The sequence below is a fragment of the Anaerostipes hadrus ATCC 29173 = JCM 17467 genome, from assembly GCF_030296915.1.
Taxonomy (GTDB): domain Bacteria; phylum Bacillota; class Clostridia; order Lachnospirales; family Lachnospiraceae; genus Anaerostipes; species Anaerostipes hadrus.
In genome coordinates this window covers 764,730-822,400 of the sequence record NZ_AP028031.1, presented here as the reverse complement: position 1 = coordinate 822,400, position 57,671 = coordinate 764,730, and the positions used below count along the sequence as shown (strand labels likewise).

The 57,671-nt window shown below is 36.7% G+C and carries 61 protein-coding genes and 1 pseudogene (1 of these 62 only partly in view); 8 read left to right on the top strand and 54 right to left on the bottom strand.

The window, feature by feature from the left end; all coding sequences use genetic code 11:
* The 9 genes from QUE18_RS03925 to QUE18_RS03885 all read right to left on the bottom strand — a co-directional run.
* Nucleotides 1-511, bottom strand: partial view of an ABC transporter ATP-binding protein gene (locus tag QUE18_RS03925; protein WP_009204173.1) — the beginning only. Its footprint begins 1,043 nt before the window's first position; 511 of the gene's 1,554 nt are visible here — the first part of the coding sequence; its start codon is at nucleotides 509-511; its stop codon lies off the left edge, out of view.
* Nucleotides 498-1,334: an energy-coupling factor transporter transmembrane component T gene (locus QUE18_RS03920; RefSeq protein WP_009204174.1), complete on the bottom strand. Its 837-nt coding sequence runs from the start codon at nucleotides 1,332-1,334 to the stop codon at nucleotides 498-500. Before QUE18_RS03920 ends, QUE18_RS03925 begins: the two co-directional genes overlap by 14 nt.
* On the bottom strand, nucleotides 1,335-2,099 hold the full coding sequence (locus tag QUE18_RS03915; protein WP_242852498.1) for a DUF4430 domain-containing protein: 765 nt from the start codon (nucleotides 2,097-2,099) through the stop codon (nucleotides 1,335-1,337). It lies immediately after the preceding gene.
* 325 nt (nucleotides 2,100-2,424) lie between these two features.
* Nucleotides 2,425-3,198 (bottom strand): polysaccharide deacetylase family protein, encoded by a 774-nt coding sequence (locus tag QUE18_RS03910; protein ID WP_009204176.1) that lies wholly within the window; start codon nucleotides 3,196-3,198, stop codon nucleotides 2,425-2,427.
* A gap of 97 nt (nucleotides 3,199-3,295) precedes the next feature.
* The gene (gene nagA, locus QUE18_RS03905; protein WP_022091440.1) at nucleotides 3,296-4,408 is read right to left on the bottom strand and encodes an N-acetylglucosamine-6-phosphate deacetylase; all 1,113 of its coding nucleotides are present in this window, start codon (nucleotides 4,406-4,408) and stop codon (nucleotides 3,296-3,298) included.
* Nucleotides 4,409-4,689: 281 nt separating this feature from the next.
* Entirely contained in the window at nucleotides 4,690-6,156 is a 1,467-nt protein-coding gene (locus QUE18_RS03900; RefSeq protein ID WP_009204178.1) for a PTS transporter subunit EIIC, read from the bottom strand.
* 73 nt (nucleotides 6,157-6,229) lie between these two features.
* Nucleotides 6,230-6,727 (bottom strand): PTS sugar transporter subunit IIA, encoded by a 498-nt coding sequence (locus tag QUE18_RS03895; protein WP_009204179.1) that lies wholly within the window; start codon nucleotides 6,725-6,727, stop codon nucleotides 6,230-6,232.
* Nucleotides 6,720-7,577 (bottom strand): BglG family transcription antiterminator LicT, encoded by an 858-nt coding sequence (licT, locus tag QUE18_RS03890; protein WP_009204180.1) that lies wholly within the window; start codon nucleotides 7,575-7,577, stop codon nucleotides 6,720-6,722. Before licT ends, QUE18_RS03895 begins: the two co-directional genes overlap by 8 nt.
* Nucleotides 7,578-7,941: 364 nt before the next feature.
* Nucleotides 7,942-8,703 carry an N-acetylmuramoyl-L-alanine amidase gene (locus QUE18_RS03885; protein WP_009204182.1) on the bottom strand — a complete coding sequence of 254 codons (762 nt, stop codon included), beginning with the start codon at nucleotides 8,701-8,703 and terminating at the stop codon, nucleotides 7,942-7,944.
* A 326-nt stretch (nucleotides 8,704-9,029) separates the two neighbouring features.
* Here QUE18_RS03885 and QUE18_RS03880 point away from each other — a divergent pair, with 326 nt between their 5' ends.
* From QUE18_RS03880 to QUE18_RS03870, 3 genes are read left to right on the top strand one after another with little or no spacing between them, the layout of a single operon-like run.
* Complete coding sequence (locus tag QUE18_RS03880) at nucleotides 9,030-9,416, top strand: BlaI/MecI/CopY family transcriptional regulator (RefSeq protein ID WP_008392115.1); 387 nt, start codon at nucleotides 9,030-9,032, stop codon at nucleotides 9,414-9,416.
* Nucleotide 9,417: 1 nt separating this feature from the next.
* Entirely contained in the window at nucleotides 9,418-10,590 is a 1,173-nt protein-coding gene (locus QUE18_RS03875; RefSeq protein WP_040344436.1) for a M56 family metallopeptidase, read from the top strand.
* Nucleotides 10,574-10,822, top strand: coding sequence for a hypothetical protein (locus tag QUE18_RS03870; protein ID WP_009204184.1), 249 nt, complete (start codon nucleotides 10,574-10,576; stop codon nucleotides 10,820-10,822). The genes QUE18_RS03875 and QUE18_RS03870 overlap by 17 nt, the downstream gene beginning before the upstream one ends.
* 31 nt (nucleotides 10,823-10,853) lie before the next feature.
* Here QUE18_RS03870 and QUE18_RS03865 read toward each other — a convergent pair whose 3' ends face one another.
* From QUE18_RS03865 to QUE18_RS03840, 6 genes are read right to left on the bottom strand one after another with little or no spacing between them, the layout of a single operon-like run.
* Nucleotides 10,854-11,351 carry a VanZ family protein gene (locus tag QUE18_RS03865; RefSeq protein WP_009204185.1) on the bottom strand — a complete coding sequence of 166 codons (498 nt, stop codon included), beginning with the start codon at nucleotides 11,349-11,351 and terminating at the stop codon, nucleotides 10,854-10,856.
* A gap of 8 nt (nucleotides 11,352-11,359) precedes the next feature.
* The gene (gene rfbB / locus QUE18_RS03860; RefSeq protein ID WP_008392110.1) at nucleotides 11,360-12,382 is read right to left on the bottom strand and encodes a dTDP-glucose 4,6-dehydratase; all 1,023 of its coding nucleotides are present in this window, start codon (nucleotides 12,380-12,382) and stop codon (nucleotides 11,360-11,362) included.
* A 10-nt stretch (nucleotides 12,383-12,392) separates the two neighbouring features.
* Entirely contained in the window at nucleotides 12,393-13,274 is an 882-nt protein-coding gene (gene rfbA / locus QUE18_RS03855) for a glucose-1-phosphate thymidylyltransferase RfbA (RefSeq protein ID WP_008392109.1), read from the bottom strand.
* Nucleotides 13,275-13,304: 30 nt separating this feature from the next.
* Nucleotides 13,305-13,859, bottom strand: coding sequence for a dTDP-4-dehydrorhamnose 3,5-epimerase (gene rfbC, locus QUE18_RS03850; protein WP_009265363.1), 555 nt, complete (start codon nucleotides 13,857-13,859; stop codon nucleotides 13,305-13,307).
* A 19-nt stretch (nucleotides 13,860-13,878) separates the two neighbouring features.
* Complete coding sequence (gene rfbD / locus QUE18_RS03845) at nucleotides 13,879-14,724, bottom strand: dTDP-4-dehydrorhamnose reductase (protein WP_008392107.1); 846 nt, start codon at nucleotides 14,722-14,724, stop codon at nucleotides 13,879-13,881.
* A gap of 10 nt (nucleotides 14,725-14,734) precedes the next feature.
* Nucleotides 14,735-15,916 carry a MerR family transcriptional regulator gene (locus QUE18_RS03840; RefSeq protein WP_009204187.1) on the bottom strand — a complete coding sequence of 394 codons (1,182 nt, stop codon included), beginning with the start codon at nucleotides 15,914-15,916 and terminating at the stop codon, nucleotides 14,735-14,737.
* Between the two features lie 639 nt (nucleotides 15,917-16,555).
* Here QUE18_RS03840 and QUE18_RS03835 point away from each other — a divergent pair.
* Entirely contained in the window at nucleotides 16,556-17,161 is a 606-nt protein-coding gene (locus QUE18_RS03835) for a GNAT family N-acetyltransferase (protein WP_009204188.1), read from the top strand.
* 327 nt (nucleotides 17,162-17,488) lie between these two features.
* Here QUE18_RS03835 and QUE18_RS03830 read toward each other — a convergent pair whose 3' ends face one another.
* From QUE18_RS03830 to QUE18_RS03680, 31 genes are all read right to left on the bottom strand, one after another.
* Nucleotides 17,489-18,652, bottom strand: coding sequence for a cation diffusion facilitator family transporter (locus QUE18_RS03830; RefSeq protein ID WP_040344438.1), 1,164 nt, complete (start codon nucleotides 18,650-18,652; stop codon nucleotides 17,489-17,491).
* 94 nt (nucleotides 18,653-18,746) lie between these two features.
* A complete protein-coding gene (locus tag QUE18_RS03825; protein WP_009204190.1) occupies nucleotides 18,747-19,988 on the bottom strand; it encodes a 3-isopropylmalate dehydratase large subunit in 1,242 nt (413 codons plus the stop codon).
* A 4-nt stretch (nucleotides 19,989-19,992) separates the two neighbouring features.
* Complete coding sequence (locus QUE18_RS03820; protein ID WP_008392101.1) at nucleotides 19,993-20,484, bottom strand: LeuD/DmdB family oxidoreductase small subunit; 492 nt, start codon at nucleotides 20,482-20,484, stop codon at nucleotides 19,993-19,995.
* Between the two features lie 20 nt (nucleotides 20,485-20,504).
* Nucleotides 20,505-21,755, bottom strand: a complete 1,251-nt coding sequence (locus QUE18_RS03815) for a 3-isopropylmalate dehydratase large subunit (protein WP_040344440.1) — start codon at nucleotides 21,753-21,755, stop codon at nucleotides 20,505-20,507.
* Between the two features lie 4 nt (nucleotides 21,756-21,759).
* A complete protein-coding gene (locus QUE18_RS03810; protein ID WP_009204192.1) occupies nucleotides 21,760-22,236 on the bottom strand; it encodes a LeuD/DmdB family oxidoreductase small subunit in 477 nt (158 codons plus the stop codon).
* Between the two features lie 110 nt (nucleotides 22,237-22,346).
* On the bottom strand, nucleotides 22,347-22,787 hold the full coding sequence (locus QUE18_RS03805; protein ID WP_008392095.1) for a S24/S26 family peptidase: 441 nt from the start codon (nucleotides 22,785-22,787) through the stop codon (nucleotides 22,347-22,349).
* A complete protein-coding gene (locus QUE18_RS03800; RefSeq protein WP_009204193.1) occupies nucleotides 22,784-23,053 on the bottom strand; it encodes a PqqD family protein in 270 nt (89 codons plus the stop codon). The genes QUE18_RS03805 and QUE18_RS03800 overlap by 4 nt, the downstream gene beginning before the upstream one ends.
* A complete protein-coding gene (locus tag QUE18_RS03795; RefSeq protein ID WP_008392093.1) occupies nucleotides 23,050-24,534 on the bottom strand; it encodes a TrkH family potassium uptake protein in 1,485 nt (494 codons plus the stop codon). Before QUE18_RS03795 ends, QUE18_RS03800 begins: the two co-directional genes overlap by 4 nt.
* 15 nt (nucleotides 24,535-24,549) lie before the next feature.
* Nucleotides 24,550-25,911 (bottom strand): Trk system potassium transporter TrkA, encoded by a 1,362-nt coding sequence (trkA, locus tag QUE18_RS03790; RefSeq protein WP_009204194.1) that lies wholly within the window; start codon nucleotides 25,909-25,911, stop codon nucleotides 24,550-24,552.
* Nucleotides 25,912-26,122: 211 nt separating this feature from the next.
* Nucleotides 26,123-26,677, bottom strand: a complete 555-nt coding sequence (gene hxlB, locus QUE18_RS03785) for a 6-phospho-3-hexuloisomerase (RefSeq protein ID WP_008392091.1) — start codon at nucleotides 26,675-26,677, stop codon at nucleotides 26,123-26,125.
* Nucleotides 26,674-27,330: a ribulose-phosphate 3-epimerase gene (gene rpe / locus QUE18_RS03780; RefSeq protein ID WP_008392090.1), complete on the bottom strand. Its 657-nt coding sequence runs from the start codon at nucleotides 27,328-27,330 to the stop codon at nucleotides 26,674-26,676. The genes hxlB and rpe overlap by 4 nt, the downstream gene beginning before the upstream one ends.
* A 2-nt stretch (nucleotides 27,331-27,332) precedes the next feature.
* The gene (locus QUE18_RS03775; RefSeq protein WP_008392089.1) at nucleotides 27,333-27,848 is read right to left on the bottom strand and encodes a YjbQ family protein; all 516 of its coding nucleotides are present in this window, start codon (nucleotides 27,846-27,848) and stop codon (nucleotides 27,333-27,335) included.
* Between the two features lie 9 nt (nucleotides 27,849-27,857).
* The gene (locus QUE18_RS03770) at nucleotides 27,858-28,142 is read right to left on the bottom strand and encodes a PTS sugar transporter subunit IIB (protein WP_008392088.1); all 285 of its coding nucleotides are present in this window, start codon (nucleotides 28,140-28,142) and stop codon (nucleotides 27,858-27,860) included.
* Between the two features lie 39 nt (nucleotides 28,143-28,181).
* A complete protein-coding gene (locus QUE18_RS03765; RefSeq protein ID WP_008392087.1) occupies nucleotides 28,182-29,510 on the bottom strand; it encodes a PTS galactitol transporter subunit IIC in 1,329 nt (442 codons plus the stop codon).
* Nucleotides 29,511-29,535: 25 nt separating this feature from the next.
* Nucleotides 29,536-29,991 carry a PTS sugar transporter subunit IIA gene (locus QUE18_RS03760; protein WP_008392085.1) on the bottom strand — a complete coding sequence of 152 codons (456 nt, stop codon included), beginning with the start codon at nucleotides 29,989-29,991 and terminating at the stop codon, nucleotides 29,536-29,538.
* 18 nt (nucleotides 29,992-30,009) lie between these two features.
* Nucleotides 30,010-31,962: a BglG family transcription antiterminator gene (locus tag QUE18_RS03755; protein WP_009204195.1), complete on the bottom strand. Its 1,953-nt coding sequence runs from the start codon at nucleotides 31,960-31,962 to the stop codon at nucleotides 30,010-30,012.
* A 173-nt stretch (nucleotides 31,963-32,135) separates the two neighbouring features.
* A complete protein-coding gene (locus QUE18_RS03750) occupies nucleotides 32,136-32,918 on the bottom strand; it encodes a GTP pyrophosphokinase (RefSeq protein WP_009204196.1) in 783 nt (260 codons plus the stop codon).
* A gap of 28 nt (nucleotides 32,919-32,946) precedes the next feature.
* A complete protein-coding gene (locus tag QUE18_RS03745; RefSeq protein ID WP_040344442.1) occupies nucleotides 32,947-33,723 on the bottom strand; it encodes a sulfite exporter TauE/SafE family protein in 777 nt (258 codons plus the stop codon).
* Nucleotide 33,724: 1 nt separating this feature from the next.
* The gene (locus tag QUE18_RS03740) at nucleotides 33,725-34,159 is read right to left on the bottom strand and encodes a MarR family winged helix-turn-helix transcriptional regulator (protein WP_009204198.1); all 435 of its coding nucleotides are present in this window, start codon (nucleotides 34,157-34,159) and stop codon (nucleotides 33,725-33,727) included.
* A 154-nt stretch (nucleotides 34,160-34,313) separates the two neighbouring features.
* On the bottom strand, nucleotides 34,314-34,928 hold the full coding sequence (locus tag QUE18_RS03735; protein ID WP_009204199.1) for a manganese catalase family protein: 615 nt from the start codon (nucleotides 34,926-34,928) through the stop codon (nucleotides 34,314-34,316).
* Nucleotide 34,929: 1 nt separating this feature from the next.
* Nucleotides 34,930-35,193 carry a spore coat protein CotJB gene (locus tag QUE18_RS03730; protein ID WP_008392075.1) on the bottom strand — a complete coding sequence of 88 codons (264 nt, stop codon included), beginning with the start codon at nucleotides 35,191-35,193 and terminating at the stop codon, nucleotides 34,930-34,932.
* A complete protein-coding gene (locus tag QUE18_RS03725; RefSeq protein ID WP_009265376.1) occupies nucleotides 35,193-35,396 on the bottom strand; it encodes a spore coat associated protein CotJA in 204 nt (67 codons plus the stop codon). Before QUE18_RS03725 ends, QUE18_RS03730 begins: the two co-directional genes overlap by 1 nt.
* Nucleotides 35,397-36,023: 627 nt before the next feature.
* The gene (putP, locus tag QUE18_RS03720; protein WP_009202990.1) at nucleotides 36,024-37,544 is read right to left on the bottom strand and encodes a sodium/proline symporter PutP; all 1,521 of its coding nucleotides are present in this window, start codon (nucleotides 37,542-37,544) and stop codon (nucleotides 36,024-36,026) included.
* 118 nt (nucleotides 37,545-37,662) lie between these two features.
* Nucleotides 37,663-37,848 (bottom strand): PspC domain-containing protein, encoded by a 186-nt coding sequence (locus tag QUE18_RS03715; protein WP_022091893.1) that lies wholly within the window; start codon nucleotides 37,846-37,848, stop codon nucleotides 37,663-37,665.
* Nucleotides 37,849-37,880: 32 nt separating this feature from the next.
* A complete protein-coding gene (locus QUE18_RS03710; RefSeq protein WP_242852694.1) occupies nucleotides 37,881-38,615 on the bottom strand; it encodes a DUF4097 family beta strand repeat-containing protein in 735 nt (244 codons plus the stop codon).
* Between the two features lie 2 nt (nucleotides 38,616-38,617).
* Entirely contained in the window at nucleotides 38,618-39,277 is a 660-nt protein-coding gene (locus QUE18_RS03705) for a DUF1700 domain-containing protein (protein ID WP_009202987.1), read from the bottom strand.
* Nucleotides 39,274-39,597 (bottom strand): PadR family transcriptional regulator, encoded by a 324-nt coding sequence (locus QUE18_RS03700; protein WP_009265381.1) that lies wholly within the window; start codon nucleotides 39,595-39,597, stop codon nucleotides 39,274-39,276. Before QUE18_RS03700 ends, QUE18_RS03705 begins: the two co-directional genes overlap by 4 nt.
* 172 nt (nucleotides 39,598-39,769) lie before the next feature.
* The gene (locus QUE18_RS03695) at nucleotides 39,770-41,122 is read right to left on the bottom strand and encodes a glycoside hydrolase family 10-like protein (RefSeq protein WP_286259147.1); all 1,353 of its coding nucleotides are present in this window, start codon (nucleotides 41,120-41,122) and stop codon (nucleotides 39,770-39,772) included.
* Between the two features lie 40 nt (nucleotides 41,123-41,162).
* The gene (locus QUE18_RS03690) at nucleotides 41,163-41,936 is read right to left on the bottom strand and encodes an HAD family hydrolase (protein WP_009202984.1); all 774 of its coding nucleotides are present in this window, start codon (nucleotides 41,934-41,936) and stop codon (nucleotides 41,163-41,165) included.
* A 40-nt stretch (nucleotides 41,937-41,976) separates the two neighbouring features.
* Nucleotides 41,977-43,251 (bottom strand): 3-phosphoshikimate 1-carboxyvinyltransferase, encoded by a 1,275-nt coding sequence (gene aroA, locus QUE18_RS03685; RefSeq protein ID WP_009202983.1) that lies wholly within the window; start codon nucleotides 43,249-43,251, stop codon nucleotides 41,977-41,979.
* 4 nt (nucleotides 43,252-43,255) lie between these two features.
* The gene (locus QUE18_RS03680; RefSeq protein WP_040343871.1) at nucleotides 43,256-44,362 is read right to left on the bottom strand and encodes a prephenate dehydrogenase/arogenate dehydrogenase family protein; all 1,107 of its coding nucleotides are present in this window, start codon (nucleotides 44,360-44,362) and stop codon (nucleotides 43,256-43,258) included.
* A gap of 234 nt (nucleotides 44,363-44,596) precedes the next feature.
* On the opposite strand from QUE18_RS03680, the gene QUE18_RS03675 reads away from it, so the two are divergent.
* The gene (locus QUE18_RS03675) at nucleotides 44,597-45,139 is read left to right on the top strand and encodes an HD domain-containing protein (protein WP_009202981.1); all 543 of its coding nucleotides are present in this window, start codon (nucleotides 44,597-44,599) and stop codon (nucleotides 45,137-45,139) included.
* 62 nt (nucleotides 45,140-45,201) lie between these two features.
* Here QUE18_RS03675 and QUE18_RS03670 read toward each other — a convergent pair whose 3' ends face one another.
* The 3 genes from QUE18_RS03670 to QUE18_RS03660 form a co-directional block, all read right to left on the bottom strand.
* The gene (locus tag QUE18_RS03670) at nucleotides 45,202-45,870 is read right to left on the bottom strand and encodes a YoaK family protein (RefSeq protein ID WP_009202980.1); all 669 of its coding nucleotides are present in this window, start codon (nucleotides 45,868-45,870) and stop codon (nucleotides 45,202-45,204) included.
* Nucleotides 45,870-47,159, bottom strand: coding sequence for a M18 family aminopeptidase (locus tag QUE18_RS03665; RefSeq protein WP_009202979.1), 1,290 nt, complete (start codon nucleotides 47,157-47,159; stop codon nucleotides 45,870-45,872). The genes QUE18_RS03670 and QUE18_RS03665 overlap by 1 nt, the downstream gene beginning before the upstream one ends.
* 103 nt (nucleotides 47,160-47,262) lie before the next feature.
* Entirely contained in the window at nucleotides 47,263-47,745 is a 483-nt protein-coding gene (locus QUE18_RS03660; RefSeq protein ID WP_040343899.1) for a DUF2798 domain-containing protein, read from the bottom strand.
* Between the two features lie 329 nt (nucleotides 47,746-48,074).
* Here QUE18_RS03660 and QUE18_RS03655 point away from each other — a divergent pair, with 329 nt between their 5' ends.
* Nucleotides 48,075-48,953: a hypothetical protein gene (locus tag QUE18_RS03655; RefSeq protein WP_242852692.1), complete on the top strand. Its 879-nt coding sequence runs from the start codon at nucleotides 48,075-48,077 to the stop codon at nucleotides 48,951-48,953.
* A gap of 100 nt (nucleotides 48,954-49,053) precedes the next feature.
* On the opposite strand, the gene QUE18_RS03650 is transcribed toward QUE18_RS03655, so the two are convergent.
* The 5 genes from QUE18_RS03650 to QUE18_RS03630 form a co-directional block, all read right to left on the bottom strand.
* Complete coding sequence (locus tag QUE18_RS03650) at nucleotides 49,054-50,064, bottom strand: electron transfer flavoprotein subunit alpha/FixB family protein (RefSeq protein ID WP_009202976.1); 1,011 nt, start codon at nucleotides 50,062-50,064, stop codon at nucleotides 49,054-49,056.
* A gap of 13 nt (nucleotides 50,065-50,077) precedes the next feature.
* Nucleotides 50,078-50,836 (bottom strand): electron transfer flavoprotein subunit beta/FixA family protein, encoded by a 759-nt coding sequence (locus tag QUE18_RS03645; protein ID WP_040343868.1) that lies wholly within the window; start codon nucleotides 50,834-50,836, stop codon nucleotides 50,078-50,080.
* Nucleotides 50,837-51,003: 167 nt separating this feature from the next.
* The gene (locus QUE18_RS03640) at nucleotides 51,004-51,978 is read right to left on the bottom strand and encodes a carbohydrate kinase family protein (protein WP_008394375.1); all 975 of its coding nucleotides are present in this window, start codon (nucleotides 51,976-51,978) and stop codon (nucleotides 51,004-51,006) included.
* Nucleotides 51,968-53,434, bottom strand: coding sequence for a glycoside hydrolase family 32 protein (locus tag QUE18_RS03635; protein WP_009202974.1), 1,467 nt, complete (start codon nucleotides 53,432-53,434; stop codon nucleotides 51,968-51,970). The genes QUE18_RS03640 and QUE18_RS03635 overlap by 11 nt, the downstream gene beginning before the upstream one ends.
* 34 nt (nucleotides 53,435-53,468) lie before the next feature.
* Nucleotides 53,469-55,394 carry a sucrose-specific PTS transporter subunit IIBC gene (locus tag QUE18_RS03630; RefSeq protein ID WP_009202973.1) on the bottom strand — a complete coding sequence of 642 codons (1,926 nt, stop codon included), beginning with the start codon at nucleotides 55,392-55,394 and terminating at the stop codon, nucleotides 53,469-53,471.
* Nucleotides 55,395-55,702: 308 nt separating this feature from the next.
* On the opposite strand from QUE18_RS03630, the pseudogene QUE18_RS03625 reads away from it, so the two are divergent.
* Both QUE18_RS03625 and QUE18_RS03620 read left to right on the top strand, forming a co-directional pair.
* A pseudogene (locus QUE18_RS03625) lies at nucleotides 55,703-56,377 on the top strand (IS607 family transposase).
* Entirely contained in the window at nucleotides 56,289-57,449 is a 1,161-nt protein-coding gene (locus QUE18_RS03620; RefSeq protein WP_040343861.1) for an RNA-guided endonuclease InsQ/TnpB family protein, read from the top strand. Before QUE18_RS03625 ends, QUE18_RS03620 begins: the two are co-directional and overlap by 89 nt.
* Nucleotides 57,450-57,671: the final 222 nt, after the last annotated feature.

The following is a 57,671-nucleotide window of genomic DNA, read 5'->3' as shown; positions in this document are numbered from 1 at the left end:
CCAACTGTGCGGTTGGCTCATCTAAAATCAATACTTTCGGATGCATTGCCATAACTGCTGCCAGATTCACCAATTGTTTTTGTCCGCCAGATAGCTTGTCTGTATCTTCATGGTATATTTTCTGCAGATCAAAATAATTAACGATCTCGGCTACTGTTCGCTTCATCTGTTCATAAGGCATTCTGAGATTCTCAAGTCCAAATGCGATCTCATGCCATACGGTATCCATTACCATCTGGGCTGATGGATTCTGAAATAAATACCCAACTTCTTTTACAGACTGCAAGTCTTTCAATTGTTCTATTTCCTGCCCATCATATAAAACTTTTCCAGATCTTTTACCTTTGGGCAGCAGTTCTTTTTTTAAATGTCTTAACAACGTCGTCTTTCCACTGCCGCTTGGCCCTGCGATCAGAGTGATCTTTCCTTTTTTAATTTTTAATGATACTTGCTCTAGAGAATTTCTATCCGATAACATATATCGAAATGTTAAATTATTAATTTCGTACATCAAAATTCTCCTTCCACATGCATGGTAATAAAAACTGAAATGCCATCATAAACATCCACAACAGATCTCTCATCTGAAATGCTGGCATAATGATCATCGGATAAAAGAAAAATCTGGAATAATAGTGGATGTATGCCCAGAGGTTTAATATCATCAAAATCACAATCTCCACGATATGAATCCAGTCATTTCTCTCCCACCTAAATAAATGAAAATGCGTTCGTTTCCCAATTCCATAACCTCTTGCACTCATCGAATCCAACTGATCCATCGAAGACTCAAATGCCCATGTCGTTTCCATTGACACTGTATTCATGACACGCTGTACAGCCTGTTCTGATTTTAAGGATTTTCGTGTGTTTAAAATCTTCTTTGCATGGTTTTGATATCTTGGGATCAATCCAAATGCCATGGATGTTACGACACCAAGTTTAGGGAAGAATCTGCCTGATAAATAGATCCATTGCTCTTTCTTTATATATTGGTTAAAGATTGAAAAGACCAGTAAAAGATTTACTAATACACATCCGTAATGAATTCCATAAAGCAATGCTTCTTTCGTGATCCTTATGTGTGTGTCTGCATACAGGATTGTTCCTCCTCTTTGTACAAATAATGGATTCGTTACAGCCACGATCAAGATCAAAGCAATCAACGGAAAAAACTTTTTCAAACTCCGATTATGATAAAAGTACAATAGGCATAAACAGATCATCTGCACTCCTGTCATCCATGGATGTCTGCTAAATGGTGCCAGCAAAAACATTCCTGTAAAATAAGTAAATACAACGAACGGATGGGCTCTTTTTAATGCCTTGATCATCTACAGATCTCCTCTGACACAGGTATACAGCCATTCCACTTTATCCCCATCATGAAGCTTACATTTCCCTGCCATATAGTTTGGAAACTTACCATTGACACGGTACATCCATCCACTGTTTTTTCCACAATCAAATTCGTATAAACCGTCAATTCCTGCTACATATCCTTTAGAAACATCAATATCTACTCCTGTTCTTTTGAGAACATCCATCACGGTATCGCCTTCTTCAAACTCCATCTTCTTCTCATAAATTTTCCCGCCAGCTGGAACTTGGTAATTGGATTGCAATGCACTTTTATTAGAGAGAACTGTTTTACAGCTGATCAGAAATTCACAAGATTGTTCTTGTTTTGCTTCTGTTGTCTGATTCTCTGCCGTCTGTACTGTTGATTCATTTTTACTGGCTGTTGTTGTTTTTGTTGTTTCTTTTGTATTCTTTGTCTTTGTTGTCTTTTCTTTTGTTTTTTTCTTCTTTACTTTTTTCTTTTTAGCTGTTGTTGTGCTTGTCTCTTTCTTTTTTGCTGTACTGTTTTTTGTCTTTTTGCTGTTTTTCTTACTCTTCTGTGATTTCTTTTTATCTTTTTTCTTTTCGTTCTTCTCTTTTTTACTTATTGTCTTTGCTGCTTCTGTCTGCGTTGCATTCTCTTTTGCTGCCGTTGTTATCTGTGCCTGATCTTTTGTATCTTTTTTCTGTGCATTTGAACAGGCTGTCATCGATACTGCCATCAATGCAGAAATCAGCCATACCATATATTTTTTCATAAAAAATAGATCCTCCCACGTATACAGCATAAAAGGATCTACTCTGGCTTATTTACATAACAAAAAGACATGCATTCTTATTCATTTCTAAAAAGACTACATTTTATCATCTTATCTTTTGTCATTCTGGCACCATGAGGACGACTTCGTCGCTCGCAAAGTATATCCTTAGATCATGGCAAGTATTCCGGCTTAAGATCTGCATATACAGATTACCATGAAATTATGCGTTTCTTTTTATTATGTATTATTTGTTATTTGATTGTCAAGATTTTCGAGTGTTTTAATAGGATTTCGATGCTTGTTTCGATACCTCTTTGATATTTCATAGTTTCATCTGTTTCCCTGTTGGATCAATACGGTAATCTCTTCGATAGATTAATCTTGACACTGGTACAAACTCATATCCTTTTGCTTTGATATTTTTAATGATCTGTTTTAATGCCTGTTTGGTACATTTCGTTCCTGTATGCATCAGAATGATACTTCCAGGTGATAAATTTTTGTGTTCGCAAACTTTCTTAATTAACTGTTCTTTCGTTGGCTCTTGCCAGTCTAGGCTGTCTACGTTCCATTGGATCATATAATAGTTCATTTTTCTTGCATTCCTTACGACAGATTCGTTATAATCTCCATATGGTGCCCGGAAAAGATCTATTTTGATACCTAACAATCCTTGAATCTTCTGTGTCACTCCTTGAATTTCTTCCTGCTGCTGTTTGTCTGTTAATTTTGTCATGTATTTATGATGATCTCCATGACTTGCAATATCATGTCCTTCCTCATAGATTGTTTTGATATCAGCTGGATATTTGCTGATCCAGTCTCCACAGAAGAAAAAAGTTGCTTTTACATTTTCCTGTTTTAATATTTTGAGAATCTGTGGTATATCTTCATTCCCCCATGCAGTATCAAATGTCAGTGCTATTTGTTTTTTCTGCGTATCTACACAATAGATTGGAAGTTTTTCCTCTTGCATTTCACTCCAGACATAAATGTTGTTTTGTATAAATTCTCTGGCGGGCTGGATACTGTCACTATTTGTAAACCAGACTACTGTTAAGATCAGAAAGATCATGATCGTGATTTTTCGAAGCATTTTTCTGCTCCCTTTGTTTTTATCATTTTATGAATTCCTGTATAAAAAAAGAATCCTGCCTACACAGAATTCTTTTTCTTATCTCAATTGATATTCCTTATTTTACCTGCCCCTTCTGAATGATAGATACAATATTTAAATCTTTATCTAAAACTACTGCATTCGCATATTTTCCTTCTTCAAGGCTTCCATATTTATCATCAATTCCAATGGATTTTGCTGGATTCAAAGTTGCACATCGGACTGCACTTTCGAATGGAATATGCATTTCTTTGACTACCGTTCTCATACAATCCATTAGGTTTGTTGCAGAACCTGCGATGGCTCCTCCTTCGGTCAGTGTTGCAACGTTTCCTACTACAGTCACTGGCTGTCCGCCTAATTCATACTGTCCATCTTCCATTCCCGTTGCCATCATACTGTCACTAATCAGTACGATCCTCTTGTCTGTAAACATTTCAAAGGTTGCTCTGACACAGGATGGGTGAATATGAACTCCATCGCAGATCAGTTCTACATAACAATCACTGTCTCTTGCTGCTCCAATAACCCCCGGTTCTCTATGATTTAACGGCGGCATAGCATTATACAAATGTGTGATATGATCGGCACCTCTTCTGATTGCTTCACTTGCTGTATCATAATCAGCCATCGTATGTGCAATTGATACATGTACTTCATCTTTCACTTGATTGATAAAATCCATAGCTCCTTCAGTCTCTGGAGCAAGATCCACTAATTTGATCAATCCACCGGCTGCTTCCTGCAGTTTATGGAATAATTCAACATCTGCCAGCTTGATGTCCTCTTCTTTCTGTGCACCTTTTTTCTCTTTGTTTATAAAAGGCCCTTCCATATTGATTCCGACAAGATCTGCACCTTTTCCATTCTTATGTCCTTTTGCTGCCTTCATTGCCTGAAATAGTTCTTCTTCTGGAATCGTCATTGTCGCAGGACAGATTGCCAATACTCCATTGGCTGCTTCATAATCAGCCAGTGCCTGAATGGATTCTTCGGTTCCATCACACATATCATGTCTGACACATCCATGAAAATGAATATCGACAAGTCCCGGTATCACATAACATCCTTCAGCTTCTACTTCTTTGTTGTCCGTTGTTTCTTTCGCTACGTATTCTCCTTCTACATAGAGATCTTTTTTCTCAAATTTTCCTTCTGGTGTGAATACCAGTCCATTTTTTATAATCATTATATTACCTCGATTTCCGTTACCCATTTGTATTGTTCTTTCTGATTCTATTTTAGCAGTCTGATACTATACAATCAAATAAAACAGGGCTTTTTTGCCCTGTTTTACTGAAACTGATTCTTCCTTCACGGTGCATTTTTGTTTGATCATATTTTTGAATGTACTTTCAAGTTAATAATCATCTCCTGCAAGACCATTCTGTCACTGTCAATTATCAACACAAAACGAGCCGGCATATCACCGGCCCGTTTTCGGAGAAAACTATGAATAACAATAAAGGCTTATTTACATAATTTTTCCATCTCATCTGCAACAAACTGAACTTTTGGTCCAATGATAACCTGAATGTTACCTTTTCCTGGACGAATGATTCCTGCTGCTCCTGAGGATTTGATCTTCGCTTCATCTATTTTGTTATCATCATTGATTTCCAGACGAAGTCTTGTGATGCAATTATCAATACTCTTAACATTGGCACTTCCGCCTAATCCTTCAAGGATGACTGCTGCCATTGCTGTAAAATCATCATTGGCTAATGTAATATTTTCTTCATCAAGATCATCATCTTCACGACCTGGTGTTTTCAGATCAAATTTCGTGATCGCGATACGGAATACTACATAGAATACGATAAATGCTGCGATTCCTAAAGGAATGATCATCCATGTCTTCTGTGCTGCTGGTAAGGAAGATGAGAATACAAGGTCAGTTGCTCCTGCTGAGAAACTAAATCCTGCTCTGAATCCTACCAGTGTTGTGATCGTTGTAAAGATTCCGTAAAGGATTGCGTAGATAACATATAAACCTGGTGCTAAGAACATAAATCCGAATTCAAATGGTTCTGTTACACCACAGACAAATGCACAAAGAGCTGCGGATCCTACTAAACCGATGGCAATCTTTTTCTTGTTACTCTTTGCTGTCTGGATCATTGCTAATGCTGCTCCTGGAATACCGAACATCATACATGGGAAGAATCCTGACATGTACATTCCAAGGCTCCATGATACATTCTTAGATGTTTCTCCTGCCCAGAAATGAGTTAAATCTCCGAGTCCAATCGTGTCAAACCAGAATACATTGTTCAATGCATGATGTAATCCTGTTGGGATCAACAGACGGTTTAAGAATGCATAAATACCAGCTCCAACAGCTCCCATCTTGGCAATAGACTGACCAACTGTGATCAATGCTGTAAATACAACTGGCCATACAAACAGTAATACAACTGATACAATGATAGATACAACACCAGCGATAATTGCTACGCAACGTTTACCACTAAAGAATGATAACCAATCTGGTAATTTAGTATCTTTGAATTTGTTATAACACATAGATCCGATCACACCGGCTAAGATACCAATAAATGGATTGGAAATCTTATCAAATGCAAGTGTTGCATCTGCATTCTTTGCAATAGATGGCATGATTGTTGTTACTACTGCTGTAGATAACAAATTTGTGATCATCAGCCATGATGCTAAAGCTGCCAGGCCACCCGTTCCATCATGTTTTTCTGCCATACCAACACCGACACCGATAACAAACAGTAATGCCATGTTGTCGATCAATGCTCCCCCTGCCTTTACAAGGAAGAATCCGATCTGGTTTCCAATACCTGTGATATCACCACCCTGCATGGTTGCAGGACACAGTGCATATCCGATTCCCATTAAAATACCACAGATTGGCAAGCATGCTACTGGAAGCATTAACGCTTTTCCTAATTTTTGTAAAAATTTCATATAGATTGTCCCCTTTCATTTTTACTTTAAGTTTTTCATGTTCTTTTCCTTCTCTTTTAGTTACTCATCTTTGTTATTGTTTTGTTAACTGTATCACCTCTTCCCCTGCTTTTACTTGTTGTCCTGTCAAACACTTCGTGATCTTATAATCACCTAAGTTCGTTATTACGATCGGCGTTGTGACGTCATATCCCGCCTTTGTAATCTCTTCAAGATCAAATTCCAACAAAACGTCTCCTGCCTTTACCTGATCTCCAATTTCTTTATATGTCTGATAGTACTTTCCATTTAATTCCACGGTATCAAGTCCTGCATGAACGATCAGCTCTAATCCGTCTTCTCCCTGAATACAGACTGCATGTTTTGTATCCATTACCGTGGCGATCGTTCCATTGATCGGAGAAACGACTGTTCCATTGGATGGAACAATTGCGATTCCTGGTCCTAATAATTCCTGAGCGAATGTCTGATCATTGACTTCGTCCATTGGGATTGTTCTCCCATCTTCTACTGCTTTTAATGAAATTGTCTTTGCGTTCTTCTCAAACATCTTCTTTAATGAATCAAACATCTTCTTCTCCTTTTTCTATACTGCTTTTTCTGATCCTCTCGATATGCATCGTTAAATATGCAACTTCTGCTGATGTCATATCTTTTTTGTATCTTTCTTTAATAAAAGTCTTAATATATCCTGCACACTGATATTCTTCCGGACAGATCTTCTGGATCATCTCCTGTACATCATTGTTCATATCATCCATTCGTTCTGACGCAAATAACTTTCTGGATAAAAACTTCAAATGTGTGATAAACCGTTCATAACTCAATGACTGGGTATCGATCTCCAAATGGAAGTAGTTCTTTATCTGTTCCATAACATCTTCTAAAAATTCAGTGATCTTTAAAGTATCTTTGACTCTTGTATCAAATTCTGCACTCACGATGTGTAAAGCAATGGATGCCGCATCATCTAATGGGAGTGATATATTCAATCGCTGTTTGATCATTCCTAATGCGTATTCTCCAAGTGCAAATTCTTTCTCATAAAATAATCTTACTTCCCTAAGCATCGGGTTTGGAAAATTCATATGATCTTCATATCGCTGAATCGCAAAATGAATATGATCTGTTAATGTCACATAAATATTCTCGTTTAATTCTGTTCCTAAACTTTGCTTTGCATGTTCTATGATCGCTGTTGAAATCTCAAATTGTTCCATCGGAAGATCTTGTAAGATCTCTTTTAATTTCCGGATCATCTTCGGATCTTCTAATCGAAAGATCTTCTGAATCTTCTTCTCATCAACTACTTTTCCTTCCTTCCCCTGAAATCCAATTCCTGTTCCAACAACAATGATTTCCTGTCCATCTTCATCGATGCTGCTTACTACGTTGTTGTTCATTACCTTATCTATTTTCATAATCTTCTCTCCATGATCATTGGAAGCTTTTCTTCTAGTATATATATTATATGTTTTATTTTAAAATAAAAAGAAAACCACATTTTATAAATATGAAAGTCAACACTTTCACACTTATAAAATCCGGTTTTGCCTGCATTACCAGTGACAATCCTCAATATTCATATCATTTAAGTCACTTTATTTTCTTAAGTTGCTTTTATCTTATCAGCATTTTATACAAAAGTCAAGCCTTTTTTAGCTTTTTCTTTTTATATTTTTTACAATGGATATTGTGATACTTTTTTACTGCCGGTGCGTGCCATCTTTTACAATCTCTATTGGCTGCGCACCTTGCAGTATGTGTGTTTTTCTTAAATTAAGATCATTCCTTGATAACAAGTGTATCATAGCCTTTTTTCTTCAATTCATTTTCCAATCTTACTGCTTCATCAAGCGTATTATATTCCCCAATCTGAACTGCATAATAAGGATCCTTATAAACGATATTCCCCTCGTATCCATCTGCAACCGCACGATTCAGAACATACTGTGCATTAGAAAAATTACGGTATAAACCAATCTGGACACGATAGATTCCCTTCAGAGCTTCATTTTCATCTCCGATCGTTTCCATAATTCCATCTGCGATCGCTTGTGCGATCTCTTGAAATTTCTCATCAAATCTTTCGTTGTCCTGATCTGAATTTAAAAAACCTGCCTCGATCAAGATCGCAGGAATCTTTGTTCTTCTTAATACAGTAAGATTCGGGCGCTCTTTAACTCCAATATTACGAAATCCTACTTGTTCTAAGTTCGCATTTACATTTCTTGCCATCTCTGCTTTGATCCCCTGATCATCAAATACCAGTGTTTCAACGCCTTGATATTCATTCGCATTTGGACTTGCATTTCTATGAAATGAGATAAAATAATCAGCTCCACTTTCATTCCCAAGCCTTGCTTTTTCAGATGGTGACTGGTAGATATCACTTTGTCTTGTGTAGGATACTGGAACGCCATTTTGCTCTAAAATCTGACCGACTGCGAGTGTCAGTCTTAGATTGTCGTCTTTTTCCTTTCTTCCATCATACTGGGCTCCATTATCATAACCGCCGTGACCAGCATCTAAAATTACTCCTGCCATATTATTTTCCCTGTATTTCTTTCTTCTATCAGACTATTCATTTCTCCATGTTTTGTGTTATATTGGTAGTAGATAACCTGATGATAGAGAGTTTTATTGAAAATATGACCTATTACTTGACAAAAAATTTAGGGGTATTATTACAAATTTAATAATACCCCACCTACCATGTATCAATATTTATTATCTTCGTTTTCTATTCTACTATATTATGATTCTTTTTTCAACAACTATTTTAATTTAAAACATTTATTTTTTTCAATTCAAAATAGTTGTTGAAAATATAAATATATTCATATAAAATAAACTCAAGGAGTTGATAATTTATGAAATACAAAAAACTAACACCATCACAATTAAATATCATGAAAACATTATGGGACAAAAAAGAGCCTATGATTGCTTCTGATTTTGTTCAGCTTGATCCTTCACTGAATCTGAATTCCGTTCAATCTGCATTGCGTTCTCTACTTAAGAAAAACTATATTGAAGTTTCCGACATTGTATATAGTGGTAAGGTTTTAACCAGACGTTATATTCCTGTTGTTTCCTCTGAAGATTATGCTTCTGAGAATATCAACGGAGTGCTGGAAGATCTTTTATCTTCTAATATACTTCTTCAATATGTGGAGTCTGAAAATGATATTAAAGTGATTGAACGTTTACAGGAGAAATTAGAGGAACGTAAGAAAATTCTAGAAAGGAAGTCTTGATATGACACCTGCGAATTATGGTTCCGTATTTAGTTGCTGTCTTTTTGGCAGTCTGATGATGCTTTATCTTTATGTATTTTGCAGAAGCAAACGATTTATCTTAAGAAACGGAACCTTTGTGATTTATCTTGCTGTCGGAGTTGTCACGATCCGTATGCTTTTGCCTTGGAATTTTCATTTTGCAGCAAATGTTGAATCCCATAAAATTCTTCCTTTTCTTTTTAATCTTTTAAGGGTGAAGATTTTATCTGTGGAATTTCTAACAATCCTTGTGATCATTTTTTGCTTTGGAAGTTGTTTAAGACTTGCTTTATATTTCTATAAACTTGTTCGCTATCGTCATTTACTTCATCAGTTAGACCCTCTCGATGACATAAGAATATTAAGAATCTTTTCTGATATTTTGGAAGAATATCATTGTACGAAGCAGATTTTAATCTATCAGGTGCCTGGCCTTTCTAGTCCTGCAATTTCTGGTCTGATCCATCCAGTGATCCTTCTTCCTGACAGAGAATACAGTGATCAGGATCTGCGTTTTATTTTTATGCATGAACTCAATCATTATCTACACAATGACTTATGGAAGATTTTTTTCTGGGAACTCGTTGTATGTATCTACTGGTGGAATCCTCTTTCTTATATGATTCGCCGTCTGATCAAAGATACTGCGGAATATGCAAATGATATCCGACTTACCAAAGACAGAGATGAACTTACAAGAACAAATTATATGTTAAGTCTTCTCAATACTTCCAAACAGACTCATACGTTCCACACCCTTCCAACACTGCATTTTCAGGAAGGTACGATTTTAAACATTGAAAAAAGATGCGATCTTATCAATGATAGTCCAAAGATTCGCAGAAATTTATTTTCACAATTTATACATATTGGATCTATTTCTTTATTGTTCACCCTTTCGCTGTGCTTTATCTTTCAGCCAAGTTCGCCAGCTCCAAACTATGACAATGATGGCACTGTTATTTTTGATAAACCTGACAGCAGTAATTCTTTTTATATAAAGCGAAAAGATGGAAAGGGCTATGATTTATATGTCAAACATGAAGATGCTTTTATAAATACAGGAATCATTGAAAACCCTGAAGATTATAAAAGTCCTAAAATATATTCTAGCAAAAAGGAGGCTACGAAATTTTATGAAAACATTAAATAAATTTATTTTTCTATTTTTACTTAGTTTTATCTCTATTGGTGTATTTTCTGGTTCAATCGTCTCAGCCCAAAATACCTCAAGCGAACCTTCCATTGCTGTTTCAGAAGAAGATTCCTCTGTATACAGCGGCGATGTCATCGTTTGGAAATATAAGACTATGAACGGGAAATTATACAAAAGAAAATATAACAAAACAACAAAAAAATGGATCGGGAATTGGATTCCAGCTTAGTGAGCATGAAAAAGAAAGGAAATCAGACATCTTAAATCTGATTTCCTTTCTTTTTCTCTATCAATTTCTGCGTGATCAAAGATACCATAATTCCACAAAACGCCCCACAGCTATCGATCATCACATCAAATACTTTTCCTTCTCGTCCTGGAACAAACATCTGATGAATCTCATCTGTTGATGCATATCCTGTAGAAATCAACTGTGCGGTCAATACTGCTTTCTTTCGATCTAGCACATCACATGACACCGCCTTATAAGTAAAGAATCCAAGTACTGCATATTCCGTAAAATGTGCTGTTTTTCTAACAAACGTATGCACCGCTTCTGCATGCATCATAAGATCAGCATTAGAATGAATCTGGAAAAATCCAAGAAAGCTTAGGATCCTTGCAAGTTCTTTCGCATATCCGATACTCATCCCTGCTGAGGATGTGCCGTTCTTTGCAGAAAATGAAAAAATCAAAATCATCAAAACGAGTGTTATCCCCCAGTATAACACTCGTTTTGTCTGTTTCTGTACTCTCATACAGACTCCTATAAGCGGTTTCCGTACATCTTATCGAAATAGTTTGCATACTCTCCAGATAAAATGTTCTGCCACCATTCTTTGTTATTTAAGTACCATTCGATTGTCTGTGCAATTCCTGTGTCAAAGTTATATTTTGGTTCCCATCCAAGTTCTGTCTCTAGTTTTGTTGGATCGATCGCATAACGCATGTCATGTCCTGGACGGTCTGTTACGAATTTGATCAGGCTTTCTGGTTTGTCTAACGCTTTTAAGATTGTCTTTACAACTTCTAAGTTAGTACGTTCGTTATGTCCACCTACGTTGTAAACTTCCCCGACTTTTCCTTTGTGGATGATCAGGTCAATAGCTTCGCAGTGGTCAGATACGTGTAACCAGTCACGGACATTTTCACCTTTTCCATAGACTGGAAGTTCTTCGTCTGCTAAGGCACGGCTGATCATTAGTGGAATCAGCTTCTCTGGGAAATGATATGGTCCGTAGTTGTTTGAGCATCTTGAGATCGTCACTGGAAGTCCAAATGTTCTGTGGTAAGCTAATACAAATAAGTCTGCACTTGCTTTGGAACTGCTGTATGGGCTTGATGTGTGCAGTGGTGTTGTCTCTGTGAAGAATAAATCTGGGCGATCTAATGGAAGATCTCCGTATACTTCATCTGTAGATACCTGATGGTAACGTTTTACACCGTATTTCTTTGCTGCATCTAACAGTACGACTGTCCCTTCTACATTTGTTTTTACAAAAATAGATGGATCTTCAATAGAACGGTCTACATGGCTTTCTGCTGCGAAGTTTACAACGATATCGAATTTTTCTTTTTCAAATAAATCCATGATAAATTCACGGTCTGCGATATCACCTTTGACAAATTTGTAATTTGGTTTGTCTTCCACTGGTTTTAATGTTTCAAGGTTTCCTGCATATGTTAATAAATCCAAGTTTACGATCTCGTAATCAGGATATTTGTTTACCATATGATGAACAAAGTTTCCACCGATAAATCCGGCTCCACCGGTTACTAATATTTTCATGCTATTCTCCTTATTTATCTAAAAATTTTCCTGCCATAACGTCCATTAAATACTGTCCATACTGGTTTTTCTTTAATGGTTCGATATCTGTTAATAACTGGTCCTTTGTGATCCAGTGATTTAAATATGCGATCTCTTCTAAGCAGGCGATCTTTCTGTGCTGATGTGTTTCGACTGTTTTTACAAAGTTTGTTGCTTCCACTAAGGATTCATGTGTTCCTGTATCTAACCATGTAAATCCCTGTCCAAGTAATTCAACATCTAACTCACCTTTTTCCAGATAGATCTTATTTAAATCTGTAATCTCTAATTCTCCTCTGGCAGATGGTTTTAATTCTTTTGCATATTTTACGACATTGTTATCGTAGAAGTATAATCCTGTGACACAGTAGTTTGATTTTGGCTTTTCTGGTTTTTCCTCAATGGAAATGGCTTTTCCATCAGAATCAAATTCAACGATTCCGAAGCGTTCTGGATCATCTACATAGTATCCGAAAACAGTTGCTCCTTCTTTTTTATTTGCGGCACGTAACAGGCGTTTCTTCAATCCATGTCCGTGGAAAATGTTATCTCCAAGGACCATAGCTACACTGTCATCTCCGATAAAATCTTCTCCAATGATAAATGCCTGTGCAAGTCCGTCTGGTGATGGCTGCACTGCATAAGATAAGTTCACTCCAAACTGATGTCCGTCTCCTAACAAAGACTCAAATCTTGGCGTATCACTTGGTGTGGAAATGATAAGAATATCACGGATTCCTGCATTCATTAATACAGATAATGGATAATAGATCATTGGTTTATCATAAATTGGCAGTAACTGTTTGGATGTTACCATGGTTAATGGGTACAGTCTGGTACCGGAACCTCCGGCAAGAATAATTCCCTTCATTTGTGTTCCCTTTCTCCCTCTGGGTAATAATTAAAACTTAAATGTGTCTTTTAAACCTTTCCATTTTTGGTCTTTTTCAGAAATGATCAAGTCAACGCCTTCTTCTAATGGCCATTCAACTCCGATTTCTGGATCATTCCATGCAAGACCGCCTTCGTCTCCTGGATGATAGAAATCTGTACATTTGTAGCAGAATTCTGCTTCATCAGATAATACTAAGAAACCATGTGCAAATCCTTCCGGAATATAGAACTGTTTCATATTTTCTGCTGATAATTCTACACCGAACCATTTTCCATAAGTTTTGGAATCAGATCTTAAGTCTACAGCTACGTCAAATACTTTTCCTCGCACAACTCGTACTAATTTTCCCTGTGGAAACTGTTTCTGGAAATGTAATCCACGAAGTACGCCTCTTGTAGACATAGACTGGTTATCCTGTACGAATACCATATCAAGTCCTGCTTCTTTCATGTCGTTCTGGTTATATGTTTCTACGAAATATCCTCTTTCATCTTTAAATACTGTTGGTTCAATAACATAAAGTCCTTCAATATCGCAAGGTGTTACTGTAATTTTTCCCATGATTGTTCTCCTTTTTATTTTAATATTCAATCTCTTTTAAATATCTGCTTAATGCATCCTGCCATGTTGGTAATGGTGTAAATCCATTGGCTGTCAGCTTGCTCTTATCCATTCTGCTGTTAGATGGACGTTTTGCCTTCGCAGGATATTCGTCACTGCTGACTGGTGCAACGGATACGTTCATCCCTGCCTGTTTGAAGATTTCACAGGCAAATTCATACCATGTGCAAATTCCTTCATTTGTTGCATGATATCTTCCATATTTGTCTGTCTGGATCATATCCACTAACAATCTTGCAAGATCATATGTGTATGTTGGTGACCCTGTCTGGTCATTGACAACGGTTAAATGATCGTGTGTCTTTCCTAAGTTTAACATTGTTTTGATAAAGTTCTTTCCATTCACTCCAAATACCCAGGCGATACGGACTGTAAAAAATTTCTTTACATGTTCTTCGATAGCAAGTTCCCCTTCATATTTTGTCTGTCCATAGACATTAAGAGGTTCTCTCTTATCATCTGGTTCCCAAGGTCGCTCACCCTGCCCGTTAAATACATAGTCTGTGCTGATATACATCATTTTGATATCTAATTCTTCACAGACTTTTGCGATATTTTCTGTTCCCTGTGCATTAACTTTTCTGCAGATTTCTTCGTTATCTTCTGCAGCATCAACGGCTGTGTATGCTGCACAGTGGATCACTGCATCTGGTGCTGCTTCTTTGATCACTTTATTTACCTGATCGGCATCTGTGATATCCATTTCATCAATATCCACACCAATTCCTTCAAGCCCCTGTTTTTCTAGTTCGTTCATTACGTCATAACCAAGCTGTCCTTTGACTCCTGTGACAAAAACTCTCATAACTCCTCCTTTATGGTTTACATATAAAAATCCCGGCAGATTTTGTGATCTTGATCACTCCTTTGGCTGCCATCTTCTTTCTTACAAAGTCTTTAAATTCTAAATAACGATGATTTAAATATTCATGCTGATTTCCGTGACAGGATAAAATATAGGAGATCAGTGGTTCTGGCTGATCGACTAACAATTCATCCTCATAGTCAATTTCTTTTACTTGTGAAAATACTTTTTTTAATTGTTCTTCTCCATTTTCCAGACCAAAGACATCATATAATTTGTGATCAGAAAGCGTGATCCTTTCATCAAAATCTTTGATCAGCTGGGTAATTTCCTGCATATGACTGCTTCCATAGGTACTGCAGATAAATGTTCCATTTTGTTTTAGAACTCTTTTGATTTCGTTAAATACTTGTTGTCGGTCATCCAGATAAAATAATACATGGTTTGCGATCACTTTATCGAAACTGTGATCTTCTTTTGGAATCTGTCTACAGTCGATCATCTGATAAGAAATCTGTCCTTTTCCCTCTCCGACATAGTTCCTGGCATCTTTTACCATACCTTGTGACTGGTCGGATAAAGTAACATGGACATTTTTTGGAAGATTTTTATTCTTCCATAGTTCCCCTGTTCCACATCCTAGTTCTAATACTTTGTCTTTTTCTTTTAAGTTTAACTGCTCATAGATCCATTCAAACCATGGTTGTGGATTTTGTGAATATTTTTGATGAAGTCCGATACGGATATCAAGATTTGATGCATTCTTATATTGTTCTACCAATCCTTTTTCCAGATTGGTTACGTGAAGAAGATTCATCATCTGTGTCCAGTCGATTTCTTCTTCATTATCCATCTTTTGTTCCATCTCTTCTAAGGATTGCTCTACCAGTTTTAAGTGTTCCATCTTTTTTTGTACAAGGTATAACTGTAAGCCGATAGACTCTTTAATGAAATCCTGATCTTCATCGTTGATCGTCATCGTCATGATCTCTTCCAAAGAAAATCCGAGGTATTTTAATGACAAGATTTTTTGTAATTTGGCAAAATCGGCATCTGTATAAAGACGATATCCATTGTCTGCAACTTTACTTGGCTTTAAGATGCCTTGACGGTCATAGTAGCGGATCGTTCTTAGTGTTACATTGGCTTTTTTTGCAAATTCACCGGATGTATAGTATCCATCTTTTGTCATTTAGATTCCTCCTTGGTTTTCTCTCTATACGTTATCATAAAGGGTGACGTAAGGGAAGTGTCAAGAGGAATTTTAATTTGCTGGTGTAATAGCTGTAGTCTTTCTGTATCTTAGGAAAACGAAATAAAAGAATAGAAGATCCAGACCAGAAATTTTGCTCGCCATTTTGACCGGTCGCTGATTCGCAAATTTTCCTTGCATAACTCACTCGCTACGCGAGTTCAAACAATGCACCAAATTTGCTGCGAACCGATCAAAATAACGGCAAAATTTCAATGGTTCTGGATCTTCTATTCTTTTATTTCGTTTTCCTAAGATACCTAAAGTTTACAGGTATTAAATCCAATAAATCAAATTTCACAGTATGTATGTTTTACTATATTGCTTTACATTTTCAGGATAATCGAAAACTGAAATTCTCTCATTTTAATCTTGTAAGAATTAAGATAAAAGATTTTCCAAATATCTCGCTAAATCGGTGTCTAATAATTTTTTTAGACTTCCCTCCATCACTATCAAAATTAGATTCGTAGAAAGTACTTTCTGTTTAATTTATACTCCGTGACTTTTCATTCAATAGCTTGTATACTCTAATTAATCAATTTATTGTTATTTTTAATTTTATGGGGGTTTTTGTTTATGCTTGATAAGTCTCTTGTTTATAAAGATATTGTGATGTGTCTGCCTTTTGAGGATTTAGAGGATCTTAAGATTCCTGTTTTGCCTGATGGATATTCTTATAAGATGTTTGAATCTGGGGATGAGATTGCTTGGGCGAAGCTTGAAGTGTTGGTTGGAGAGTTTGATTGTTTTGAGGATGCTTCTGCTTATTTTGCTAAAACTTTTTTAACTCATGAAGAACTTTTAGCTGACCGGGTTTGTTTTATTGTGAATCCTGAGGGAGAGATTGTTGCTACGACGAGTGCTTGGTTTAAGACAAATGGCGATATTCGGTTTCCTTTGATTCATTGGGTGTCTACTTCTCCTAAAGAACAGAGGAAGGGGCTTGGGAAGGCAATTGTTTTGTTTGCTTTGTCTCGTTTTCTTGTTGTAGAACCGGATGCTGATTTTATTTTTCTTCATACACATACTTGGGCTTATAAGGCTGTTTGTATGTATCAGAAGATGGGCTTTCGTATTACGAAAAAAGCCCTGCCAAATAGCAGGACTGATTTTTCTTGTCTGGATGTTTTGAAAGATGTGCTTCCTAATTCGATTATTGCTCAGCTTTTAGAGAAAGATTAAGATGCTGTCCAGTCACATTGATCTTATATATACTAACACACACTTATATTTTTAATCATCTTAATTGACATAAAAATATATAAATGTTACTATAATAATAGAAAAGGTGCTACCGATGACGGTTTGCCTGATATAAACGATTGAATAACCGCTCACATAACTTGTCAGGTCAATGGGCGGTTATTTCTCTATCTTGGCATCATGCTTTCCACGCACATAACCAAGACTATAAAAAGCCACACACAGTGAAATCACTGCAATTTGACAAATCGGTGCTTGTTTAAGCCCTTTCATCTTCTGTCACATACGCGTAAGCCTACCTACAAATCAGAATCTGTCTACACGAATCACTGCATAATGTTTCCCCTGCATCTCGTCTTTAATCTTCTTCTTAAGATCCTTCACGATCTTCTCTGGCTCATAATCTTTCCCATAAGGAATCACAAGATCAAAGATCACATTCGTATGTGTCGGACCTTTGACCATTCGAAAGTCATGAACTGACAGTGTCTTGTCATATTTCTTAACAATATTAAAAACTTCTTTTCTTGTCTCATTCACTTCCTCATCATCCGTCACTACAGGATCCATATGGATTGTTGCTTCGCAGTGATATTCTTCCATCAAACGCATTTCAATATGATCCATCAGATCATGTACTTCCATCATGTCTTTATTGTATGGAACTTCTGCATGCAAAGAGACAATTCTTCTTCCTGGACCATAGTCGTGAACAACGATATCATGAACTCCGATGACCATCTTATGATTTAATACAGTCTCTGTGATCTTAGCGATCAATTCTGGATCTGGGGATTCTCCTAATAGTGGGTTCATAGTATCTTTGATTGATTCATAACCACCCCAGAGTACAAAACATGCAACAAAGATTCCAACAATTCCATCAACATTTAAATGGAAATAATGGAATACAAGCATTCCTCCAACAACTGCTGCTGTTGAAATACAATCATTTAAACTATCCGCTGCTGTCGCTTTCATCGTTTCAGAATGAATTCTCCATCCGATTCCTTTGTTAAACATATACATCCAAAATTTTAATGCGATCGAGATCACTAATATTACATAAGAAATCCATTGTTCTGTGATCACCTCTGGATGAATCACTTTTTCTACTGATGTTTTAAATAATTCCACTCCCATCATCAAGATCAGGATAGATACAACAAGTCCTGATACATATTCCATCCTTCCATGTCCGAATGGATGATCTTCATCTGCTGGTTTTCCAGCCATTCCAAATCCGACAAGTGTGATAATAGAAGATGCTGCGTCAGATAAATTGTTAAACGCATCTGCTGTGATAGAGATTGCTCCTGTGATGATTCCTGCGAAAAATTTGGTTGCAAATAAGAAGATGTTACAACAGATTCCTACAATCCCTGCCATCTTTCCATAAGCATTTCTTACTTTTGCATCCTTTACATTTTCTTTGTGTTTAATAAATAATGATATTAATAAGTTTGTCATAAAAAACTCCATCTACATAGTAAATGGGAGTCCTAATGACCCCCAATGTACTTTTTCTTTATATTTATGAGGATCTTTACCTCATATGTTCACTTTATGCTTCTACGATCTTACCTGCGATTGCTGATGCAGCTGCTGTCTTAGGTGATCCTAAGTAGATTTCTACTTTTGACGTTCCCATTCTTCCTAAGAAGTTACGGTTGTTTGTTGCAAGAACACGTTCTCCATCTGTCATGATCCCGCCTGCACGTCCACAACATAATCCACATCCTGGATGCGTGATGATTGCTCCGGCTTCTGCCAAAATCTTCATGTATCCAGCATCCACTGCCTGTTTATAAATCTTTCTACTAGCTGGTGTTACGATCAATTTTACATAATCAGCAACTTTCTTTCCTTTTAAGATCTCTGCTGCCACTTTCAGATCTTCTAATCTTCCATTTGTACAAGATCCGATAAATACCTGATCAAGCTCTGTTCCTTCGACTTCTTTGACAGCTCTGATCTTATCTACCTGTGATGGACATGCCACTACTGGTACTAAATCTTCTGCTTTATATGTGATTGTCTGGCAATACTCAGCATCTTCATCTCCATATAACCAATCAACATCAGCTAAATCTACCTTAGAATATTCAGCTGTCTTTTCATCCGGTGCGAAAAGTGCTGCTTTCGCTCCTGCTTCGATTGCCATATTTGACATTGTCATTCTGGCTGCAACACTCATCTCATCAACTGTGCTTCCAGAGAATTCTAATGCTTTATAAGTAGCTCCAGCTGCTGTTAAATCTCCGATCAATCGTAAGATAATATCTTTAGAACTTACATTTTCAGGAAGTTTTCCATCAATGACTACTTTGATCGTCTCTGGAACTCTTACCCACATCTCTCCTGTTCCAAGGATCGCTGCCATCTCTGTATAACCGATTCCTGAAGAGAAACATCCAACACAACCATAAGTTGTTGTATGAGAATCTGTTCCGAATACGATATTCCCAGGTTTCGCATATCCACATTCTGTCATTAACTGATGGCAGATCCCATCACTTCTGTGAACATTTTTCATGCCATATTTCTTGGCAAATGCATCACCGATCTTGAAATGTCTGATATCGTCTGTTGTACTTGCTGGTACCATATGGTCATAGATCAATACAACTTTGTCTGGGTCCCATAACTTTGTAAATCCCATTTCTTCGAATTTCTCCGCTACGAATGGAATAAAGATATCATGGATCATAACACGGTCTACATTTACTGTCTGGATCTGTCCTGGTTTTACACTGTCAACACCAACGTTTCTGCTGATGATCTTTTCAATCATTGTCTGTCCCATATCTTTATTTCACCCCATTTCTTTTCTTCATAGCTTCTACTAATCCACCAGCGTTGATGATCTCCATCAAGTTATCTGGAAGGGAATGGATCTCATAATCTGTACCATTATATGTGATCTTCTCTCCTAAAGTAACTTCAATCTCATCGCCTTCTTTAACTGCATCCTGAATCTTGTCATTCTCAATTAACAGTAATCCATTATTGATGGAATTACGAAAGAAAATACGTGCAAATGATTTAGCAATGACGCATTTAACTTTTAATGCTTTGATAATCTCTGGTGCCTGTTCTCTTGAAGAACCGCATCCAAAGTTGCTTCCTGCTACGATAATATCTCCTTCACCGATCTGTCCTGCTAATTCTGGACGAAGTGGAGAAAATCCATACTGTTTCATATCTTCTACGGTTGGGAGTGCCAGATATTCTGTTGGGATGATGATGTCTGTATCAATGTCATCTCCAAGCACCCAAACCTTTCCTTTAAACTGTTCCATATCTATTCTATCCTTCTTCCTTAAATCTGGTCTGCTGTTGTGATCTTACCTTCGATCGCTGATGCTGTAACTGTCGCTGCGGATCCTAAATACACATAAGAATCTGGATGTCCGGCACGTCCTTTGAAATTTCTTGTTCCTGTAGAAATCAAAACTTCATCTTTCCCGATGACACCCTGACAGCTTCCCCAGCAAACGCTGCAGTTACAGTTCATAACCATTGCTCCGGATTCCATGAAAATATCGATCAGACCTTCATCTAATGCCTGCATATAAACTTCATTGGAAGCTGGTGCGATCAAAAATCTTACGCTGTCACTTACTTTCTTACCTTTTAAGATTTCAGCAGCGACTCTTAATTCTTCGATACGTCCATTGTTACATGATCCTAAGAATGCTTCATCGATCTTCACATCCTTGACTTCTTTGGCATCCACAACATCATCGATCTGATGAGGTCTTGCAACAACTGGTTTGATCTCGTCTAAGTTGATATCATAAACTTTCTCAAATACCGCATCATCATCGCTCTTGAATAAGTTCTCAGCTTTTCTTCCACGACTTTCTACGTATTCTACAACTTTCTCATCTGGCTCAACGATTCCAGTCTTAGCTCCTGCTTCAACAGCAAGGTTGCAAAGAACTAAACGTTCATCAATATCAAGGTTATGAGCACCTTCTCCAGCAAATTCCATGATCTTGTAGTTACATCCATTTGCTCCAACCATTCCGATGATAGAAAGCATTAAATCTCTGGCGTATACACCTTCTCTTAATTTACCATGCAGGTTAAAACGGATCGTGTCTGGAACTAATACCCAAGACTGTCCTGTTACCATAGCGTATAAGAAATCAGTACATCCGATCCCTGTACCAAATGCTCCTAAAGCTCCATATGTACACGTATGGGAGTCTGCACCCATGATAAATTCTCCTGGACATACATGATTCTCTACCATGATCTGATGGCAGACACCTTTTCCTTCATATAATTTGATCTCATGCTCTTTTGCAAAATTACGCATCTTTCTATGTGCTGCTGCTGTTTTTGGATTCTCCGCAGGCACATTGTGGTCCATGATAAATACCAGTTTGTCTTTGTCCGCGATCTTTGGATGTTTTAACTGGTTATGATACATATCAATTGTTAAATGTGTCGTTCCATCATTACTCATTAAACGGTCAACTTCAATCGTATGGATCTCTCCTGCTTTTACCTGATCTACTTTCGCAGCTCTTGCAATAATCTTTTCTCCGATGGTCATTCCCATGTTCCTATTCCTCCCCTTCATTCAAGAAATTGATCAATCCGCCATGATCTAAGATATTCTGCATATATGGTGGCAGCTTGGTACATGGAAGGGTTTCATCCTCTGTTTTGATCCATCCTTCAGACAGGTTGATATCAATGTCAGCTCCGTCTTCCACTTTGTCATATAAGTCTTTGCTGATGATCACTGGTAATCCGATATTGATAGAGTTTCTATAGAAGATTCTCGCAAATGATTTAGCAACCACTGCTTTGACACCTAACGCTTTCAGTACACTTGGCGCCTGTTCTCTGGATGACCCACATCCAAAGTTCTCTCCTGCTACAACAATATCTCCTTCTTTTACCTTCTTGGCAAAATCTTTATCAATTGATTCAAAAGTATATACCTTCATCTCTTCAATATTTGGCAATAACAAATATTGTGACGCGATGATCTGATCTGTATCTACGTCGTTATGGAATTTAAATACACGTCCCATTGATCTTCCTCCTGTTTTGTATCTTTTATTTTTAAGGATACTATAAATTGGAAAAAAAATCTATGTCTGATAACAAAAAAGAATGGTAATACGTAAAATATTACCACCCTTTATCTTCGAATTCCGTATAATTTCATCAAAAATCTCCGAAATGGAATCAAATGCAGCCAGATATGTTCAAAAAACTCCCACCAAAAATCTCCAGGTGCGATCCATTTTCCTTTACGCTTTACTTTTGTAATGATCGCAAAAACCTGTTCTTTGTCAATCGGTCCTTCCATATCTACCTGTGCATCTCCGATAATAAACAGCTTTCCCTCCTTGTTGATGTGATGAATCCGATGCATCACATACGCCTCATCTCTTCTCTGAAAAAACACCATATCCCCAGCTTTCAATTCTTCTTCTGGCTTCTTCATCAAAATATAGTCTCTTTGATGGATCAAAAACGGATTCATACTGCTCCCACTGATCATCATGCTGACTTCTTTTCCCTCTTCTACCAGATCTTTCAATACCGGGATATAAACGTTATTTGCAATCTGTCTCATTCATCCAATACCAGTCCATGTTCATAAAGTGCTCCGACAAATCCTTCTACATCTGTCCTTGCTGTTTCTTCATCTACTTCAAATTCATCCATGATCTTATCAACCAATTCTTCTTTTGACTTCGATTCATCTAAATTCTTCCAAATAAATGCTGCCACTTCATTTAATGTGATCATTCCATTAAACTGCTGAGTTGCAGTCCCTGTTGGTACAAGAATTACTTCACCTGCGATATCACGAAGCATAAAATCTGTATTACGTTTCATATGCTATGGCCCTCTTTCTTATTTTTTTTATTTTTTCTTATTTTTATTTCTTTCCATGTATATGGATTGATCAACAATAACATTGGAAATAATTCCAGTCTTCCCGCTAACATATCAAAGATCATAACGATCTTGGAAAGATTCGAATACATTGAAAAGTTTCCAGTTGGTCCTACGATATTAAGCCCAGGACCAATATTATTCAATGTTGCAACAACTGCCGTAAAATTGCTTGTAAAATCGAAGTTATCAATAGAAATGATCAGTACAGAAAACATCAGTACAAATGCATATGCGATCATATAAACATTGATCCCTCGAATAACTTCATGTTCTACAATTCTTCCGTTGAATTTGACCTTACGTACCGTTCTTGGATGTAAGTATGAGAGCAGCTCTTTCTTGACGGTCTTTAACATAATGACCAATCTTGATACTTTCATACCACCACCGGTACTTCCGGCACATGCTCCTGAAAACATCAGCATTACCAGAATAAACTTTGAAAATTCCGGCCATTTATTAAAATCTGTTGATGCATATCCGGTTGTCGTGATCACTGTTCCTACTTGAAAAAGTGCATGGCGGAATGCCTGCTCGATCGTTGGAAATAAACTGTGTATATTATATGTGATCATTGCTACAGATGCACCAATAAATAATAAGTAATATTTTAATTCTTCATAATGGATCGCATCTTTGAACTTCTTGATCAAAATAAAATAATATACATTAAAATTTACTCCAAATAAGATCATAAAGATCGCGATCAAATATTGTATGTATGGTGAGTAAGATGCACACCCTGAATTCAATATCGAGAATCCGCCAGTTCCAGCAGTACCGAATGCAAGTAACAGCGAATCAAATAATGGAAGCTTTCCTAAAAGTAACAATACTACCATCACAATAGTCATAAAAATATAAATCTTATACAAGATCATAGATGTTTTTCGAATCTTAGGAACCAGTTTTCCAACAGATGGTCCTGGACTTTCTGCTCTCATCAGATGAATATTCTGACCACCAACCAATGGCATGACAGCTAATACAAACACGAATACACCCATACCACCTACCCAGTGAGTAAAACTCCTCCAGAATAAACTACATCTTGCTAATGCTTCTACATCCGTTAAGATACTTGATCCTGTTGTAGTAAATCCTGAAACCGTTTCAAACATCGCATCTACAACTGATGGAATATCTCCATTGATCACAAATGGCAGTGCTCCAAAAAAACTCATCACGATCCAACTGATCGCAACTGTTAAAAAACCTTCTTTTGCGTAATAAACTGTCTTCTTTGGTTTCTTCATAACAAAAAGAATTCCAATGATCAGACATACAAATAGCATGATCCAGAAAGAAAAGCCTTTCTTCTCATGATAGATTAATGCGATCAGACAAGGAAGTGATAAAAATGCACTCTCAAAGAGCATTACCAAACCTATTACGTATCGAATCATTGAAAAATTCATTATACCCTGCCCCCATTATCCTCTCTTTAAGATGTCTTTGACATCGTGTAATCCTTTTTTAGTTGTGACAACTACCACCAGATCATCTTCTTCCATATGATCTTGACCATTTGGAATCATTGGTTTTCCTTTACGATAAATGCTGCAGATCAGCAGATTATCAATCAATAACAGATCTTTAATTGGTCTTCCAATGACTGGAGAACCTTTCTGAATATGAAATTCCAGTGCTTCCGCTCTTCCATCCATTAATTTGTAGAGATTCTCAATATTACTTCCGATGGAATTTTGTCTTGCTCTTACATACTGAATAATATATTGTGCTGTCAGATATTCCGGATAGATCATACTTCCAAGATCTAATCGTTCGATCATGGCATCGTAATTCAATTTCTGTACCTTTGTGACCAATTTTGCATCACTCTGGCTCTGTGCATACAGAGACAGAAACATATTCTCCTCATCGTGATTCGTAAGGGCAATAAATGCATCTACATCCGTCAGACCTTCTTCTAACAGCATATCATGGTCATTTCCATTTCCATGGATGATCATCGCATCTGGAATACTCTCATTTAATCTCTCACATTGATCTCTGTCTTTATCGATCAGTTTTACACCAATTCCACTAGAAACAAGTAATTTTGATAAATAAAATCCAATCTTACTTCCACCTATGATCATTGCTTCATGAACCTGATTCTTTCTTTCCCCAATCTTCCTGAAAAATTCCATTGCACAGTTTGGCCTTCCAACAAATGAAATTATATCTTTCTCTCTTAACTGAAAAGAACCATTTGGAATGATCAATTCTTTCTTACGCTCTACCGCAGAGATCAATATCTCACAATTTAACTGATTACTGACATCGATCAATGTCATTCCATCTAATTTAGAATTATGTGGGATACGGTATTTTAACATCTCGATCCTGCCTTTAGAAAACTTATTCACTTCCATTGCAGAAGGGAATCTTAGTAATCTTGCAATCTCATATGCCGCACTTAATTCTGGATTCAGCACAACAGAAATTCCCATCTCTTCCTTTATGAAACTGATCTCATCATAATAAACAGGATTTCTCACTCTGGCAACCGTCTCACATCTTCCTGCCTTCTTCGCGATCAGACAACACAAAAGATTCAATTCGTCAGAGTTCGTAACTGCAATAATGATATCTGCTGTCTCAACTCCTGCGTCTGACAGAATACTATAACTTGCTCCATTCCCGATCACACCTAATACATCATGTGTTTCAGCAAGTTTCTGTACAACATGTGCTTTCTCATCAATAATGGAAATGTCATGGTTCTCGCCACTTAATTCCTCAACAAGCGTAGAACCGATTCTACCACACCCAACAATGATAATATTCATTTTTTACCCTCAATTCATTAACACTTTCTTAACAAATTTTTATACTTTTTTTAATACTTGTCCTATTCTATCACAGTCTGTCAGAAATTACAATTTAAGAAATATCCTTTTAATTATGACATCTAAAAATATCCTGTAAGACCAAACATAATTTATCTGATCTTACAGGATATTTTCTTCCCACACATCATCTTTCAACGCATGGATATCATTATTCTAAATCTGCATGCCGCATAAACATCTGCTCCGATGTCTGATTCCAGTTTTCCATAAGTTTTAATACGATCGCATCGAAGATTAAAAATGACATCTGTTCAAACTGACTTCCCATTGGCTGTATCGAATGTTTCTCTTCATTATTTCCTTTGGAGTCACCTGGAAGTATGATCATCCCATCTGCCATTTTCCCCAGTGTGGATTGCGGATTCATTGTAACAAGTCCAAGATATAATCCAGATTCTTTGGCTTTTTTTGCAATACTGACCAAGGCATCTGTTTCTCCTGACCCAGATGTTATGATCAATAGATCTCCAGCTTTCGTATGTGGTGTTGAAATTTCTCCAATGACATACGCCTGAAATCCAAGATGCATCAATCTGTTTGCAAAACCCTTCGCCGCCAACCCTGATCTTCCTTTTCCAGTTAAAAATATCTTTTTGTCTGGTGCTATCAGTTTTAAAACATTTTCAATCTGTTCTTCTTCTATTTTAAAAGTTGCGTCTTGAAGTTCCTTTAAAATATGTTCTAAATTTTCTTTTACTTTCACATCTCTTCTCCTGCATCCATAATCTTGTGAATTCGTTCTTCGATATTTCCTCCAAATATATAGCTTCCTGAAACAAAAATATCTGCGCCTGCCTTTTTACACACAATGGCTGTTTGATCATTAATGCTTCCATCTACCTGAATCTGATAAGAATATCCTTTTTGTTCTCTCAATTCACAAAGATTCTTTACTTTGTCTGCAACTGATGGAATAAAACTTTCTCCAAACACACCGGGATTAGTGGTCATGCAAAGGACAAGATCAGCCATTGGCAAAATCTCCTTGATCATAGATACCGGAGTTCCGGGATTGATCGCAATTCCGGCTTTTTTTCCACACTTTTTGATTGTCTGAATAGATCGGTAGATATGCTTCGTTGCCTCTGTATGCACGGTGATGATATCTGCCCCCGCATCTGCAATCACTGGTATCAGATTTTCTGGATTTTCAACCATCAGATGACAATCCAGTACAAAATCAGTATGTTTTCTCAGATCTTTTACTGTATTTGCGCCAAATGAGATCATTGGTACAAAATGTCCATCTGTAATATCAATATGAATGTAGTTTATTCCACATTTTTCTAATGCTTCAAACTGTTCCTTAATCTGATATGTATCTGAATTTAATAATGAAGGACTGATAATTTTCATTTTTATTCTCCCATCACCATAATCTGTACTTTTCTTGTTCGTTCTCTTAACTGATCCCAGTCTACAAAATAGACTTTTCCCAAAGCTCCAAGTTGGATTTCTCCGTCTTTTACAATAAATGTTAATGACGGGCTGCCAAAAATGGAAGATTTCAGATGTGCATCTGTATTAAGCATTGTCCATTTTTCTGCTGGATAATCCTTAGATCCAAGACTTAATCCAAATTCAATATGTTTTGGTCCTGGACTATGATACTGATTTTCCATTTTCATGGATGGCGCGATTTTTTCCATCACATCATTAATATCTGCCTGCAGATATTCATCTCCCCAGTAATTTGTGTCATGCATACATTCGTCAAAATACAGAGAACATGTGGTATGCGCACTTGATATGACAACACATCCATTTTTTAACTCAGATTTTTTGATATTTTCTCTGATTTCATCAGAAATGTCATGATAAGATGCTCTTCCTTTAACTGTTTCTAATGTCACTTCTCCAAAAAAAACTCCCATGATCTGCTCCTATAATCCAAGTCTTGTTTTTAACTGATCGTATACCTGATCTACTCCCATTCCGTTTAATAATGGTAATCCCTGAATGACTTTATCTTTGATAGAATCTGGCACGATCGTTGTTGATATCACCGCATCATAATCATCAATTTTATTTAATTCGTCGGCAATCTTAGACTGATAAATCTTTACTTTATCGCTGTATCCTTCTTTTTCTAACCATGCACTGACTTTTGCTACCGCAATTGTGGATGTTGCATGTCCTGCTCCACATACAATTAATAATTTTTTCATGATACTACCTCCTATGAAATATCTTATTTTATAAAGATTCTAATTTTCTTTCTGTGCTCTGATTTTATTTACATATACTAGTAATGCGATCACGACAACTCCAATCACTGCTAATCCAATATTCCCTAATGATTTTGTTGCAACTGCGAATAATCCCGCTGGCCAGATACCGCAAAGTACGGATGTTACCTGTCCACTTGTTCCAACATTATAATGTGCGATCTTAAATACATTTGTAATGATTGGTGCAAGCCATGTAGAAAGATACAGCATAGATACCATATAAATACTACATCCTACAATAGATCTCACAACATTTCCTCTAAAAATTGGGATCATTAGACAGATTCCAAATGCATAGAATGCAAGATCTCCGAATGGTAAGGTCTGGTTTCCTGGTAAGATGATCGCTAATGCTAAAGAAATTGGTACCATTAATAAGTTTGTACTCATAACTGTAGAATGTCCAACAGTTAGAGCAGCATCCATACCAATATTTACACTTCTTCCACCTAATCTTTTATTGGCGAATTCTTTGGCAGCTTCTGCAATTGGCATTAACCCTTCCATAAACATTGCTACCATCTTTGGCATGATTTTCATAACCGCACCTGTTGCCATTCCTAACTGTGCAGCTTTTGCGAAATCATATTTTGCCAAGAATCCTACGATCATTCCAATGATGATTCCGATAACAACTGTATCTCCAAAAAATCCAAAACGTTTTGCGATCGTTTCTGAGTCGGCTTCAATTTTATTAAATCCCGGAATTCTGTCAAAAATCCAGTTTAATGGTACTGCGATCAATGCTCCTGATAACGCCATCATATGAGAAATTGCAATTCCTGGATATCCAAAAAATTCACTAACTTTCTTCTGGAAAATGTCTGCTAATAACCACTGAAGCATAACTGCAACTAGTGCTCCTAAAATTCCTGTAACAAAATTTCCTGTAACTGCCTGTGCAACTAATCCAAGGAAACATGGAAACCAGAAGTTCCAGATATCTACATTTAAAGTTTTTGTCCACCCAAGCATGACAAATAATAAATTAACGATCAATGACATTGGGATCAATATAATTCCAAATGTTGTTGAGAATGCCAGCGGTCCACCGACACCACAACCAATATCCATAATATTTAGTGAAAATCCGTAATGTTCTCCCATTACCTGTATTGCCGTTCCAAGGTTATCTGATAATAATCCAATGACCAGATTCAGACCAATACTACCAATTCCAACTGTAAAACCTGAAATCGCTGCTTTTGCTGGTTTTACTCCAAAAATAATACCTAATATGAAAATAATGATCGGTAAAAATACCGTTGACCCTAATCCGATAAACCATTGTAATACACTTAACATTTCTTCTTCTCTCTTTCTCTATCGCTTATTCAATTCCTGATGCATTTAAAATCTGCATAAGTTCTTTCTCTGTGTTACATTCTTTCAACTTTGCTACTTTTTCATCATCCTGAAACAGTGCGATCAAATTCTGTAATGTATTTACCTGCTCATGTGGCTGTGCCATTGCTAACATAAATACCAATTCCACTGAAATCTTATGACTTTTATCCACCATATCTTCAAATTCAATTGGCTCATCTAATGATAAAAAGCAAATCTGCGATTTATTCACTCGCTCAGAGTCTGTATGCGGAATCGCAAAGCCTGTCTGATTTACTAATAATCCTGTAGGATATTCTTTTTCTCTGTTACTTATTCCTTCATAGTAATTTTCTTTTACACATCCTGCTTCTAACATTTTATCTGTCATCATCTGAAACAACTGATCCTGACTTTCCACTTTTTGATGAAAGAAACACAATCTCTGGTCAAAATACATTCAAGTTCTCCTTTCATATCATGATTCATGAAATACTTTTAAAACTTCTTGTATTGTTTCGAATCTTATAAACGCATTTACATCTTCTTTTTCTCCAATAAGCTGATAGAGTTCAGTGATCACATCCCGAATCTGGTTCATTTCTTCTTCTGGAAATGCAGTTACAACGATCAGTGATACTAAATTTCCACCCCAGTCAACGGGATGTTTTAAAGTTAATAGGATTATTCTGGATTTTTTAATCGTCTGCGGATCTGCATGTGGCAGTGCCACACCTGTATCCAAACATGTCACACCAAGTTTTTCTCTTTTGTAAATAGCTTCCCTAAATTCATCATACACTGCATTATCTTTTTCTAATACATCAATAATAAAATCTAGACACTTTTCTTTACTATCAAGATCTTGTTTAAGGAAAATAAATTTCCCTTCCAAATATTTTTTCAATGTCGGTGCTTTAATTCCATTTTTCTGGTTATCACACACATTATTTTTGATCAGTAATACCTGTTTTGTATATGCATCTAGGATATTGGCATAATCATCTTTTGTAAGCAGCGGATTTACCTTCACATAAGAAATCTCTGGATCCTCAATATCAACAGATGATATGATCAGATCTACTTTACTAAGATCGATCTCTTTTAATTTCTTTGTGTTTGTCACCGTAATATTATCTTTTGCCGGAAGTATTTGTTTTACCCTGCTTAAAATGAGCTGAGAAGAACTAACTCCATAGGTACATACAACAACAATATTTCCAACTTGTTCAAATTGGTCTAATGCCACTTGAAAATGTAATAAGATTAGTGAAACTTCATCTTCTGTTAATGTTACCTGATACCTTAACTCTATTTGTGTAAGTGCATACCACATCGTTGTAAAAAGTTCCGGATACTCCTGTTTGATATTATCAAGCATCGGATTTACGATCTGAATATTATTTTGCAATCTTAAGATCATCGGTGGCAGATGATATAACAATGACTCATATAATTTCTTGTCCCTTGTCAGATCAAGCTTTTGAATCTCACTCATTCTCTTGATGACATCTCTTACCGTTTCTTCATAGTCTGTCCGCATATGTTTTACATGATGTGTCACTCTGTGGGCATATAACTGTCTGCATAAATATTCCATATCATTATTACTGTATGTAATATGAAGCTGGTATTTCAGCTGTTCCGCAATACTATTTGCCACGATGTATGTCTCCATATGCCGGATATTGTTGTAAGAAATTTCTGTTTCCTCATTCATATGTTTCTTTTTGAGCAATCTTGAACTTTGCATGATCAATGTTACCAATAAAGATTTCAGATAATATTCTGAAAGCACTTCGGTCAGTTCTTCAAAATCATTTAAAATAAGATCTGAAACTGCTTTTATCACATCAAGTTCAAAAAAGTTTCCAAGTTTGTGCGTAAAATCAGAAAACATTTCTTCCTTTGATTCTGATAACAAATAATTGTTCACTGCATTTTGTATCTCGCTTTCTTCTCCTAAAATACAGATTCCACATTCTCCAACTTCCAGTTTTACATCTGACTGACTTTCGATTGATTTATTGATCACTGCAATGTCCTGATACAGTGATGTTTTACTTACTAAAAATTCCTTTGATACTGATTCCAATGTGATTGTTTCACAATCGATCAATACCTTCTTTAAAATCCACAATCTGCGATACTCCGGTGTATATTTTTCATCTTCAGACAGATTATCCTTTTGAAGGTCTCTTAACATATGCTGAATGTTTTCCTTTTCACCTTCCAGACGAATTCCTATTCTTGGAGCTCTGACCAGATCAACTTTATACTTTTCAACTTCACTTTGAAGATAAGTAATATCTGTGTAAATCGTTTTTGTCGAAACATCTAATGATTTACTAAAGAAAGATGCGGGTTTATATTCCCTTTGTTTTGACAAAAGTTTTAATAATTCGATTTGTCGACGAATCAAATCAATCACCCCTAATCTGTTAATTAACGTTTTCTTTCTGTAACTAGAATACCATTGATATCTTATTTCTTGCAATTACATTAGCTTCCATATTAATGTGGAAACGAATAAAAAAAGGAGATATCTATGATCATTTCCTGATATATGATATCTCCTATATGTACGTTTGTCACACTTATGTTTTATAACCAGTCTTTGCTGTTCTTATCTTCTAACAATATCGTTTCCTGTTCTTGTTTCTTTGTAATACGATCCCTGATTCCCTGCATTCTCTCATCAAGTGCTGCACTTTGTCTTGCACAATCATAAAGTTCTTCCTGAAGGATTTCCACTTCTTCATCAGACAACTCTTTCTTATAACGCATCTTATGGTCAAGACTTGCCCAGAAATCCATAGCGATCGTTCGAAATTGCACTTCAACATTCACCCTCTTCTTTTCATTTTGTAAAAAGATCGGTACTTGTACGATCAGATGAAGACTTCGATATCCACTTGGCTTTGGATTCTTAATATAATCTTTTCGCTCGATCAGTGTGATATCATCTTGCTTTAAGAAACTTTCTGCTAATTTATAAATGTCATCTGGAAATGAACAGATAACTCTGACCCCGGCAATATCTTTTAAATTATCTTCAATCGCCCTTAGATTTAATGGAATATTTTTTCTTCGGATCTTCTTCAAAATGCTATCGTATGATTTGACTCTTGTCTTAATACTCTCAATCGGATTATTATCATATTCCAAAGATAATTCATGATTTAATACTCTGAATTTTGTTTCCACTTCCATGATCGCGCATTCATAATATGACATTAAAAGATCAAACGGCTTCTTATTTTGTTGCATAAAATTCAAAAATTCATCTGACAAAAGACTTTGTCTGACAAAGTTATCTCTTCTCGCATCTAATAATGCTTTTCCCTGTTTTTTTAATTCCTCGATCACAACCAGATTTTTCTTCATTAAAAATTCCTTCCTTCGTAAATATTCTTTATGAAAGCATAGAAAATCCTAATACTACAATCCCTAAGATCACAAGGATCACACCTGTCGCACGATTTAATGTCTCTGGTGTTGCTTTATTGGCAAATCGTGCTGCGATCCTTGCCCAGATCAGCGTAAATACAACACATAAGATAAATACTGTCCAATCCGGTGCTCCAACAATCATAAAATGAGAAACAGCTCCTGTAAATGCAGTAAATGCCATAATAAATACACTCGTTCCAACAGCTGTTTTTAATTCATATCCTAATACACTCGTTAAAATGAGCAACATCATCATTCCACCACCTGCACCAACAAATCCACAGATCAATCCGATCATGATCCCACAGACCACTGACTGAATTGCACGTTTCTTTGCTGAAACTCCTTGCATGGCTTCTTTGGTTGTCATAACTGGTCTCACGATAAATTTAATTCCTAATAAAAATGTCATAAATACAGAAAAGCTTCCCATCGTTGCAGCTGGAAGTAAGCTTGCAATATAGCTTCCTACTACTGTAAATGTTAACACACTTATCATCATGATGATACCATTTTTTATATCAAGATTCTTATTTTTTCCATAAATATAAGCTGATACTGCACTTGCTAATACATCAGAGGACAATGCAATTCCTATTGCCATATACGGGTCCATCTTAAGGAATGTGATCAACATCGGACTAATTACAGCTGCTGCACTCATCCCTGCAAATCCTGTTCCAAGCCCGGCTCCCATTCCTGCAAAAAATGTTACTGCGATTGTTAATAATATATTCATCTTAGTTTCCACCTTTCAAAATATCATCTAAATTCTTATCCATATTTTTCATTACATGGAAAAAAATTTTTTTATCTTCTTGTGTTGTATTATCAAACAACTGATCTACAAATCCTTGTTGTAACTGCTGTCCTTCTTTGATCACTGGATGTGCTTTTTCTGTAATAATCAGTTTTGTTTTTCTTCGATCACCTTTGATCTCTTCTCTTCTTAAATAACCTTCTTTCACAAGTTTCTCTACGTTGATCGATATAAGATTTGCTTTGATATTTCTGATCTTTACGATATCTCTGGCTGTCTGGTATTGTGGATTGTTTCCTAAAAACATTAAAATATCAAAAGCTGTCTGTGGTAATTTTAATTTCTTGCATAACGGCTTACATGCATCGTTATATACCTCTAACAACTTTCTCGGAAATTCTATATTGATCTTCATGAATTTATCCCTCCTTGTTAATTATTTCATATTTGAACTATTCATTTTTGATTTATTATAACAGATTGTCATATATTTTCAACTTTTTGTTACTTCAAAAAATAAAAAACAGCTGACATAATTTTTACTTTTTATGCCAACTGTTTTTATATATTTATTTATTACAATTACCACTATGATCAAATGCTGGATTGATCGCATAAAAATTCTTAGAATCCAAATGATCCTGTACAGTCCTCAGTGCTTCACCAAATCTCTGGAAATGCACGATTTCTCTTTCTCGTAAGAATTTCAGTGGCTCTCTAACATCTGGATCATCAATAAGCCTTAACAAATTATCATACGTTGTTCTTGCTTTTTGTTCTGCAGCAAGGTCTTCACTTAAATCTGTAATCGGATCTCCCACAGACTGAAACGTCGCTGCGCTAAACGGTACACCACTTGCTGCTTGTGGCCATACACCTGCTGTATGATCTACATAGTAAGCTCCAAACCCTGATTTTTTCACCTGTTCTGGAGTTAGATCTCTAGTTAACTGATGCACGATCGTACAGATCATTTCCAAGTGAGCTAATTCTTCTGTACCTATATCGGTTAGCACCCCACAAACATTTTTATATGGCATCGCAAATCGCTGCGACAAATACCGCATCGAAGCTCCTAATTCCCCATCTGGACCACCATACTGCGTAATGATCAATTGTGCCATCTTGGGATCTGTTCGTTTGATATTTACCGGAAACTCCAATCGTTTTTCATAATTCCACATATCAACAACCTCCCCTCTTCATCCATGGCCAAGAATCCGTTGCCCATGTAAAATGATCATCTATATCTGCACTATCAATCGTCAATGGTTCAAAATTTCTCGCATATTCTTTTAATGCCTGCTTTCTTGCCTTCTGATATTGATTAAAATGGTCCATTGCTTTTTTGTCATTTGGGTGTGTATCAAGATACAGATTCGTATCAATCAATGCAAAGCTGACTGCATCAATATAATTTAACAACTTTTTCTTATCATACTGATTCATTACCGGCACGCCCCTTTCCCATAAAATGGTTTATTCAACTCTGGAAAGATCGTTCCACATTGTAATCCTTCTTCCGGACTATAAATCCTGCTCCAATGCTGCCATGGAACATACTGCATAGCAACCGGCATAGAATCCACTCCACCATGCCGATGACCATGCTCACACATTCCTGATGATCGATCACAATAACATTGATTCATCTCTATTTTCCTTTTCTTCTTTTATACTATCATGGTATGTATACAAAAAAGAAAAGTGCTTTGAAATTTTAAGTTGTATAACGGAAATGTATCGAGTATTCATAAAAACACAAAGAAAGATAGAGGTACGAAAAACGAATTCCATTGACGGATTTTTTGCAAAACGCTGATCCGCCAACACTCCTGCACAACTCACTGCGTTCAAACAGTGCCCGTGTTGGCTGCGATTTTGCAAAAAATCCTATGGAATTCTACTATTTCGTACCTCTATCTTTCTTTGTGTTTTTATGAATACCTGAAGACATTCTCGTATAAAATTAAGTATTGTATGTTGAACGTTATCGGTTTTCAAATTTTTTAGTAACAGACAAATGTTTATTATAAATGCCCATACAGTAAAACATACACACTGTGTAGTGGTTTGAATAACGTAAATTATTTGAATATTATAAAAAGAGATCATGTGTTGGCAACCGTACGGACACGTCTGCACTTAGCGAGTGGATGGTCATTAGACCATTCAGGAGCTTAGTACAGCTACGTGGGAGTCCGAACGCGAGTGGGTTGCAAACATATGATCTCTTTTTATAATATTCCACCAATAATTTTCGTCATTCAAATCACAATTTAATCATTGAGGCTTTTTGCTTCTTCAAATTCTTCCACCATAACATCACTAGGTTTTTCTGTACATAAACTAACTACAATGATCAGAATAGAAGATACGATAAATGCTGGTAACAAGCAGTAAATTCCAAAAATTCCACCTAATTTACCCAGAGTCACTGGCCATACAAGTGCGATGATACCTCCACTTAACATTCCAGCGATCGCTCCTTTTAGGTTTGTTCGTTTCCAGAATAATGCAAACAGTGTTAATGGACCAAAGGCTCCACCGAATCCTGCCCATGCATTTTCTACTAGTCCGAATACAGAACTGTTTTCATCCATTGCGATAAAGATACCGATCAATGCGATCACGATCGTTGTGATCCTTGAAACTAACAGTACCTTTTCTTCAGACATTTCTTTCTTAAATAATCCTTGGAATAAGTTCTTTGATACGCAGGATGATGCAATTAAAAGCTGCGAATCAGATGTACTCATTGTTGCTGCAAGAATTCCTGATAAAATAACTCCTGCCATAAATAATGGGATCAGTCCTTTAAATAAATGTGTTGTCATATAAATAAAGATTCTCTGATTTCCATTTCCAGCTAATTCTGCTACATTGGGATAAAGTGCTGCTCCTGTAAATCCGATACATACGGCTACACTTAAAGAAATCAATACCCAGATCATTGCGATATTTCTTGATTTCTTTACTTCTTGTGGGTCACGAATCGCCATGAATCTTACAAGGATATGTGGCATACCAAAGTATCCAAGTCCCCATGCAAGTCCGGATAAGATTGGGATCACACCCTGTGATACTGCACCTCCTGTTGCTGGGTCATGGTACTTCATAACATCAAAGAATCCTTCCATTGCCTGACCGTGTGCAATAACATTCGCTACTCCACCTGCATTCACAACTCCAACGATCAGTACGATCACAATGGCAAATGACATTAATAATCCCTGAATCAGGTCTGTTGTACTTGCTGCTAAGAATCCACCCATGGATGTATATAATACAATAACGATCGCACAGACAATCATACTCTTCTGATAATTTAATCCAAATACAGAGTTAAATAATGTACCACATGCAGCAAATCCTGATGCTGTGTATACTGTAAAGAAAATAAGGATCATGACTGCAGAAATACTACTTAAGATCTTCTTATCATCTTTAAAACGGTTACTGAAAAAGTCTGGCACTGTGATCGCATTATCTGCTACTTCTGTATAATGACGTAATCTCTTTGCCACGATCTTCCAGTTTAAGTATGTACCAAGGATCAATCCGATTGCTGTCCATCCTGCCTGGCTGAATCCTGTTGCGTATGCAAGTCCAGGAAGTCCCATCAACAGCCAGCTGCTCATATCAGATGCCTCTGCACTCATTGCAGTAACCCATGGTCCAAGTCCTCGTCCTCCAAGGAAATAGTCTTCGGATGTCTTTGTCTTCTTACTGTAAATGACACCAATCCAGATAACCATTGCCATATAGAGAACCATTGCGATCAATATTGGTAATTTCATATGATTTCTCCTCTTCTTTATGTGTATTTATCTTCATGATCAAAGTCTTATTTGACCTGAATTTTGACATGATTGTCTATTTTATCACATTCTTTGGATTGATTCAAGAAAAAGACAATTACTCGACACGCTCCGGCATGACAACAGCTGCCACAATATATAACAACAATCCTGTTCCTGTTGTGCATAATGCTGCTGTAAGGATTCGTACCAAAGTTGGATCTACCTCAAAATATTCTGCTAATCCTCCACATACACCAAATAAAAAACGGTCTTTTCTTGATTTATATAATGTTTTCTTCATTTCCTTTCCCTCCATCTATCTGTTACTTTGTTTTACAATATTGTATTATCGAAATCGATCGTAAGATCTCCACTTCCACAATCTATATTAATCCATCTTAATGCATTGATATTTCGTTTTTTTAGATCATCTTCGAAAAGTATATCTCCAATCTTAACATCTCCATTTCCACAATCTATATTATAGTTATAATCTTTTTCTGTTCCTGCCATTATCAATGTGACATCTCCAGAACCCAGATCAATCTCTGTCTTTGGTGCTGTGATCGTTGACAGATCAATATCTCCACTGCCACAGTCTATGTCAAGTTCGTCTGTGATATTCAAAGAATCTGATGCAATGTCTCCATTGCCACAATCCATGGAAACTTTCTCAAAGGTAACACCTTTGGGCAGAATAACTGTGATCTCATCATTTGATTGAAACCAAAACAATTTAAAATGTCTGCTCTTCTGCTTGATTTCAATCTCTCCATCTGACTTTAATATCACTGGCTCCCAGCTTCCTTTTTTCTTTATGATCAGACGATCCTGATTCCCATTTTGTAGCTTCACATCTCCACTTCCAATATCAATATTTAATTTCCGGATCTGATCTGCTCTTATATTTCGTTCCTCTGTCTGTAATTTACCGCTTGTCTTTCCTTCTGCATAATTTCGAATCTGTCTTGGATCTGCACCCATAACAAATGCTGCTATGATGCATCCGATCCCTGCAACAGCCGTTACTGATATTAATATCATGCATACTTTCTTAAATGTCTTCAAACTTATTCACATCCTCTCCCAAAATTCCTGTTCCAAAATTCACGGATCTTTGCAATGATCCATGGAATAGCATTTGCACAGATCCATACAAGGGACCATAATAATAAAATCCCACCAGCGATCATCAGAAAACCGCCGCCCATCAACAATAAACCATATGGAACTGTCGTAAACATCTTATAAATTCCAGCACCGACCAGTCCAAGTCCTCCAAACAACAATCCCGCACAACTGCCAAAAATTCCTCCTGCAATTCCAATCACAATGCCAAAAATACCAGGAATCAGCCAGCTTCCCACAAAGACAAGAATTAAGATCATCAAAATGATATTCCGGTTTCTTCTTCCCTTCATATGCCATCTGCTGCCCTGTTTGGCTTCCTTTTGTGAGTCTTTTCTACTCATCTGCTGGTAATCTTCGTAAGTTTCCTGTCTATATCCTTCTTCTGTATACTCACTGCTTGCCTGATTTTCCTGTACAGAATCACGGATCATCTTCGCGATCTTCTCTGGGGAACCAAGTTCCTTGATCACCTGTTCTTCTTTCTCTTCTCCTGCTTCCTCAAAATAATCTTCATAATATGCGATCGCATCTTCAATTTCTTCTTCTGGAAGATCTTTTAGTAAAAAAGATAATCTCTTTAAGTACTCCTCCCGGTTCATACTCTCTCTCCTCCTTCAAAAATTCCAGATATTCTCTGGGAATATTGTTTCCATTCTTCTTTATATAACGAAAGCTGTGCTATTCCCACAGACGTGATCTTATAATATCTGCGGTTTCTGCCGCCGTATTGCTTATCATAAACTTCCAGGCAGCCATCCTTCTTAAGTCTCCTTAATACTGGATATAATGTAGATTCTGATACTTCTAACACTTCTCTTACATCCTGTGTGATCTTATATCCATACGTACCTTCTTCTTCTCTTGATACGACAGCCAGAACTACCGCATCTAACAGCGCAGCTCCTGTATTAAAAACCATTGGCATCCTCCTTACTCATATTATATGCCATATAATATTATATTTTTCATATTATGTCAACTCGCTGTAGATTTCTTATATAGTGTAATTTACATTAAAAGAAATCTGCTGTAACTAAAAAGAGACCATCACATATCTCTATGCAATGATCTCTGCAATATTTATTTCCTGTTTATTTTAAAACTGTTTTGAGCTGATTGACTGCTTTGGCACTTGTCTTGCTCTTTAGATCCTGATAGTCAAAGAATGCAAATCCATCCACATGTTTCTCTCTTGCATACTGGACCTGTTTCTTCAAGACTTTTGTATCACTCTTCCATTCTTTTCGTTCTGCACGATTCTGGCCAACATTATGTCCCGCACGATATACTGCGATTCCAATATAAAGTTTAACTTTCTTACTCTTTGCTGCCTTGATCCAACGATCTGTGACTTTATTAAATTTTGCAGTTGGATGTTTAAATCCCCAGTATACCTGTGGGCAGATATAATCAACATACTCTGTAGAATTTAGCCATTTATAGATATCTACATAATATGAATATTTACTTGTCAGATTGTCAATATTTCCTGCTGGACTGATACCATATGTTACATTTGGATCTACACTTTTTACTGCTTTTTTCATCTGTATCACAAGAGTATTTACCTGTGCGCGACGGTAAGTATAGATACTTTTCTTTTTCTTCTTATAAGAAGATTTCTTATATTCTTTTGCATCAAATGCCTTTTTGACATTACGTTTTGTAAAAGATGGATAGAAATAATCATCCATATGAATTCCATCGACATCATAATTTTGTACGATTTCTTTCACTCCATTTGTGATCAGTGTTCTGACCGCTTTTTTGGATGGGTTGTAATACAAACTTCCACCATAAGATAATACATTTCTTCTTGTAGACTTCTTGGCATGCCATTTTCTTGCCTGATTATTCTTTGCAAGTTTCTTATAATTCGTAGAACCTGTTGTTACACGATATGGATTTACCCATGCCTCGATCTTCATGTCATTGTCATGTGCAACTTCTACCATGATCTTTAATGGGTCAAATCCTGGATTTCTTCCCTGTTTTCCAGAAATATATTTGGACCAAGGGAAATACTTTGACTTATAAATGGCATCTCCAAATGGTCTTACTTGCACGATCACGCGATTCATTCCAAGACTCTTTCCTTTTTTGACAACACCTGTAAAGTAGGTACGGAAATTTGCTGCCGTTCTCTTTTTATATTTTGCACGATAAGAGTCATAATCGTAGAAAGAAAACCAGAATGCTTTATATTCTCCCATAGACTGTGTCTCTTCCTGCTGTTCCGTTGTAGTTTCTGTTGTCGCTTCTGAAGCTGTTGTTGCTTCTGTTGTCGCTTCTGAAGCTGTTGTTGCTTCTGCCGTTGTTCCCTGTGCCGGATCATTTCCATCTCTTGCTGCTGCCAATACCATATGGCTGCATAAATTCACAAACATTGCACTGACAACCAATAATGCGATCCATTGTATCTTCCCTAATTTTAAATGTTTCATATTTCCCTCCGATGTATCTTCTGTCTGCTGTTTTACTTTATTAAATCCATTCAAAATGTTCACATGCTTTCTTAATACCGTCATTGACATTTGTATCGGTCACATAACTTGCCATATCTTTTAAATCCTGGCATCCATTTCCCATAGCAATGGAAAACCAGTCTTTACAGAACATATCCATATCATTGTAATCGTCCCCGAATACAACCACATTTTTAATATCTGCGCCAAGATATTCCATCATCTTCACAATACCACCACGTTTATTATCTGGCTGGAACATTAAATATTCTGGTTCAAATCTCAAATGCCCGATCAACTCTTTCTTTGTAAGTTTCTCTTCTTCCTCTTTTGGAATAGCTACATAAATCTTGTAAATCGCGTCAACACTGTCAATATCTAACATATCATCGATGATATATCTGGTTGGTTCTTTTCTCTTTCCAACCTGTCTTAGAAATTTATCGTCTGTCATATAGACATCTTTCGTATCATCAAGAGCTACACACCATCCATACCCTAATTCTTCTGACTGATGAATGATCTGTAAACACCCTTCTTTATCCAAAGGAATATTTTCCACTAATTCATTGTTGATCACACAGCCATTGCCTCCACAACAGACCATATTTTTAAACCCATTGGCTTCTGTGAATTTACGTGCTTTGTAATGTGCTCTTCCAGTTGCAATCGCAACAAAATGTCCATTTGCTTCTAAACGATCCAACGCCTCTCTGGCACTTGGCACGATCTTCCCTGTCGATCTATCTGTCAATGTTCCGTCAATATCAAAAAAGAAATATTTCTTTTCCATTGTTATCTACTCCTTATAAACTCTTATCATAGCATTTTATTTATTGCAATGAATTTAACTGTTCATAAAATGTTGGATAAGACACATCTACACATTCTGAATCTTCGATCACAGTTTCTCCTTCTGCATTGATTCCTGCAATCGAAAATGTCATAGCGATTCGATGGTCGTATTTACAATTGATGCTTGCTCCATGTAATGGATTACCGCCTTTGATGATCATTCCATCGTCTGTCGCTGTTGCATCAACACCCATTTTCACAAGATTATCAACCGTTAATGCAATTCGATCAGACTCTTTTACCTTCAACTCTGCCGCGTCTTTGATCACTGTCTCACCTTCTGCAAATGCTGCTAACAGTGCAATAACTGGAATCTCATCGATCAATGTTGGAATGACTTCTCCACCAATCACCGTTCCTTTTAATTTGCTTGTCTTTACAACGATATCTGCTGTTGGCTCTCCCCCATTATCGATCACATTTTCTAATGTAACATCAGCTCCCATATCTTTACATACACGCAGGATTCCATCTCTTGTTGGATTGATTCCAACATTTTTTAAACGGATACATGAATTTGGTGTGATCAGTCCTGCCACGATAAAGAAAGTTGCTGAAGAAATATCTCCTGGAACCACGATATCTGTTGCGATCATCTCTTCTGGAGGTGTGATCGTCGCTGTTGTATCATGTGATTCTACTTTCACTCCAAAAGAACGAAGCATTAATTCTGTATGATTTCTTGATAATGCTGGTTCTGTCACACTTGTCTTGCCATCTGCATATAATCCTGCTAATAACACACAGGATTTTACCTGTGCAGATGCAACTGGAGAATCATAATGTGTTGCATTTAATTTTGTTCCTTCAATCTTCAATGGTGCACATCCATTTCCATTCACACTTGTGATCTTTGCACCCATCTGTTCTAATGGTTTGATGATCCTTCCCATTGGACGTTTATTTAAAGATGCATCTCCAGATAATACAGTTTCAAAATCCTGACCTGCCAGGATTCCTGAGATCAATCTTGTTGTTGTTCCGCTATTTCCTACATCTAATGTCTCACTTGGTGCCTTTAAGCCATGAAGTCCATTTCCATGAACAGTGACGTTCGTTCCATTCTGTTCGATCAAAACACCCATCTTACGAAAACAATCGATCGTTGACAGACAGTCTGCTCCTGATAAAAAATTGCTGATATGTGTTGTTCCTTTTGCTAAAGATCCAAACATAACTGCTCTATGACTGATCGATTTGTCTCCTGGAATTGATAATTCTCCTCTAAGTCCCGCACTTTTTGTTAATTTCATGTTTTTATTTCCTCTCGTATACTGTGTAGTTTTTATCTCTTAAGATTTTTGTCGCCTTCTTTGCTGATTCATCATCATATAACATGATCTTTAAAACACCCTCTTCGAATTCACGGTTGTGAATGATTCCAATATTCTTGATACTTACATGATTCAAAGCAAGCAAGGTTGTCGTTGTTGCGATCGTTCCTGGTTCATCTGGAATATCAATAAAGATCTCGTAAGATTTCTGGATCAGACCAACCGCACTGTCTGGCACAGAATCTCTATATTCTCCTGCCTGTTTAAAATAATTATTCAAATATTCTCTGTCTTCCATATCAAGTGCTGCGATCACATAGCCTAAATGATTCTGTGCTTTTTGCAGTAATTCTTTGATATTCTTCTTATTTGATAAAGAAATCTGTTCCCATACGACTGGAGATGAAGATGCGATTCTTGTGATATCTTTAAAACCACCTGCAGCTAACTGTTTTAAAATTCCATCATCTGTATCCATATTACTTACGATATGTACCAGTTCTGCTGCCATGATATGTGGTACATGACTGATCGCTGCAGTATAGGCATCATGCTGCTTATAATCCAGAATGATCGTTAATGCTCCTAATTCTTCAATGAAGTTTGTAAAATCTTTCACTCTTTGTTCGCTGACTTTCTTCGTTGGCGTGATAAAATAGTAAGCATTCTCAACTAATCTGTCAGAACTGAAAGAAAAACCTGCCTTCTCTGATCCTACCATCGGATGTCCTCCGATAAAGTATTCTTCCATTCCTAATTCTTCAATCTTTAAGTGAATCTCTTCCTTTACACTTCCTACATCTGTTAAAATACAATTTTTATTAATCGATCCTTTCAGATCTTTTAGATACATTACATTATATTGAACCGGTGCACACAAAAATACATAGTTGCATTCCGCAAAATCTGTTTTGCAGTCTGTAGCAATTGAATCAATGATTCCATCCTCCAATACACTTTTGATCGTATCCGGGTTTTCATCCATTCCAATGAGTGTATAGTTTGGAAAAACTCTTCTTATTCCCTTCGCAATGGATCCACCGATCAATCCTAAACCGATAAATCCGATCGTAAAATTGCTGTCTGTCATTGTTTTACTCTCCTTTTTTCTTGCGGTGATCACAAAATCTTCTCATTCTTTGATCACACTTAGTTTTTATTTTAACTTCCTGTATTTAAAAAGTCAACACTGACACGCTTTAAAGTGACAAAGTATTTTCCTCTCTATTTTCTTGGATTTCCTACTTGAATACCAAAAAAAAATGCTTTATGATTATCTTAACAATTATTTTACACTAACTTATTTTAATAAAGGAGTTTTCCAATGTTTGAAAAAGCCGTTATCTACGCAACAAATGCCCACAACGGTCAGACAAGAAAAGGCACCAATCTTCCTTTTATCATCCACCCTATGGAAGTTGCTGCCATCGTTGCCGCTATGACTCTCGATCAGGATATGCTTTGTGCCGCTGTCCTTCATGATGTTGTTGAAGATTGTGACGGAATCTCGATAGATGACATCCGTCGTGAATTCGGTGATATCGTTGCTTCTTATGTCTATCAGGAAAGTGAAGATAAGAGTAAGACATGGGTTGAGAGAAAAGGCCATACGATCGATTTCTTAAAGAACCGTGCATCCCGCAACGCTAAGATCATCGCCCTTGGTGACAAGCTTGCTAACATCCGTGCACTTTATCGGGATTATAACATCCTTGGCGAAGAGTTATGGGAGAGATTCAATATGAAGGATAAGAAGATGCAGAGTTGGTATTATCGTGGAATGATCGAAGGTTTTGCTGATCTTTCAGAATTTCATGAGTATGAGGAATACTGTCAACTTGTAAATGAAGTTTTCCCTGAAGAGTAACAAAAAAGAAAAAAGACTGATTTCGCAAACATTGTTAAATGTTTGTAAAATCAGTCTTTTTATCAGATTCTGAACTCTTTTGCCATCAAGATCGTTGCGATCGCTAGCAAAATACTACAGATAAAGATAGAACTTCCTCCTGCACGACCGGTTAAAAATCCTCCGATCACTGCTCCAATAATGAAAAAAGTAATAATTCCATAATATCGTAAACTTTTTTGTTTTAATGTCTTATCTCCTGTTTTAAAGTACTGGCACAGTGCTTCTGTTCCACTTCTTAAATTACCAGTACACATCGTACTGGCAAATGGATGCCCATGAACCCTTCGAAATGTCTCCACCTGCATAGAACATACAAAAGAAATCAGTACATTCGCCACAACATCATATTGTCCCAGTGGAATAAATCCAACAACCGTTATCATCACAAACTCAAGTGCCACAATTCTCTGTCTCCAATGAATCTTATGTTCTTCCTTATAAAAATACTTTATGATTTCAACAAGAATTACGCCCACAGCAAATGCAAGAATTGGAACAAAATAGTAAAATGCCTGTGTAAAATCCCGCTTTTGAAGATTCACACCAAACAATACGATATTTCCTGTCTGTGCATTTGCAAATACATGTCCACGCATTAAATAACTGTAGGAATCAAGAAAGCCTCCTACGATTGCAAGAATTGCTGTTAAGAAAAAACTCTCTGACATCTGCAAATGTTTTTCTTCCATTAAATCTGCACTTCCTTTCCAAGCTCATAAAAAGATTCCATCAGTGTGATCATATCATCTAAATCTTTGCATCCAGCAGTTTCGTATGTTGAATGCATGGATAGCTGTGGAAGCCCGATATCTGCTGCCTTGATCGACACCTGTCCAGTCAGGATATTACCAAGTGTTGAACCTCCTAACATATCCGAACGGTTAAAGAATACCTGACACTTAATCTTTTCTTTTTTACACAGATATTTTACGAGTGCCGCTGAATTCGCATCGGTTGTATATTTTTGTGATGCATTGTATTTTAATACAATTCCTTCATTGATATACGGACGGTTCGTAGGGTCTGTCTTATCCTGATAGTTCGGATGAACTGCATGAGCGTTATCTGCAGATAACATAAAGCTGTCTGCCACCGCCATATAATATTCTTCTTCATTTTTTCCACAAAGATAACTGATCCTTTTTAATACCTCTGGGAAAAATGTTGATCCAGCCCCCTGTTTTGTACCGCTTCCGACTTCTTCATTATCAAAGACCGCACACACTGTGACATAATCTTTTGAAAGCTTTGCATTTAACATTCCTTCGATGGATGAATATGCACATTCAAGGTCGTCTAATTTGGGAGCTGCAACAAATTCTTCGTTGATTCCTAGTGTTGTTCCTCTCATTCGGTTATATAAAAACAGATCATAAGATAAAATATCTTCTTTCTCAACGCCTGATTCTTTGGCGATCATTTCCTCAAAACCATCTTTTGTAAGATTTCCTCCACATAATGGCAGGAGATCTTTTTGTGGATTTAACTGTTTTGATTCATTTGAAGATCTTGACATATGAATTGCAAGATTCGGAATGATCATAAGATCTCTGTCAATATTGACCAACTGATCTTTGATCTGTCCGTTTTCTTCTATTATAATACGTCCCGCAACAGATAATGGACGATCAAACCATGTTTCTGGGATCATTCCACCATAACGTTCAATATTTAATTTCGTATAATGTTTCTCTACGGACATCTCAGGCTGTTCTTTGATACGGTATGTTGGAGAATCACTGTGGCTTGCCACGATGTGAAACCCTTGAAAATCCTTCTTTGGCAAATGAAATGCTATGATAGAACTTCCGTTTCTCGTAACAAAGTAACTCTTTCCTTCCTCCAGATCCCAATATTCTTTCTCTTTTAATTCCATAAAACCATATTCCAGAAACTGTTTTCTTGCATTCTCGATCACATGAAAACAGCTTGGACTATGATCAATAAATTCGATTAAATTTTTGACATTGTTTTTCATCTATTTCCCTCCAAAAATTTTCTAACGATTATTCTAGCACATTTATATAGGAAAGGAAAGAAATGTGGTTATGTCAGTTTGATATATCTGTTATATTCTTTTATTATGCAAGCACTTTTCCTTCAGGAAATGCAGCTCTAAACACAAAGCGTACAACAGGTCCTGCAATGATCAACTGATATGGAAGTGCCATTACAAAATTCTTTGGAATATTTGTCAGCCATATCATCAGTAAGTTTGAGAAATTTCCCATCTCAATACTAACTTCGACTGCTCCATAAAGTGACATAATGATCACCATAGGAACAACCATACAGCAAGATACTGAAATAACTTTTCTTAAAACAGAGCTGTCTGGTTTTACAAGATATTTAAATGCAAATCCTTTTGCGATCTTAGATACAAAAAACCAGTCGCAGCACATTGCAAAAATATATGCGATCGGGAACCCTAACCATCCGGCTTTGATGGATTCCATTGATAATCCTCCCATATGTAATGATACGTTGTATATGCTCATCCAAAATACCATCATAAAACACATGATGAATGTATAGATAAGGCTTTCTCTTTTATTCTGTGGCATTTTCTTTTCTCCTCTTCTTGTTGTAATAAATTGTTGCTTTTCTTCAAGAAATAAGGCAAAAAAATAGTGAAGACCCTCAACCAAACTCGTTGCGGATCTCCACTTTCTATCGTGTGCAATCTTCACTGCGTTCTTTCCTGCTTATTTCTTGTCAATGCATTATTATACACACTTTTTATGTCTTGTATAAGCACTTTTTTTAATTTCGTCACATTCTTTAATTTAATTATTATATATACCATATTTTTGTGCATTTTCTACAATAAAATATGTTAAAATATAATCAGAAACAATTAGTTTTCATATACTTAAGAAGGAGGGATTTTCTCATGAAAAGAAATGTATACAGGATTTTAGGTTGTTTTCTTTTTGCTTTTACATTATGCATTATGACACCATCATTTGCAAAAGCTTCTGTTAAAAACATACCTCAAACAAAAACTTCTGGAACTTATGTTGGTAATGTTGACCTCACTGGAGACGAGAATGCTGATTCTGTGATCATCCGTACAACACCCGATCAAGAAGGCTGGTACATCAACCGTTTTACGATCTATCTAAATGGAAAAAGGACCACAGAAATATCTCTCCGTGATCACGACTGTTATGACCTCACTGTAAAATATGCAAAAATGAGCACACAACATACATTTATCCAGATCATTGGCCGTGGTGAAAATGACTACGTTACTTATAATGAAATCTTTACTTATAACAAAAAATCCAACCAATTTCGCGTTGTAAAATCTTTTAATAATCGATCATCTTACGCTGAAGAAATCGTTACTGCCAATAAAAAAGGGATTACCGTTAAACATCGTGTACAACCTATGGAAACCGGATGGATCAATTGGACACTGCCTTTTAAATACAGTAAGCAAAAATTCATTAGAACTGCATCTTCTACAAAAACGGTACGAAGCGAACTTGGACAAAACAGAAAAGATAAATATTCAAGATATTTTGCAAAAAACAAGTTTATCACTGCCAAAAAAGTAACTTTTTATAAAAAAGCTGGCAGCAAAAAAGTTGCTTTTCGTGTACCAAAAGGGAAAGCTGTAACTTTAAAGAAATTAATTTATTCTAAGAAAAAGATTTATCTACAGTTTAAATACGGGAAGAAATATGGCTATCTTCGTGTAAATCGGGCAAATTATAACTTTGAAAAACCACTTTTTCAGAATGTTAATTCACGATTAGCTGGCTGATCATTTTCAATACCAACCAAAATTCTCTAGTCTGGAACTCATCTTCTGAAAAACTTTATGCTGTGTATCAAAATCGAATACACAGCATATTTTTCTATTTTTATAAGAATTCTTTCCCTTCTTCCACCTGTTTTAACATACTCTCCAGTAATTTCTTTGCATCTGAAACCACACCATAATCACTGTATGCAAAGATCGCAGCCCTCGGATTATTATTGACTGAAATGATACAATCTGCATCAATTCCTGTCATATGCTGAATTGCCCCGGCAATACCGAATGCAAGATAGAGTTTCGGTTTTACGGAGATTCCTGACTGTCCTACCTGCTGTGTTGGAAGCATCCATCCTGCATCTACACACGGTCTTGTACATGCAACTTCCCCTCCGATCTTCTCTGCAAGTCTCTCAAGAAGCGCAAATCCTTCTTCTCCTTTCATCCCACGGCCACCGGAAACTATGATCCTTGCTGTATCCAGATGGACTTCTTTTCCACTTTTTCCTGCCGCTCCATGATAGATCAGATTTTGCTGTTCTTCCTTCAGACATTCTGGATGCACATATAACATCTCACCTTGTTTGTCTTCCTTGTATTCTGCTTTTCCCATCACTCCTGTACGGATCGTGATCACCGATGTCAATGATGGATCGATCAAAAAGTCTGCCATATTTTTTCCATCGAATGCCGGTCTTGTGATAATAAGTTGTTCCTGTTTCTCATCGTATGTAAGTTTCGATGCATCACAGACTAATTCTGTATCGAATGCATAAGCTGTCTTTCCTGCAAGGACTCTTCCTGATGCCGTTCCTCCGATCAGAATCACTTTCGGATCCTTTTCTTTTAAAACTTCTATGACCGCATCATGATGCAGCTGCATATGTCCTTCTATTAATTTTTCATCTTCGATACAAAGAATTTCATCAACTCCGTAATTGTAAAGCTTCTTTGCCTCTTCTTTGATCCCACATCCTGATAGAATAACTGACAATGAAAGATCTCTTTCCTTCGAAAGTTTTCCTGCTGCCCCGATCAATTCCAACGTCAGCGGCATGATCTCTCTCTTTTGAATCTCTCCAACAACAACGATTCCTTCTTTTTTCCCAAAATTCATATCCAAACACCTCCTAGATCACGCTCTTTTGCTTTAACAACTGAAGAATCTGTGCCGCCTTTTCTTCTTCATCTTTTCCACCGATCATAACAAGTTTTTGCTGTTTGCTGCTTTTGACTTCATATTTTCTAAGTTGCGTTACTTTTCTCTTGGTCACAGAAAGATTCAGGTCTTCATTCGTCAATATCTTTGTCTTATATGTTCCATCATATGTTTTCATGATATCTGGTACGGATGGAAAACGGTTCTTGTTCTTCTCTCTGATAGAAAGTATCATTGCTGGAGTTTTTGCTTCTACCTTATATGCCATTTGATCACCCATACATGTTGCGAAAACACTTCCATCTTTCATCTCTGTGATCTCGTCAGAATACGCGATCAATGGGATCTCCAACGCACAAGAGGTCATAGAAGCCATATGGGCACTGTCTCCATCAATTGCCTGCCGTCCGCATAAGAGCAGATCATATAGACCAAGCTTTTTGATCATCGCTGCGACGATCTTGGCTACCTGTGATACATCCATATCTGCGAATTGGGGATCACTGATCAGGAAGGCATCATCAATTCCATAAGTAAGTGTCTCTTTCATAACATCTTCTGCAGATAATGGTCCAAATCCGATCACGTCTACAGTTCCACCATAGCGATCTCTTAAATCCAGTGCTTCTTTTATTACGTTCTTATCACTGTCATTTAACTGATCCACATCCTGATATTCATCTTTGATCGAATCATCTGGAATTTGTTTTAAAATCACAACAAATCTCATTTCGTTTCTCCTTTTTTGTTTATTTTGTAAATATTTTGCACGATAATTATGTTTCAAATTGTAACATTTCAACAATTCTTCGTCAAGCATTTTTACTTTCCACAAAAGGAGAAAAAAAGAGCCAAATACTACATTCAGCTCTTCTTTCTTCTATGATCTATAAGGATTTATTTCTTTAATGTCTTCATCCATTCATCCATCTCAGCTCGATCTGCCATGGCTGCTAATGCACCTTCTTTTGTTGTTGTGTTCGCTGCATAAGCATTGGCAAAATCAAGGTAGTTTCTTAATGTGTCATCACTTACGGACTCCAAATCTTCTACTTCATCATTTAACAGACAGTATAGGAATGCTCCGATAAACGAATCTCCAGCACCTGTCGTATCTCGGACATCGATCTTATATCCAGAAGCTTCTACCATTCCATTTCTCGTATACACTTCTGCTCCGTCAGCTCCTTTTGTGTAGATAACGTATTTTGCACGATCAGCAAATAAACCGTCCAGAGCATCTTTGATATCTGTATGTCCTGTGATAAATTCCAGTTCTTCGTCAGAAATCTTGATGATATCTGCGTATTTTAAGAAATCATTGACTGTCTCTTTTAATTGATCAAGATCGTCCCATAATGAAAATCTTAAGTTTGGATCAAAAGATACTTTCACATTCTGCGCGATCGCCATATCGATCAGTTTCTTGTGAGCTTCCTTCATTGGAGATTCCACAAGGTCTACACTGCAAAAATGAATCATTCCACAATCGTTTAAGATATCTGCCGGGATATCTTCTACACTGTAGCGTAAATCTGCACTATTTTTTCTATAAAATTTGAAATCACGGTTTCCGTCAGAGGCAAGGGATACGAATGCTAAAGCTGTTTCCCCTTCTTTGTCTCTTGCAATATTAGAAGTGTCGATTCCTGCTTCATCTAACACTTCCACGATATAATCTCCAAATGGATCATCTCCAAGTTTTGTTAAAAATTTGGATGGAATCCCAAGCTTTGTGACTGCTCCGACTACATTGGCAGGTGCTCCTCCTGCGACTCTTTTAAATGAAGGTACATCTTTTAGTCTCTGTCCCTTAACTTCAGGAATAAAATCGATCAGTGCTTCTCCGATCCCACATAATTTATTCTTCATGTCTTCCTCCTTCAATTTCGAATGATTTTAATGGATATACTGTCATTATACCAGAACATTCTCCATTAATCAGTAGTCTTCCATGATGATTGTAGATTCTTGTTGTAAAAACTTCTTCTCCGTGGTTTACAAAGATCTCTAAGGATGAAGTATCCGCAAAAATCTGAAGATGCTCTAATTTTTCTAATCTTACTTTTCTTGTTGATCTTCCACTTCCATAGACACCAAGATTTAAGGTCAGGATATTGTCTTTATAGGAAAGAGTGATCCCTTCGCGCAGTGTCATTACCATTTCTCTGCATCGTTTGAAATCTACAACAGCTTCATAGATGTTATTTTGCATGATGATCGTCTGTCCATAACAAAATGTACAAACTGCTTTGTCTTCACTTCGAAGCTGTTTTAATTCTTCGATCGGCTCCTGAATCAGTTTCCCGTCTCTTACGGATAATTCTCTTGGAATCGTCAGTGCATGCTGCCATCCTGCTTCTTCCGTTGGATTCGTATAGTCTGCATCTGGGATTCCCATCCATCCGATCAGAATTCTTCTTCCACTTTCATCCTCAAAACTTTGTGGTGCATAGAAATCAAATCCGCGGTCAAAAAGTTTGATATCTGTGATTTCATATTCATCGGTATCAAAATCATAGTCTAATTTCATTGCTGTGACCTGATGAACATTTTCGTAATCAATGCCTTGTGTTTCTACTCCCTGTGGGCAGCAGATGATGTATAACTGTCCGTCCATCTCAAACAGATCCGGACATTCCCACATATAACCAAACTTCTGTGGAGTTGTGATGCGGTTCTTGTATGTCCAGTTCTTAAGATCTGTAGATTCATATAGAAGAATCATACCCACACCTTCGACATCCCTTGCTCCAAGAACCATGTAATATTTCTCATTTTTCTTAAAGATTTTTGGATCACGCACATGGTTGCTCATGTCAGCCGGATAATCGTCGGTTGTCATTAACAATTCCTTTTTGGTAAACTCATAGCCGTCTTTACTTGTAAATGTGATCGTATTACTTCCACGTCCACTGTTGATATAGTCATAATCATCTCTGTCAAAATATTTTAAATTTCCTGTGTAGAAATAGTGGATCGTATCATCTTCAATAAATGCAGAGCCGGAATAGACACCATGGGCATCAATGTCTTCATCTGGGAATACGACTGGTCCAAAATCTTCATAATGAATAAAATCTTTTGTCGTATAATGTCCCCATGTCTTTAACTCACCAGTTGGTTCAAATGGAGTGTACTGGTAGTAAATATGGTATGTCCCATTAAACTGGCATAAACCATTTGGATCATTTAACCATCCTGTCTTTGGCATTAAATGGAATTTTAATCGGTCTTGATCTGCTGCCACACGTTCTCTGTAAGCTTCATTTTCTTTATACCATTTTTCATAATCTGCCTTATAGACTTTCTTGTATTTTTCAAACATCTGCCCTGGTTTCCTTTCCTTCTTCGAATAATGATTATTTTAAATTCATGATCTTCGTATTATTATCTGCATCCGCTGCTTCAACCACTTCGACTTCTTTTCCTTTCGCATCTGCAACTAAGAACATCGTCTGTGTCTTGTATCCTTTTTCTTTCACAAGATCCATGTCAAAAGATAATAATTTATCACCTTTCTTTACTTTGGCTCCTGTTTCTACGAAAGTCTCAAAACCTTCGCCATTCATCTTAACTGTATCGATTCCTGCATGGATCAGAAGTTCTACTCCTGAGTTTAATGTGATCCCCATTGCATGTTTTGTAGGGAAGATCAGACTGATCGTTCCATCGGCTGGTGCATATACGATGCCTTCGCTTGGGTTGATCGCTACACCTTCTCCCATTGCCTTACTTGCAAATGCTGGGTCTGCGGACTTTGCTACATCTAAAACTTCACCTTTCATTGGTGCATATAATTCATTTGTTTCTTCTGTTGTATCTGCTGGTTCCTGTACTTCGATTTCTTTTACTTCTTCTTTAACCGGAGTCTCTGCTTTGTGATCTTCTCCTTCGACGTTAAACTTCTTCCAGAAGACTGCAGTTAAAACTGCGGATACTCCCATGGATAAGAGCAGTCCGATCACGAAGTTTAAGTAATCTTTTGGAAGCATGGACAGGAATCCCGGAAGTCCTGCTGCTCCTAATGCCTGTGCCAAAACTCCTGTTGCTGCACAATATGCATTACCTACGGCTGAACCGATGATGGCAGCGTAGAATGGATATTTTAATTTCAATGTTACACCGAACATTGCTGGTTCTGTGATTCCAAGTAATGCAGAAACACCTGATGCAGAACAGATTGATTTCATCTTCTCATTCTTTGTTAAGAATAAAACTGCTAATACGGCTGCTCCCTGTGCTACGTTGTTCATACTTGCTGTTGTGAAGATAAAACTTCCACCTGTTGTTGCTTTGGCTGCGATCAGCTGTGTCTCGATCGCGATAAAGCTGTGATGCATTCCTGTTAGACAAATCGGTGCATATGCAAGTCCGAATAATCCGCCACCGACAAATCCAAGTGTGTTATATACCCATGTGATTCCATCTGCTAATAAGTTACCTGCTTCTCTTAACACTGGTCCTACGCAGATGAATGTTAAAAATGATGTTACCATGATAGAGATCAATGGTGTTGTCAGGTTATCTAACCATGTTGGTGTTACTTTATGTAACTTCTTCTCGATCGTTGCTAAAATAAATGCAACTGCTAATACTGGAAGTACAGTTCCCTGATATCCGATCGCCTGGATCTTAAATCCAAAGATATCCCATACTGGCACTTTGGCGATACCGATGCTGTATGCACTTAACAGATCTGGATGAACCATGATCATACCCATGGCTGCTCCAAGATATGGATTCCCGCCAAACTTCTTCGTTGCGCTAAATCCGATCAATACTGGCAAAAATGCAAATGGAGCACTTGCAAACATGTTGATCGCTGTTGCCAGACCCTTAAACTGTGGGTACAGATCAATGACGGACTTGCCACTAAACATCGCTGCTGTCAGGATATTGTTCACTCCCATTAACAGACCACCTGCTACGATGGCTGGAATGATCGGTACGAAAATATCACTTAATAACTTTACTAATCTCTGAAGAACATTTCCTTTCTTCTCTTCTTTCTCATCATCTGCTGGTGTATCGACTGAGATTCCTAACTGCTTCTGTACTTCGTCGCACACTAAGTTTACAAGTCCTGATCCGAAAATGATCTGGAACTGTGACTGTGTTAAGAACACTCCCTTAACTCCTTCAATGTCGCTGACTGCATCTTCATTGCGAAGATCGTTGTCTTTTAACTGTAAACGAAGTCTTGTTGCACAATGCTGAACTGACTTAATGTTTTGTTTGCCACCAACATACTCGATGACCTGGCTGGCGATTTTTGCGTAATCCATATCTTCTCTCCTTTTTTTATTGTGAAACTTATTATGGTATCGGTTCCATATCTGTATATTATTACTTTCTTATGCGTTTGTCAATAGTTTTTATGGAATCGATACCATATTTTTTATTTTATTACTTTTGCTTGAATTTTGTATGATTATAGTATATTATATAGTAAACTTAACGAAGAGGCTGGTAAACGGCAAAGCCCTCCGTTCCGAGCAATGCGGAAGGAGAAAACTTTAAGTAATCAAAATCATTGTCAATAGTGATTAAATATATCAAAATATACCAGGATATTGTTATGAACACATCTAATATCACTAATTACAAACCAAAAGATTTTGCTGAATTATTGGGTGTTTCAGTCAAAACGTTACAACGTTGGGATAGAGAGGGGATTCTGAAAGCAAATCGGACCCCGACTAATAGGCGTTATTATACTTATGACCAATATCTTTAGTTTAAGGGCATAAATACTGAAAACGATAATCGTCAGATTGTTATTTATGCCAGAGTATCTACAAGAAACCAAAAAGATGATTTACAAAACCAAGTAACTTTTTTACGTCAGTTTTGCAATGCTAAAGGTATCATTGTAGATCAATGTATTGAAGATTATGGAAGTGGGCTTAACTACAATCGTAAAAAGTGGAATCAATTATTAGATGAAGTAATGGAACAAAAAATCAAAACTATTATAGTTACACATAAAGATAGATTTGTCAGATTTGGCTATGATTGGTTTGAAAAATTCTGTATGAAATTTAATACAACCATAATGGTAGTAAATAATGAAGAACTATCACCACAAGAAGAAATTGTACAGGATATTATATCTATACTTCACGTTTTTTCTTGTAGATTGTACGGCCTTCGTAAGTATAAAAAACAAATAGAAGGGGATGAGAAAATTGCTAAAGAGCTTCAAAACGGAAATAAATCCGACAGTCGAGCAAAAAATCAAGATCAACAAGACGATTGGCACTTGTAGATATGTTTACAACTTCTATCTCGGGCACAACAAAGCTTTATACGATAAAGGCGAAAAGTTTATGACTGGCAAGAGTTTTAGCGTATGGCTCAATAATGAGTACATTCCTAATAATCCTGAAAAAGTATGGATGAAAGAAGCGTATTCAAAAGCTGTAAAAAAGTCTATTGAAGATGGATGTACTGCATTTACAAGATTTTTTAAACATCAAAGTGCTTTTCCTAATTTCAAAAAGAAAGGTAAATCTGATGTAAAAATGTATTTCGTAAAGAATAATCCTAAAGATTGTAGATGCGAGAGACATAGGTTGAACATACCCAGTTTAGGTTGGGTACGCATGAAAGAAAAAGGCTATATACCAACAACTAAAGACGGATGGAAAATCAAAAGCGGTACAGTATCCATCAAAGCAGGCAAATATTATGTGTCAGTTCTTGTGGAAATTCCCGACGCTAAGATTGCTAATAATAGCAATGACGGTATAGGAATTGACCTGGGTTTGAAAGACTTGGCGATTGTTTCTAATGGCAAAACTTATAAAAATATCAATAAGTCAGCAAGAGTTAAAAAATTGGAAAAGAAATTGCGCAGAGAACAAAGATGTCTCTCACGCAAGTATGAGAATTTAAAGAAAGGAGAGTCTACTCAAAAGAATATACAAAAGCAAAAGCTCAAAGTGCAAAGACTTTATCATAAAATAGATAATATCCGTACTGACTATATCAATAAATCAATAGCCGAGATAGTGAAAGCCAAGCCATCTTATATAACTATTGAAGATTTGAATGTATCAGGAATGATGAAGAACAGACATCTATCAAAAGCCGTTGCATCACAAAAGTTCTATGAATTTAGAACTAAGCTGAAAGCTAAGTGCGATGAAAATGGTATTGAATTAAGAGTCGTAGACAGATGGTATCCATCATCCAAAATGTGTCACTGTTGTGGTGCTATCAAGAAAGATTTGAAGCTTTCAGATAGAATATACCGTTGTGATTGTGGCTATGTCGAGAATAGGGATTTTAATGCTGCTCTTAATCTAAGAGATGCTTTAACTTACGAAGTTGCATAATGAAAGCAAACGTAAGTATGTACTGCGGGCTATCGCAGGAATTTACGACTGTGGAGTGTACAAGAACTTGTGAGTAGCGTATTGTTTATAATCGCCAAAGCATACACATTGAAGCAGTAAGAAGTATCCGCAAGGACTTCAATTTCTCGATGTGTTTGAGTATATTTCAACACATTTTGAGTGGCAGGGCGATATTATGAGTACATATGAAGAATTTATGAT

Coding starts and splice junctions, on each gene's coding strand:
- QUE18_RS03645 (WP_040343868.1), bottom strand. CDS start 50,836: ATGAGATTTGTTGTGATTTTAAAACAAATTCCAGATGATTCGATCAAA.
- QUE18_RS03660 (WP_040343899.1), bottom strand. CDS start 47,745: ATGCCACAGAATAAAAGAGAAAGCCTTATCTATACATTCATCATGTGT.
- QUE18_RS03805 (WP_008392095.1), bottom strand. CDS start 22,787: ATGAGACAGATTGCAAATAACGTTTATATCCCGGTATTGAAAGATCTG.
- rfbA (WP_008392109.1), bottom strand. CDS start 13,274: ATGAAGGGAATTATTCTTGCCGGAGGTTCCGGTACCAGACTGTACCCA.
- QUE18_RS03725 (WP_009265376.1), bottom strand. CDS start 35,396: ATGAATCAATGTTATTGTGATCGATCATCAGGAATGTGTGAGCATGGT.
- QUE18_RS03705 (WP_009202987.1), bottom strand. CDS start 39,277: ATGAACCGGGAGGAGTACTTAAAGAGATTATCTTTTTTACTAAAAGAT.
- QUE18_RS03875 (WP_040344436.1), top strand. CDS start 9,418: ATGACACCTGCGAATTATGGTTCCGTATTTAGTTGCTGTCTTTTTGGC.
- QUE18_RS03880 (WP_008392115.1), top strand. CDS start 9,030: ATGAAATACAAAAAACTAACACCATCACAATTAAATATCATGAAAACA.
- nagA (WP_022091440.1), bottom strand. CDS start 4,408: ATGATTATAAAAAATGGACTGGTATTCACACCAGAAGGAAAATTTGAG.
- QUE18_RS03775 (WP_008392089.1), bottom strand. CDS start 27,848: ATGGGAGTTTTTTTTGGAGAAGTGACATTAGAAACAGTTAAAGGAAGA.
- QUE18_RS03700 (WP_009265381.1), bottom strand. CDS start 39,597: ATGGTTTTTAATACAGGAGCTGCGCTGTTAGATGCGGTAGTTCTGGCT.
- QUE18_RS03690 (WP_009202984.1), bottom strand. CDS start 41,936: ATGGAAAAGAAATATTTCTTTTTTGATATTGACGGAACATTGACAGAT.
- QUE18_RS03630 (WP_009202973.1), bottom strand. CDS start 55,394: ATGGATTACGCAAAAATCGCCAGCCAGGTCATCGAGTATGTTGGTGGC.
- QUE18_RS03865 (WP_009204185.1), bottom strand. CDS start 11,351: ATGAGAGTACAGAAACAGACAAAACGAGTGTTATACTGGGGGATAACA.
- QUE18_RS03745 (WP_040344442.1), bottom strand. CDS start 33,723: ATGAATATATTATTAACAATCGCAGTAACATTTTTTGCAGGAATGGGA.
- rfbD (WP_008392107.1), bottom strand. CDS start 14,724: ATGAGAGTTTTTGTCACAGGAGTCAAAGGACAGCTTGGTTATGACGTA.
- QUE18_RS03640 (WP_008394375.1), bottom strand. CDS start 51,978: ATGAAGAATAAATTATGTGGGATCGGAGAAGCACTGATCGATTTTATT.
- QUE18_RS03915 (WP_242852498.1), bottom strand. CDS start 2,099: ATGAAAAAATATATGGTATGGCTGATTTCTGCATTGATGGCAGTATCG.
- QUE18_RS03830 (WP_040344438.1), bottom strand. CDS start 18,652: ATGACAAACTTATTAATATCATTATTTATTAAACACAAAGAAAATGTA.
- QUE18_RS03835 (WP_009204188.1), top strand. CDS start 16,556: ATGCTTGATAAGTCTCTTGTTTATAAAGATATTGTGATGTGTCTGCCT.
- rfbC (WP_009265363.1), bottom strand. CDS start 13,859: ATGGGAAAAATTACAGTAACACCTTGCGATATTGAAGGACTTTATGTT.
- QUE18_RS03765 (WP_008392087.1), bottom strand. CDS start 29,510: ATGTTAAGTGTATTACAATGGTTTATCGGATTAGGGTCAACGGTATTT.
- rpe (WP_008392090.1), bottom strand. CDS start 27,330: ATGAAAATTATCAGTCCTTCATTATTAAATTCAGATACATATCAGATT.
- QUE18_RS03635 (WP_009202974.1), bottom strand. CDS start 53,434: ATGTTTGAAAAATACAAGAAAGTCTATAAGGCAGATTATGAAAAATGG.
- QUE18_RS03815 (WP_040344440.1), bottom strand. CDS start 21,755: ATGGGAATGACCATCGGAGAAAAGATTATTGCAAGAGCTGCGAAAGTA.
- QUE18_RS03895 (WP_009204179.1), bottom strand. CDS start 6,727: ATGTTTGATTCATTAAAGAAGATGTTTGAGAAGAACGCAAAGACAATT.
- QUE18_RS03885 (WP_009204182.1), bottom strand. CDS start 8,703: ATGGCAGGAGTAATTTTAGATGCTGGTCACGGCGGTTATGATAATGGA.
- QUE18_RS03655 (WP_242852692.1), top strand. CDS start 48,075: ATGAAAAGAAATGTATACAGGATTTTAGGTTGTTTTCTTTTTGCTTTT.
- QUE18_RS03620 (WP_040343861.1), top strand. CDS start 56,289: ATGAGAAAATTGCTAAAGAGCTTCAAAACGGAAATAAATCCGACAGTC.
- QUE18_RS03650 (WP_009202976.1), bottom strand. CDS start 50,064: ATGAATTTTGGGAAAAAAGAAGGAATCGTTGTTGTTGGAGAGATTCAA.
- QUE18_RS03795 (WP_008392093.1), bottom strand. CDS start 24,534: ATGAATTTTTCAATGATTCGATACGTAATAGGTTTGGTAATGCTCTTT.
- QUE18_RS03665 (WP_009202979.1), bottom strand. CDS start 47,159: ATGAAAAACAATGTCAAAAATTTAATCGAATTTATTGATCATAGTCCA.
- QUE18_RS03825 (WP_009204190.1), bottom strand. CDS start 19,988: ATGGGACAGACAATGATTGAAAAGATCATCAGCAGAAACGTTGGTGTT.
- QUE18_RS03820 (WP_008392101.1), bottom strand. CDS start 20,484: ATGGAACAGTTTAAAGGAAAGGTTTGGGTGCTTGGAGATGACATTGAT.
- QUE18_RS03910 (WP_009204176.1), bottom strand. CDS start 3,198: ATGCTTCGAAAAATCACGATCATGATCTTTCTGATCTTAACAGTAGTC.
- QUE18_RS03800 (WP_009204193.1), bottom strand. CDS start 23,053: ATGAAACGTAATACAGATTTTATGCTTCGTGATATCGCAGGTGAAGTA.
- QUE18_RS03750 (WP_009204196.1), bottom strand. CDS start 32,918: ATGAAGAAAAATCTGGTTGTGATCGAGGAATTAAAAAAACAGGGAAAA.
- QUE18_RS03740 (WP_009204198.1), bottom strand. CDS start 34,159: ATGAAGATCAATATAGAATTTCCGAGAAAGTTGTTAGAGGTATATAAC.
- QUE18_RS03760 (WP_008392085.1), bottom strand. CDS start 29,991: ATGTATTTTGACCAGAGATTGTGTTTCTTTCATCAAAAAGTGGAAAGT.
- QUE18_RS03675 (WP_009202981.1), top strand. CDS start 44,597: ATGTTTGAAAAAGCCGTTATCTACGCAACAAATGCCCACAACGGTCAG.
- QUE18_RS03735 (WP_009204199.1), bottom strand. CDS start 34,928: ATGTGGAATTATGAAAAACGATTGGAGTTTCCGGTAAATATCAAACGA.
- trkA (WP_009204194.1), bottom strand. CDS start 25,911: ATGAATATTATCATTGTTGGGTGTGGTAGAATCGGTTCTACGCTTGTT.
- QUE18_RS03670 (WP_009202980.1), bottom strand. CDS start 45,870: ATGGAAGAAAAACATTTGCAGATGTCAGAGAGTTTTTTCTTAACAGCA.
- aroA (WP_009202983.1), bottom strand. CDS start 43,251: ATGAAATTAACAAAAAGTGCGGGACTTAGAGGAGAATTATCAATTCCA.
- putP (WP_009202990.1), bottom strand. CDS start 37,544: ATGAAATTACCAATATTGATCGCAATGGTTCTCTATATGGCAATGGTT.
- rfbB (WP_008392110.1), bottom strand. CDS start 12,382: ATGAAAATATTAGTAACCGGTGGAGCCGGATTTATCGGTGGAAACTTT.
- licT (WP_009204180.1), bottom strand. CDS start 7,577: ATGAAAATAGATAAGGTAATGAACAACAACGTAGTAAGCAGCATCGAT.
- QUE18_RS03715 (WP_022091893.1), bottom strand. CDS start 37,848: ATGAAGAAAACATTATATAAATCAAGAAAAGACCGTTTTTTATTTGGT.
- QUE18_RS03920 (WP_009204174.1), bottom strand. CDS start 1,334: ATGATCAAGGCATTAAAAAGAGCCCATCCGTTCGTTGTATTTACTTAT.
- QUE18_RS03695 (WP_286259147.1), bottom strand. CDS start 41,122: ATGAAACATTTAAAATTAGGGAAGATACAATGGATCGCATTATTGGTT.
- QUE18_RS03810 (WP_009204192.1), bottom strand. CDS start 22,236: ATGGGACGTGTATTTAAATTCCATAACGACGTAGATACAGATCAGATC.
- QUE18_RS03770 (WP_008392088.1), bottom strand. CDS start 28,142: ATGAAAAAATTATTAATTGTATGTGGAGCAGGACATGCAACATCCACA.
- QUE18_RS03870 (WP_009204184.1), top strand. CDS start 10,574: ATGAAAACATTAAATAAATTTATTTTTCTATTTTTACTTAGTTTTATC.
- QUE18_RS03730 (WP_008392075.1), bottom strand. CDS start 35,193: ATGAATCAGTATGATAAGAAAAAGTTGTTAAATTATATTGATGCAGTC.
- QUE18_RS03840 (WP_009204187.1), bottom strand. CDS start 15,916: ATGACAAAAGATGGATACTATACATCCGGTGAATTTGCAAAAAAAGCC.
- QUE18_RS03680 (WP_040343871.1), bottom strand. CDS start 44,362: ATGACAGACAGCAATTTTACGATCGGATTTATCGGTTTAGGATTGATC.
- QUE18_RS03900 (WP_009204178.1), bottom strand. CDS start 6,156: ATGAAATTTTTACAAAAATTAGGAAAAGCGTTAATGCTTCCAGTAGCA.